We start from the raw sequence: 56,841 nt of genomic DNA on the forward strand, positions 1-56,841 counted from the left end.
CAGACCAGTCGCGAAGCGCTTCGTTACAGGCATCTTTCAGCGTTGCGGAACCGCTGTGAACGGGGATAACTTCAGCGCCCATCAAACGCATACGGAAAACGTTAGGCGACTGACGTTCAACATCTTTCGCACCCATGTAAATACGGCATTTCAACCCCAGCAGTGCGCTGGCGAGAGCAGATGCAACCCCGTGCTGACCCGCGCCAGTTTCGGCGATAATTTCCGTTTTACCCATGCGCTTCGCCAGCAACGCCTGACCCAGCACCTGATTGGTTTTGTGCGCGCCGCCGTGCAGTAAATCTTCACGCTTGAGATACAGCGTTGTGTTGGTGCCTTGAGTAATGTTCTGGCACTTGGTCAGTGCGGTTGGGCGACCTGCATAGTTTTTCAGCAGGTCTGTAAACTGCGCCTGAAATTCAGGATCCTTTTGTGCGCTGACAAAAGCTTCTTCCAGCTGGCGCAGGGCAGGCATCAGAATCTGTGGCACATACATACCGCCAAATTCACCAAAGTACGGATTGAGTAATGTTGTCATGTCCTTTTCCTTAATATGCGCGCAGCGTCTGAAAGACCGAAGCCAGAAGACGTGCATCTTTGATGCCCGGCTGTGACTCTACGCCAGAATTGAAATCGAGACCGGCACAGCCGGTTTTTGCCGCGTCAACGCAGTTATCTGCGCCGAGTCCGCCAGCCAGTAAAACGTTATCCAGCGATTGTCCACCTAAAAGTGTCCAGTCGAAGCGTTGACCGCTGCCGCCCTGGCCGTTATCGAAGACGTATTTATCGACATGCTGATAATCACGGGCTGGCAAAGTTTCGCTGACGCTGAGTGCCTTCCAGATTTGCACCTGTGCGGGCAGTACCTCGCGCAGGGCGTCAACGTAGGACTGGTCTTCGTTACCGTGCAGTTGCACGGCAGTTAGTCCCAGTTCCGCCGCTGTTGCGCTCACGTCGGTTATATCTGAGTTGCGAAACACCCCGACGTATTGCAGCGGCGCGCCGGTCATGACCTCTCGCGCTTGTTCAACGTTGACCGCGCGCGGTGATGTGGGGACAAAAATCACGCCGCCGTAAATGGCACCCGCTTCGTATGCCGCATTTGCATCCTGAGCCCGGGTTAAACCGCAGACTTTATTCTCGCCGAGCAGTACGCGACGCACGGCGGCGTGCAGATCATCATGCGACATCAGCGCGGAGCCAATCAGAAAACCGTTGGCGAAGTGGCTGAGCTCGCGCACCTGACCATAGGTGTTGATCCCGGACTCGCTGATGACGGTAACACCGTGACCCAGTCGCGGCGCCAGTTGACGGGTACGATTCAGATCAATCGACAGGTCGCGTAAATCACGGTTGTTGATACCAACGACTTTGGCGCCCAGTGCGATAGCACGCTCCAGCTCTTCTTCGTTGCTGACTTCGGTCAGTACGCCCATTTTCAGACTGTGGGCGACGGCGGCGAGTTGACGATATTGCTCATCATCGAGCACCGACAGCATCAATAAACAGGCGTCCGCCTGGTAGAAACGTGCCAGGTAAATCTGGTAAGGATCGATAATAAAGTCCTTGCACAGAATCGGCTGCGGTGCGATGCGGCTGACGATGGGCAGGAAATCAAAGCTCCCCTGGAAATACTTCTCATCGGTCAGTACAGAGATCGCGGAAGCATAATGTTTATAGACGCCAGCAATTTGTGCCGGGTCGAAATCATCACGGATCACGCCTTTTGATGGAGATGCCTTTTTGCACTCCAGAATAAAGGCGGTGCGCGCACCTTGCAGCGCATCGTAGAAATCACGTGAGCCAGGCTGAACATCATTTTGAAAGCTGGCCAGCGGTTGTTGCTGTTTACGGGCTTCTACCCAAATCGCCTTGTCTGCGACAATTTTCGCTAAAACGGTTTGCATCATTTACCCTCTTGCTGCCAGTGCAGTAACGCGGTCATAGGCCGCACCGCTACGCAGTACATTAATCACGGTTTGCGCATTGGCTTTTAAATCTTCTTCACCGTGCAGGCGCATTAACATGGCGACATTTGCGGCAACAGCAGCCTCATGAGCGGCTTCACCTTTACCTTGTAACAAGCGACTAAGAATGTCACGGTTTTCTTCCGGCGTGCCGCCAGCCAGCTGTTCCTGATGGTAAGGCGTCAGACCAAAGTCTTCTGCCGTCAGTTGATAACTCTTGATTTCCCCATCGTGCAGCTCTGCCACTATGGTCGGCGCATGCAGCGAAACTTCGTCCATGCCACCACTGTGCACCACGGCTGCTCGTTGATATCCCAGCACGCGCAGCGTCTCGGCAATGGGTAGCACCAGTTCCGGGCTGTAAACGCCGATCAGCGCCAGCGGCGGATGCGCCGGGTTAATCAACGGGCCGAGCACGTTAAACAGCGTGCGGGTTTTCAACTGCTGGCGTACTGGCATGGCATGGCGAAAACCGGTGTGATATTTCGGCGCAAACAGGAAGCACACCCCGAGGTCGTCTAGCGCCTGACGGGACTTATCAGCGTTCATATCCAGATTGATGCCAAATGCCGCTAACAGATCCGAAGAGCCAGACTTGCTGGAGACGCTGCGGTTGCCGTGTTTGGCAACTTTCAGTCCGCAAGCCGCCGCAACAAAGGCGCTGGCGGTAGAAATATTGATACTGTTGCTGCCGTCACCGCCGGTACCGACAATATCGGCAAACAGATAATCAGGGCGCGGGAACGGGGCTGCGTTTTCCAGCAGCGCGGTTGCCGCACCGGCAATTTCATTCGGGTGTTCGCCACGAATTTTCATGCTTACCAGCGCCGCAGCCAGTTGTTCCGGTTTCAGTTCACCGCGTACCACGGCAGAGAACAGCTGGTGGCTTTCCTGCTGGGACAGCGTTTGGGCCTGATACAGTTTCTCCAGAATGGGTTGCAGCGTATTGGTTTGTTCAAGCTTCTGTTGCGCCCAGGCCAGCGTTTGTTCCAGCAATCGCGCGCCCTGGGTGGTCAGAATTGACTCCGGATGGAACTGGAAGCCGCAGACGCGATCGGTATCGTGACGTACCGCCATCACCATGCCGTTAAAGTGGGCGTTAATGGTCAATCCAGCAGGTACGTTGCTGCCAACCAGTGAATGATAGCGTGCCACCGGCAGCGGATTTGCCAGACCGGCGAACATTGCCTGACCGTCGTGTTCAATGCTGGACGCTTTGCCGTGCAGGATCTCTCCGGCCTGACCCACATATCCACCATAGGCTTCAACAATGGCCTGGTGTCCCAGACAAATACCGATGATTGGCAGCTTGCCGCGCAGGCGGGTTAACAGCTCCGGCATGCAACCTGCTTCGCTTGGCGCACCTGGGCCTGGAGAGAGCATCAGCACCGGATTTTTCATCGTTGCTAAGCGGTCAATCAACGTCTGGGCCGGAATATGGTTGCGGTAAATCACCACGTTGTGACCATTAGTACGCAGCTGATCCGCCAGGTTATAGGTAAAAGAGTCGATATTATCGAGCAGCAGAATGTCAGCCATTAGAAGGTCTCCTGTGCGTGGTGCGCGGTGGCGATAGCACGCAGAACCGCGCGCGCTTTATTACGGGTTTCATCGGCTTCAGACTGCGGTACAGAATCCAGAACAATCCCGGCACCGGCTTGTACGGTGGCAATACCGTCTTCCACGAGGGCGGAGCGAATGACAATACAGGTATCCAGATCGCCATGCGCCGTGAAGTAACCTACCGCACCGCCGTAGCTGCCACGGCGACGACCTTCTGCCTCGGCGATAAGCTGCATGGCGCGAACTTTTGGCGCTCCGCTTAACGTGCCCATATTCATACAGGCGCGGTAAGCGTGCAGCACATCCAGATCGCTACGCAATTCGCCGACCACGCGCGAAACCAGGTGCATAACGAAGGAGTAACGATCGACCTTGGTGAGGTCAGCAACATAGCGGCTGCCAGGCGTACAGATGCGCGCCAGGTCGTTACGCGCAAGGTCAACCAGCATCAGGTGCTCAGAAAGCTCTTTATGGTCGGTACGCATCTCCAGCTCGATACGGCTGTCGAGATCGCGATCAAGCGAACCGTCCGCACGACGACCGCGCGGGCGAGTACCAGCAATCGGGTAGATCTCAATCTGGCGGCTGGTGGCATCGTATTTCAGCGAGCTTTCCGGGGAGGCGCCAAACAGCGTGAAATCGTTGTCCTGCATGAAAAACATGTATGGGCTGGGGTTACTTTTCTTCAGCACATAGTAGGCCGCCAGCGGAGATGGGCAGGGCAGCGAGAAACGGCGGGATGGCACCACCTGGAAAATTTCGCCCGCGCGAATCGCCTTTTGCATGCCACGTACTACGGCGCCAAACTCTTCATCACTCTGATTGCACTCGCAGCGCATCTGTGGGACTTCAGTGACCGGCAATGGCGGCGCAGGCTCGGTAAGCTGCTGGCTCAACTGCGCCAGACGAGCGTTAATACGCTGTTTTTCAGCATCATTAGGGGAAAAAATACTGGCTTGAATACGGGTGCTTTTTTTCTGGTGGTCGATAACCATCAGCGTTTCTGCCAGATAGAAGCAGTAGTCAGGGCAACGGTTGCCCGCTTCAAGCTGAGGTAAATCTTCAAAACCGGCAACCAGGTCGTAGGAAAAAAGACCGCCGAAGAACATCGCTTCACGTTCTTGCGCTGGAACATTCACCAGCTCCTGCAGTAAGCGAAAAGCGTCAAATACGGAAAGAGAACATAAGCGGGCGTCTTCATCCAGCAGCGGGCTGACGGCGGGGAATCGCAGATGACGACCATTCGGCTGTTGTTCGTTCTCAACGCCAGCGGGCAGGGCAGCATCCAGCAGGGGCAGCAGCGATGCGCCGTTTGCGGACAACGCCTGAATAGTGACAGTGTCACCTAGAGCTGTAATGCGTAATGCGCTGTCGACCAGCAGCAGGCTCTTCAGATCGTCTTTGCTGTCGATATCTGCAGATTCCAGCAGCAGTGTTGCTGGACGTGCGCCACACACCTGATGAAACAGCGCCGTCGGATTCTCTCGGTAGGCGGCATCGCAGGCAAGCAGTTCGAGTGTCGGTTTTTGAGTTTGCATCGTTATTCTCATTAATTTTGTTCAAAAAAAAGCCCGCTCATTTGGCGGGCCGGGTATCTGGTTGCATATTGCAGACGTAAGACACTGCCCGAAATCAGGAAGTGCGCCACCAACCGTGCAGAACAAATGTTGCTTTCATCTCAGATACCTTCTTCATGTGAACTTGCGTACTAGTTAACTAGTTCAATGGAATAAAGTCAACACCTGATTTCAGTATATTTGTCGAAACCGCTATGATGGGCGTGATACGACATTTATTGAAACGGGAGCCGCCTTGAGCGACACGAATTACGCAGTGATTTATGACCTGCACAGTCATACTACAGCCTCCGATGGGCGGTTAACGCCAGAAGCCTTAGTACACCGTGCGGTAGAGATGCGAGTCGGTACACTGGCGATCACCGATCATGACACCACGGCCGGCATTGCGGCGGCAAGAGAAGAAATTTCACGTTCAGGTTTAGCCTTAAATTTAATCCCTGGCGTCGAGATATCAACGGTCTGGGAAAACCATGAGATCCATATAGTGGGTCTGAACATTGATATCGCCCATCCCATGATGTGTGAGTTTCTGGCGCAACAAACGGAACGTCGTCAGCAGCGTGCGCGCCTGATTGCCGAACGACTCGACAAAGCGCATATCCCCGGCGCGTGGGAAGGGGCGTTACGCCTGGCTGATGGCGGGGCGGTTACGCGGGGCCATTTTGCGCGTTTCCTGATGGAATGCGGAAAAGCCACAACCATGGCGGATGTCTTTAAAAAATATCTTGCCCGTGGGAAAACCGGTTACGTTCCGCCACAGTGGTGTACAATAGAACAAGCTATTGATGTCATTCATCATTCTGGCGGTAAGGCTGTTCTGGCTCATCCTGGGCGGTACGATCTTAGCGCTAAGTGGCTGAAAAGACTGGTTGCGCATTTTGCTGAACATCGCGGCGACGCGATGGAAGTATCACAGTGCCAGCAGTCTCCCAATGAACGCACCCATCTGGCGACGCTTGCGCGTTCGCATCAACTGTGGGCATCGCAAGGGTCTGATTTTCATCTACCCTGCCCATGGATTGAGTTGGGTCGTAAACTTTGGTTGCCCGCAGGCGTAGAAGGCGTCTGGCAACTTTGGGAGCAGCCCGAGATCACAGAGAGGAAAGTATGAGCCAGTTTTTTTATATTCATCCCGAAAACCCGCAGCAGCGACTGATCAATCAGGCCGTTGAAATCGTGCGTAAAGGTGGGGTGATCGTCTATCCAACCGATTCCGGCTATGCGTTGGGCTGCAAAATTGAAGATAAAGGCGCCATGGAGCGCATTTGCCGCATTCGTCACCTGCCGGACGGGCACAACTTTACGCTGATGTGTCGTGACTTGTCTGAACTGTCGACCTATTCGTTTGTCGACAACGTGGCCTTTCGTTTAATTAAAAACAACACGCCGGGTAACTACACCTTCATCCTGAAAGGAACGAAAGAAGTTCCGCGCCGTTTGTTGCAGGAAAAACGTAAGACTATCGGCCTGCGTGTGCCATCGAATCCGATTGCGCTGGCGCTGCTGGAAGCACTGGGCGAGCCGATGCTCTCTACATCGCTGATGCTGCCGGGCAGTGAATTTACTGAGTCAGACCCGGAAGAGATTAAAGACCGTCTGGAAAAACTGGTGGATTTGATTATCCACGGTGGCTATCTCGGTCAGCAGCCGACCACGGTCATCGATTTAACCGACGATTCCCCGGTGGTGTTACGTGAAGGCGTCGGCGACGTTAAACCTTTCTTATAAGGGCGCGAACCGCTATACTACGCGACCTTAAAATGGCGCTGACTGGCGCCGTTGATTCTCCTGTTCGACGCCTGTGAAGGCGACATCTAAAGGAAGCTCTATGAGCGAAAAGTTACAAAAAGTGCTGGCGCGCGCTGGCCACGGTTCTCGCCGTGAAATCGAATCTATTATTGCCGCGGGTCGCGTGAGCGTTGATGGCAAAATTGCCACGCTCGGCGATCGCGTTGAAGTCACTCCGGGTCTGAAAATCCGTATCGACGGTCATCTGATTTCGGTTAAAGAGTCTGCGGAGCAAATCTGCCGCGTTCTGGCCTATTACAAGCCAGAAGGTGAACTGTGTACCCGTAACGACCCGGAAGGTCGTCCGACCGTGTTCGATCGTTTACCAAAACTGCGTGATGCGCGCTGGATTGCCGTAGGGCGTCTGGACGTGAATACCTGCGGTTTACTGCTGTTTACCACCGATGGTGAACTGGCTAACCGTCTGATGCACCCAAGCCGTGAAGTTGAACGTGAATATGCGGTACGTGTTTTTGGTCAGGTTGATGATGCAAAACTGCGCGATCTGAGTCGTGGCGTACAGCTGGAAGATGGTCCGGCGGCATTTAAAACGATCAAGTTCAGCGGTGGTGAAGGGATCAACCAGTGGTATAACGTCACGCTGACCGAAGGGCGTAACCGTGAAGTCCGTCGCCTGTGGGAAGCTGTAGGTGTGCAGGTAAGCCGTCTTATTCGTGTTCGTTACGGTGATATCCCGCTGCCGAAAGGCCTGCCGCGTGGTGGCTGGACCGAGCTTGACCTCGCGCAGACCAACTATCTGCGTGAACTGGTGGAGCTGAAGCCGGAAACGACATCTAAAGTTGCCGTCGAGAAAGATCGTCGTCGCATGAAGGCAAATCAGATCCGTCGTGCGGTGAAGCGCCACTCACAGGTCGGTAGCAGCCGTCGTCCGGGTGGTCGTAGCAACAACGGTTAATCATGACCAGGCCTGATAAGCAAAGCGCTATCAGACGTTAGCGTGGAGCCGGATGCGGCGCAAGCGCCTTATCCGGCCTGGTGTCAGTAATCGATCCCTATCTGGGCCTTCACGCCCGCTTCAAACGCATGCTTGACCGGGCGCAGCTCGCTGACCGTATCCGCTAACTCCAGAATATCGCGATGACATCCACGGCCGGTGATAATCACCGTTTGATGGGCAGGGCGCGCATTTAGGGCAGTGATGACCTCTTCAAGTGGCAGATAGTCGTATGCCACCATATAGGTCAGCTCGTCCAGCACCACCATATCCAGTTCATCGTCGGCCAGCATCCGCTTGCCGTGTTCCCACACGGCCATACAGGCCGCGGTGTCGGACTCACGGTTTTGCGTTTCCCAGGTAAATCCTGTTGCCATAACCTGAAACTCTACGCCGTGGGGTTCAAGTAAGTTACGTTCTCCGTTTGGCCACGTACCTTTAATAAATTGTACGACACCGACTTTTTTACCGTGGCCCACCGCGCGTGTGGCGGTACCGAATGCGGCGGTGGTTTTACCCTTACCATTTCCGGTGAACACGATGATGATCCCGCGCTCGTCCGTAGCGGCGGCAACGCGTGCGTCAACCCGATCTTTTACGCGCTGTTGACGTTGCTGATAGCGTTCTTCACTCATTGGGCAATTCCTGGTTTACGGCCCGGCTGGGCGTCAAAAGTCATACCGGTTTTACGGCGGCTGTCATCGCCCATCAGCCACAGGTAGAGCGGCATAATATCGGCGGGGGTTTTCAATTTTTGTGGATCTTCCGTGGGGAATGCGCTGGCTCGCATGCCAGTACGTGTTCCACCAGGATTGATACAGTTTACGCGCAGATGACGGTTTTGATACTCATCAGCCAGCACCTGCATCATCCCTTCGGTAGCAAATTTTGAGGTAGCATATGCTCCCCAATTGGCGCGTCCCTGGCGGCCGACGCTGGAAGAGGTAAAGACCAGCGATCCGGCATCGGATTTGAGTAACAACGGCAGCAATGCCTGAGTCAGCATAAAAGTAGCATTCACATTTACCTGCATTACATCCTGCCAGACCTGCGGGTTTTGTTCACTCATTGGGCAAATATCGCCGAGTAATCCGGCGTTATGCAGTACGCCATCCAGACGCGGGAAATGTGCGGCAATGCGCTGCGCAAGCTGGTGACATTCTTCAGAGGTACAGGTCAGTAAATCCAGTGTAAACCACTGTGGTTGTGTTCCGTTTTCATTGGCGATAGTGCGGGCAACCTGACGCAGTTTTTCTTCGTTACGCCCAAGCAGGATAACGGTCGCGCCATAGCGTGCATAGGTCTGCGCGGCTTCGCGTCCGATACCATCGCTGGCACCGGTGACAAGAATAATGCGGCCCTGTAAAAGGTCTTGTTTAGGTTGGTAATGCACGGCTACTCCTCGGCGACGCCCTGGCCATCTCGTTCGCAATAAGTTTTGGGCTTTATGCCTTAAACCCTGTTCTTTTTCAATCAGCCAAAGGCAATAACACCGCAAAATGAACGCTTTGTCATGCTTTTTACTGATTCAGCACTGGATGTATGAAGCAAGACGAGGTGACACGCCTGTTGTACACTGAGCGGAAGTCGCGTTGTTTAACCAAGGTGGGTCTTGTGGAATTGTTGTCTGAATATGGGCTGTTTTTGGCAAAAATTGTCACTGTCGTGGTGGCTATTGCAGTGGTGGTGATGCTGATCGTAAACGCGACACAACGCAAACGTCAGCGTGGGGAATTGCGGGTTATTAACCTCAGCGATCAATATAAAGAGATGAAGGAAGATCTGTCGCTGGCCTTATTGGATGGGCATCAGCAAAAATTCTGGCATAAGGCGCAGAAAAAGAAACAGAAGCTGGAGGCGAAGGCCGCCAAGGCAAAAGCGAAACTGGGTGACAGCACGTCATCTGATAAACCTCGTGTATGGGTGCTTGATTTTAAAGGCAGTATGGATGCCCATGAGGTCAGCGCATTACGCGAAGAGGTGACGGCGGTGCTGGCGGTTGTTAAACCTCAGGATCAGGTGGTGGTTCGTCTGGAAAGCCCGGGTGGTGTGGTACATGGCTATGGCCTGGCTGCATCGCAATTGCAACGTCTGCGCGATAAGCAGATACCGCTAACCGTCACGGTGGATAAAGTCGCTGCGAGCGGCGGATATATGATGGCCTGCGTGGCAGATAAAATTGTCTCGGCGCCGTTTGCTATCGTCGGCTCAATTGGCGTGGTGGCGCAGATCCCGAACTTTAATCGCTTCCTGAAAGGGAAAGATATTGATATCGAACTGCACACCGCCGGACAGTACAAGCGTACGCTGACCTTACTCGGTGAAAACACGGAAGAAGGACGGCAGAAATTTCGCGAAGATCTGAACGAAACGCATCATCTGTTTAAAGACTTTGTGCATCGCATGCGTCCGACTCTGGACATTGAACAGGTTGCCACGGGTGAACATTGGTTTGGTCAACAGGCGCTGGCAAATGGGCTGGTGGATGAGATCAATACCAGCGATGAGGTGATCCTCGGGCTGATGGAAGGTCGTGAAGTGTTGAACGTTCGCTATCTGCAGCGTAAAAAGCTGATGGATCGTTTTACCGGTAGTGCGGCGGAGAGCGCCGATCGTTTGCTGATGCGCTGGTGGCAGCGGGGGCAGAAGCCACTGATGTAAAATTGTCATTGCCGGATAGCGCTGCTCACATATCCTATCCGGCCTACAAATATGCATCAATGTAGGCTGGATAAGGCGTTGCTGCCATCCGGCAAATTATTTCTCGTATTAATCGATCAAGTGATACTTTTCAGAAAGTACGTGCGCCAGGTGTTTAAACATATTAAACACAGCCGTACTTTTGGGCGTTGGTAGCCCTTGCTCGTCTAAAAAGTAATCTCCGCTGAAAACCAGCACGCCGTTTCGCTGCGTAACGCCGGTGGCGACAATCCCCGCCAGCGTGTCCTCATGCTCACGAATGATTTTGTTGGCTTCAATCAGCAGTGTTTCGCGATCGATGGGTTGAGTGTCTTTATGCATGATTTACTCCTTAAACAAGGACATTAGTCTACGCTGAGCCCGCCTTATGGGCAAATATTCCCTGACATAAATGAAGGTTTTACGACAGTGTTACAACTGGCGAGATTTGTTTTTGCATGCTAATAAAGTTGCGTAACGCATTTTATCAGGTACAGTGTGACGCTTTCGTCAATCTGGCAACAGATTTGCTTGACATTCGACCAATACTTCGTCGTGCTAGAGCGTTTGTGAGAAAAAAAGCCTGTTAACTCAGTTACATGAGAGTTACATTACAAGCGCGAAACAGTTTAAGGGGTTGATATCCGCCGACGCAGAGACCATATCGATGTCTCGTCGCCAGTGGAAGGTGAATCAACGTGCGACGCATTCTGGAAGAATCAAATTAGGTAAAGGTGAATATGGGTAAAGCTCTTGTCATCGTTGAGTCCCCGGCAAAAGCCAAAACGATCAACAAGTATCTGGGTAATGACTACGTGGTGAAATCCAGCGTCGGTCATATCCGTGATTTGCCGACCAGTGGCTCAGCAACTAAAAAGAGCGCCGACTCAACCTCCACCAAAACGGCTAAAAAGCCCAAAAAGGATGAACGTGGCGCTCTCGTCAACCGTATGGGTGTTGACCCGTGGCACAACTGGGATGCGCGCTATGAAGTGCTGCCTGGTAAAGAGAAAGTTGTTTCTGAACTGAAGCAACTGGCTGAAAAAGCCGACCACATCTATCTCGCAACCGACCTTGACCGCGAAGGGGAAGCCATTGCATGGCACCTGCGGGAAGTCATCGGTGGCGACGACACTCGCTACAGCCGCGTGGTGTTTAACGAAATTACCAAAAATGCTATTCGCCAGGCGTTTGAAAAACCGGGCGAGTTGAACATCGATCGTGTTAATGCGCAACAGGCGCGCCGCTTTATGGACCGTGTTGTGGGCTATATGGTGTCGCCACTGCTGTGGAAAAAAATTGCGCGCGGTCTGTCTGCCGGTCGCGTACAGTCTGTGGCTGTGCGTCTGGTGGTTGAGCGTGAACGCGAAATCAAAGCATTTGTTCCAGAAGAGTTCTGGGAAATTGATGCTAACACGACCACGCCGGGCGGCGACGCGTTGCCGCTTGAGGTGACGCATCAAAATGATAAACCGTTCCGTCCTGTAAATCGGGAACAAACGCTTGCCGCTGTTAGCCTGTTGGAAAAAGCGCGCTATAGCGTCCTGGAACGTGAAGATAAACCGACCAGCAGCAAGCCGAGCGCACCGTTCATTACCTCCACGCTACAGCAGGCTGCGAGCACGCGTCTGGGCTTTGGTGTGAAGAAAACCATGATGATGGCGCAGCGCTTGTATGAAGCGGGTTACATCACTTACATGCGTACTGACTCAACCAACCTGAGCCAGGATGCTGTCACCATGGTTCGCGATTACATCAGTGATAATTTTGGCAAAAAATATTTGCCGGAGAGCGCGAACCAGTACGCCAGCAAAGAGAACTCGCAGGAAGCACACGAAGCTATCCGTCCTTCTGATGTCGCCGTACTGGCGGAGTCGTTGAAAGATATGGAAGCCGATGCGCAAAAACTGTATCAGCTGATCTGGCGCCAGTTTGTAGCTTGTCAGATGACGCCAGCGAAATATGACTCTACCACCCTGACTGTCGGTGCAGGTGATTTCCGTCTGAAAGCGCGTGGTCGTATTCTGCGTTTCGATGGTTGGACCAAAGTGATGCCCGCGCTGCGTAAGGGCGATGAAGATCGCATCCTACCGGCGGTGGACAAAGGCGATACCTTGACGCTTATCGAGCTGACACCTGCGCAGCACTTCACCAAGCCGCCAGCACGCTTCAGTGAAGCTTCGCTGGTTAAAGAGCTTGAAAAGCGTGGCATTGGTCGTCCATCCACCTATGCGTCGATCATCTCTACGATTCAGGATCGCGGTTATGTTCGCGTTGAAAACCGTCGCTTCTACGCTGAAAAAATGGGTGAAATCGTCACCGATCGTCTGGAAGAAAATTTCCGTGAACTGATGAACTACGATTTTACCGCGCAGATGGAAGACAGCCTCGACCAGGTGGCGAATCACGAAGCCGAATGGAAGGGCGTACTCGACAACTTCTTCACTGATTTTACTCAGCAGCTGGATAAAGCCGAGAAAGATCCTGAAGAGGGCGGTATGCGTCCGAACCAGATGGTACTGACCAGCATTGATTGCCCGACCTGCGGGCGCAAGATGGGTATTCGTACCGCCAGCACTGGCGTTTTCCTTGGTTGCTCCGGCTACGCACTTTCCCCGAAAGAGCGTTGCAAAACCACCATCAACCTGGTGCCGGAAAACGAAGTATTGAATGTGCTTGAAGGCGATGACGCGGAAACGAACGCATTGCGCGCCAAACGCCGCTGCCAGAAGTGCGGTACGGCAATGGACAGTTATCTCATCGATCCTAAGCGTAAATTGCATGTGTGTGGTAATAACCCAACCTGCGACGGCTACGAGATCGAAGAGGGTGAATTCCGTATCAAGGGTTATGACGGTCCTATCGTAGAGTGCGAAAAATGTGGTTCTGAAATGCACCTGAAAATGGGACGTTTCGGCAAGTACATGGCGTGTACCAACGACGAGTGTAAAAACACCCGTAAGATCCTGCGTAACGGTGAAGTTGCTCCGCCGAAAGAAGATCCGGTTCCGCTACCGGAACTGCCGTGTGAAAAATCTGACGCGTATTTCGTGTTACGTGATGGTGCTGCAGGTATCTTCCTTGCGGCCAATACGTTTCCGAAATCACGTGAGACTCGTGCGCCGTTGGTGGAAGAGTTGTATCGCTTCCGCGATCGCCTGCCGGAAAAACTGCGTTATCTGGCAGACGCACCGCAAACTGACCCGGATGGTAACAAGTCCATGGTTCGTTTCAGCCGTAAAACCAAGCAGCAATACGTTGCCGCTGAGAAAGACGGTAAGGCGACTGGCTGGTCCGCGTTCTTCGTTGACGGCAAATGGGTAGAAGGGAAGAAATAACAGCATTCTGGCTGAGTTCCTCCTCAAAGGGTCGCGTAAGCGGCCCTTTTTTGTTTATGGCATATTATTTTTTGTCATACCTATACAGCGTACATATAAATGATATAGTGGTTATAGTTAACAAGCTTTTTATTATTAAATCGTATTAGCAGCGCCCACGAGCCTGCGCAGAAACGATGATTTGATGGCGCAAATCGGGATGGCATAACATGAAATTACAGCAGCTTCGCTACATCGTTGAGGTGGTGAACCACAACCTTAATGTCTCCTCAACGGCAGAAGGGCTCTATACCTCCCAGCCAGGTATCAGTAAGCAAGTTCGTATGCTGGAAGATGAACTTGGCATCCAGATTTTTGCCCGTAGCGGTAAGCATCTGACCCAGGTTACGCCAGCGGGGCAGGAAGTCATCCGTATTGCGCGCGAAGTTCTGTCTAAGGTGGACGCCATTAAGTCTGTTGCTGGTGAACATACCTGGCCGGACAAAGGTTCGCTGTATATCGCCACCACGCATACTCAGGCACGTTACGCATTACCGAACGTGATTAAAGGTTTTATTGAGCGTTATCCTCGTGTTTCATTGCATATGCACCAGGGATCGCCAACGCAAATTGCCGAAGCCGTCTCGAAAGGGAATGCGGATTTTGCTATCGCGACGGAAGCCTTGCACCTGTATGACGACCTGGTGATGTTGCCTTGCTACCACTGGAACCGTTCGATTGTCGTCACGCCGGATCATCCGTTGGCGGGAAAATCTTCGGTTTCTATTGAGGAACTGGCACAGTATCCACTGGTGACCTACACCTTTGGATTTACCGGGCGTTCGGAGCTGGACACCGCGTTTAACCGTGCGGGTCTGGAGCCGCGTATTGTTTTTACCGCGACCGATGCCGATGTTATTAAAACCTATGTCCGTCTGGGTCTCGGCGTGGGTGTAATTGCCAGTATGGCGGTAGATCCTGTTTCCGATCCTGACCTGGTACGTGTGGATGCGCACGATATCTTCAGCCATAGCACCACCAAAATTGGTTTTCGTCGCAGCACCTTCTTACGTAGTTACATGTATGATTTCATTCAACGTTTCGCGCCGCATCTGACGCGTGATGTGGTGGACACGGCGGTGGCGCTGCGTTCCAACGATGATATTGAAGCCATGTTTAAAGATATTAAATTGCCTGAGAAATAATAACGGCCATAACCTCGTCGGTATCCATAAGCATAAAGCGATACCGACGGGAGAGTTTGAATTTATTCATTATTTCTCCTCCTATATATTAACCATATATTATTTATGGAAAAAGTTCTCTAAAGTAGTTTCAAATTAGTCAGCTTGCCAAAAATCACTCTCAAATATTCATAATTGATCAAACAATTGATTTATTTATCAGATTGAGTCCGAAAATTAACTGGCTTTTTATCGCCTTTTTTATTAGGATTCCTCCTATCTGATGATTAATTGTACCAATTGTTTGGTGCCTAAATGATAAGTGATTTCGATAGTATGAGGTTAGCGATGCCTTCAGGAAACCAGCCTGCACGCCGGGATCCCGCGATGAAACGTAAAGCCTGGTTCGCCGTGTTTCTTGGCTCTGCCGTATTCTGGATTATTGTCGCGCTCGTGGCCTGGAACGTGTGGGGGTAAGTATGTCCGCACCGAAGCAGCACTCTACTATGACGCCAGCGTCTCATGAACATGAACACGAGAGCAAAACCGTCGCCGAGAAGGGGCCGAAGATACCCGAATCCTGGAAACTTTCTCCTGAACAACGGGCGTTTATTGATCTGTTAACGGGTGATGATGAACAGAAACAATAGTTCGTACGTATTTTATAATAATAACGATTACCTCGTGACCTTAAATATCGAATCGTTTATCCCATGTATTCACCATCAGCCACCTAATCAACGTATTATCGATTGCGCTATTGCCTGCTGAATATCCATCCTATTAATCTACACGGCTAGACCTTCCTCCCTACCATTGACCTCACTTCGCGCTTTTGTATCGCGCGCTACTTTTATCAATTTGAGTTGTTATCAAAGCGTTACATTTTGTTTGTGTTATCTTTAATACTAACCCTGAGGAAATCAGGGGATCCAACCCTGTCATTTAAGGAGGAGCTATGTCGTCGACCCTACGAGAAGCCAGTAAGGACACATTGCAGGTTAAAGATAAAACCTACCGCTACTACAGTTTACCTCTGGCCGCTAAATCACTGGGTGATATCACCCGACTACCCAAATCGCTGAAAGTGTTGCTGGAAAACCTGCTTCGTTGGCAGGATGGTAATTCCGTAACCGAAGATGATATTCATGCGCTCGCGCATTGGCTGAAGACTGCCCATGCCGATCGTGAAATTGCCTATCGACCCGCTCGTGTTCTGATGCAGGATTTTACCGGCGTGCCGGCGGTGGTCGATCTGGCCGCCATGCGCGAAGCGGTGAAACGTCTGGGCGGAGATACAGCAAAAGTGAATCCGCTTTCGCCAGTGGACCTTGTCATTGACCACTCGGTAACGGTGGACCGTTTTGGTGATGATGATGCTTTCGAAGAAAACGTTCGCCTGGAAATGGAACGTAACCATGAGCGTTATGTGTTCCTGAAATGGGGACAGCAGGCATTTAGTCGCTTCAGCGTTGTGCCACCGGGAACGGGGATTTGCCACCAGGTTAACCTTGAATACCTGGGCAAAGCCGTCTGGAGCGAGTTACAGGACGGTGAGTGGGTGGCTTACCCTGACACGTTGGTCGGAACTGATTCCCATACGACAATGATTAATGGTCTCGGTGTGCTGGGATGGGGCGTTGGAGGCATTGAAGCTGAAGCAGCAATGCTGGGTCAACCGGTTTCTATGCTTATCCCGGATGTTGTGGGCTTCAAACTGGTGGGCAAACTGCGGGAAGGTATCACCGCTACCGACCTGGTTTTAACCGTCACCCAGATGCTGCGTAAGCACGGCGTGGTCGGTAAATTCGTTGAATTCTACGGTGATGGGCTGGACACCTTACCGCTGGCCGATCGGGCAACCATTGCGAACATGTCACCGGAATACGGCGCAACCTGCGGTTTCTTCCCGATCGATAGCATCACTCTTGAATATATGCGTCTGAGTGGGCGCAGTGAGGAGCAGGTTGAGCTGGTCAGCGCCTATGCCAAAGCGCAGGGAATGTGGCGTAATCCTGGGGATGAACCCATATTTACCAGTTCACTGGAGCTGGATATGGGCAGTGTAGAAGCTAGTCTTGCCGGACCGAAGCGTCCGCAGGATCGGGTAGCACTGGCTGATGTCCCGAAAGCGTTTTCGGCGAGTAATGAACTCGAAGTGAATAGTTCGCTGAAAGATCGCCAGCCAGTGGACTATACAATGAACGGTCACCAGTACCAGCTGCCGGATGGTGCTGTGGTTATTGCGGCGATAACTTCCTGTACCAACACCTCTAACCCAAGCGTATTGATGGCGGCGGGGCTGCTGGCGAAAAAAGCAGTGACGCTTGGTCTGAAACGTCAGCCATGGGTGAAAGCCTCGCTGGCGCCAGGATCGAAGGTGGTGTCTGATTATCTGGCGCAGGCAGGATTCACGCCGTACCTTGATGAGCTGGGATTTAACCTTGTAGGTTATGGCTGTACCACCTGTATTGGTAACTCGGGCCCTTTACCCGATCCTATCGAGACAGCAATCAAAAAAGGCGACCTCACCGTTGGTGCTGTGCTTTCCGGCAACCGAAACTTTGAGGGGCGTATCCATCCGCTCGTGAAGACCAACTGGTTGGCGTCTCCGCCGCTGGTGGTGGCCTATGCGCTGGCGGGGAATATGAATATCAATCTGACGAAAGATCCGTTAGGGCATGACAGAAAGGGCGATCCCGTATATCTGAAAGATATCTGGCCGACGGCTCAGGAAATTGCACGTGCCGTGGAGCAGGTTTCTACCGCCATGTTCCATAAAGAATACGCTGAAGTCTTTGAAGGCACGCCGGAATGGAAAGCTATCCAGGTAGATCGTGCTGATACCTATGGCTGGCAGTCTGACTCAACCTATATCCGCTTGTCGCCGTTCTTCGATGGTATGCAGGCGACGCCGGATCCGGTCCAGGACATTCATGGTGCGCGTATCCTTGCAATGCTTGGAGATTCCGTCACCACCGACCATATTTCTCCTGCCGGCAGTATCAAGCCGGATAGCCCGGCAGGTCGTTATCTGCAAAGCCACGGCGTGGAGCGTAAAGATTTTAACTCCTACGGTTCACGGCGCGGGAATCATGAAGTAATGATGCGCGGTACCTTTGCCAATATTCGTATTCGCAATGAGATGGTGCCCGGCGTTGAAGGTGGGATGACGCGTCATTTGCCGGGAACTGAGGTAGTGGCTATCTATGATGCGGCTATGCAATATCAACAGGAGAATATCCCCCTGGCGGTTATTGCCGGGAAAGAGTATGGCTCTGGCTCCAGTCGCGACTGGGCGGCAAAAGGCCCGCGCTTACTGGGGGTTCGCGTGGTTATCGCAGAGTCCTTTGAGCGAATTCACCGTTCTAACCTGATTGGTATGGGGATTTTGCCGCTGGAATTCCCACAGGGCGTCACGCGTAAAACGCTGGGACTAACCGGTGAGGAAGCGATCGATATTACGGATCTGCAAAACATCAAACCGGGTGCAACAGTGCCGGTGAGTATGGTTCGCTCGGATGGACGTAAAGAGGTGGTTTTATGCCGCTGCCGTATCGATACCGCGACGGAGCTAACGTACTACCAAAACGATGGCATTCTGCACTACGTGATTCGTAATATGTTGAGCTAGAATGTAAAAAGCCTGCGAGAGCAGGCTTTTTTATCGGCGGTAACAACTATTACTTGCCCAGCAAATGTCCCATCTTGGCGGCTTTGGTGTCCAGGTAATGTTCATTGTTCGGGTTACGACCCACAATCAACGGCACGCGTTCAACAATATTGATTCCCGCTTCGGTCAGAATTTCCACTTTTTTCGGGTTATTGGTCAGCAAACGAACTTCGTCCACACCAAGCAGCTTGAACATATCCGCACACAGCGTGAAATCACGCTCATCTGCCGCAAAGCCCAACTGATGATTAGCTTCAACGGTATCATAACCCTGGTCCTGCAACGCGTAGGCGCGGATTTTATTGAGCAGACCGATATTGCGTCCTTCCTGACGATGATAAAGCAGGATACCGCGCCCTTCTTCAGCAATATGGGTGAGAGCCGCTTCGAGCTGGAAGCCGCAATCGCAACGCAGGCTAAACAATGCATCGCCAGTCAGACATTCGGAGTGGACACGCGCCAGGACAGGCGTTTGGCCTGTGATATCGCCAAAAACCAGTGCGACGTGATCGTGTCCGGTTGCCAGTTCTTCAAATCCCACCATCAGGAAATCACCCCAGGGGGTTGGCAGTTTGGCTTCTGCCACACGTTTAAGCTGCATGTAATTCTCCAGATTATGCTGGCACTGTCGTGCCGTCGCCTGTTGGCTTCTGTTCTATATTGCACTATTTTGCCATAAGGCAACGATGTTCACCTAATCGCGACAACGGATTCGTTTTTGGAATGGCACAAAATTGTCAATTTCCCCGGCATGCGCTTTTTTCAGTTATGATTGTGAGACTTATCGACGAAAGGAGAGGCAATGCTGTCAATTGCAAAGCGCACTGCGGTCGGGGCCGGACTGCTACTTATTATGCCGGTTGCCGTATGGGTATCGGGCTGGAGCTGGCAGCCGGGACATAACGTTTGGTGGCTAAAATCTCTGTACTGGATAACGGAAACGGTGACGCAGCCGTGGGGTATTATCACTCACGTTGTTCTCTGTGCATGGTTTCTGTGGTGTCTGCGTTTTCGTCTGAAAGCTGCGGTAATGCTGTTTGCGATCCTGGCTGCGGCAATTTTAGTCGGTCAGGGCGTAAAGTCCTGGGTTAAAGACAGGGTGCAGGAACCTCGGCCCTTTGTCGTGTGGCTGGAAAAAACGCACCATATCCCTGTTGATGAGTTCTACACTTTAAAACGTAAAGATCGTGGCCACTTAGTTAAAGAGCAATTGGCCGAACAACAGGATATTCCGACGTTTCTACGTAAGCACTGGCAAAAAGAAACAGGGTTTGCCTTTCCGTCAGGGCATACGATGTTTGCCGCCAGTTGGGCTTTACTGGCCGTAGGGCTGTTATGGCCACGCCGACGTACGCTGACGATTGTGTTTTTACTTATCTGGGCTACGGGTGTTATGGGCAGTCGCTTGCTATTAGGCATGCACTGGCCCCGTGATTTGGTCGTTGCAACGCTGATTTCATGGTTGCTGGTAACACTGGCGACATGGCTTGCGCAGCGGGTATGCGGACCATTAACGCCGCCTGTGCAGGAGGAAAAAGAAATCGCTCAGCGTGAACAAGAAAGTTAGCCATGATTGATTTTTCGAATTTTGCCCTTAAATCAGAAAGGGGAAAGCGCTTTTCCGTTTCGCACTCGTTGTGAAAATGGTAATTTAAAGGGCTCAACGCGGTAAGTTGTACACGATTTATTCGCTCAAACCACATAACGGGAAGTAATGTGAAATATTTACTCATTTTCTTACTGGTGTTGGCGATTTTTGTTATTTCGGTGACATTAGGTGCGCAAAACGATCAACAGGTTACGTTTAATTACCTGCTGGCTCAGGGTGAGTATCGTATCTCTACGCTGCTTGCTGTATTGTTTGCCGCAGGTTTTGCGATTGGTTGGTTAATTTGCGGCCTTTTCTGGCTGAAGGTTCGTGTGTCTCTTGCGCGCGCCGAACGTAAAATCAAACGACTGGAAAACCAGCTTACGCCTGCGACCGACGTTGCGGTTTCTGCCGATTCGTCGGTTGTGAAGGAATAATTATTTATGTTGGAGTTGTTGTTTCTGCTTTTGCCTGTAGCCGCTGCCTATGGGTGGTATATGGGTCGCAGAAGTGCGCAACAAACCAAGCAGGATGAAGCTAACCGTCTTTCCCGTGACTATGTCGCCGGGGTTAACTTCCTCCTGAGCAACCAACAAGACAAAGCGGTGGATCTGTTCCTCGATATGCTAAAAGAGGATACGGGCACCGTTGAGGCTCATCTCACCCTCGGAAACCTGTTTCGCTCGCGCGGTGAAGTCGACCGCGCAATCCGCATCCATCAAACGTTAATGGAAAGTGCTTCGCTGACCTACGAGCAGCGTTTGTTGGCCGTGCAACAGCTGGGGCGCGACTACATGGCCGCAGGTCTGTACGACCGCGCGGAAGACATGTTTAATCAGCTTACCGATGAAACAGATTTTCGCGTCGGTGCATTACAGCAACTGCTGCAAATTTATCAGGCGACCAGCGAATGGCAGAAAGCGATTGATGTCGCAGAACGCCTGGTGAAGCTCGGTAAAGATAAACAGCGTATTGAGATAGCTCACTTCTACTGCGAACTGGCCTTACAGCAGATGGGTAGCGACGATATGGATCGCGCCATGACGCTGTTGAAAAAAGGGGCTGCGGCAGACAAAAACAGTGCCCGTGTTTCCATCATGATGGGCCGTGTGTACATGGTGAAAGGCGATTACGCGAAGGCCGTCGAATGTCTACAACGCGTGATTTCTCAGGATAAAGAACTGGTCAGCGAAACGCTGGAAATGCTGCAAAGCTGCTACCAGCATCTGGGGAAAAACGATGAGTGGGCCGAGTTTTTACGTCGGGCTGTTGAGGAGAATACTGGCGCCGCCGCCGAGCTGATGCTGGCCGATATTCTTGAAGCGCGTGAGGGGACTGATACCGCTCAGGTTTATATTACCCGCCAGCTACAACGCCATCCTACGATGCGCGTGTTCCACAAGTTGATGGATTACCATCTTAACGAAGCAGAAGAAGGGCGCGCGAAAGAGAGCCTGATGGTTCTGCGCGATATGGTCGGGGAGCAGGTGCGCAGCAAGCCTCGGTATCGTTGCCAGAAGTGCGGATTTACCGCATATACACTGTACTGGCACTGCCCATCCTGTCGCTCATGGTCAACCATTAAGCCTATTCGCGGACTTGATGGGCTGTAATTTTTAAAAAAAACTTCACTTTAGTTACAACATACTAATGATGTGTAACCAATCCATCCTCAACCTCCGTTGCCAAATTCGCCTGGCAGAAATGTAATCGCGCCTGTTAATTTTCTATTGCCGCAGGTAGAATGCACGCCGTTTACCCATTTTGCGCCGCCGATGGCGCCCATCCTCAGGAAGGTCTGGTCATGACGTTTACTGCTTCATCTTTTTCTCGTGCTGTTACTGATTCTCCTGTCGTTGTCGCTCTCGATTATTCCAATCGTGATAAAGCATTAGCTTTTGTCGACAGAATTGATCCTCGTGATTGCCGTTTGAAAGTGGGCAAAGAGATGTTCACGCTTTTTGGACCTCAGTTGGTTCGCGATTTACAACAGCGTGGCTTTGACGTTTTTCTTGATTTGAAATTTCATGATATTCCCAATACTACCGCGCATGCCGTTGCGGCGGCGGCTGAGCTTGGCGTGTGGATGGTTAACGTTCATGCTTCAGGTGGGGCGCGTATGATGACCGCCGCACGTGAAGCCCTGGTGCCTTTTGGCAAGGATGCGCCGCTGCTGATTGCAGTAACAGTTCTGACCAGTATGGAAGCCAGCGATCTTGCCGACCTTGGCGTGACGTTGTCACCTGCGGAGCATGCGGAAAGGCTGGCGCGCTTAACCCAACATTGTGGTTTGGATGGCGTCGTATGCTCCGCGCAGGAAGCAGTGCGATTCAAGCAGGCATTTGGCCAGGCATTTAAACTGGTAACGCCCGGTATTCGTCCTGAAGGCAGCGAGGCAGGCGACCAGCGTCGTATTATGACGCCGGAACAGGCACAGTCAGCTGGCGTCGATTATATGGTTATTGGTCGTCCGGTCACACAGTCGGCAGATCCGGCTCAGACGCTGAAGATGATCAATGCCTCCCTGAAACGAGGTGCGTAAATGAACGACTCAAATTCTCGTCTGGTCTACTCAACTGACACCGGGCGTATTGATGAACCAAAAGCCGTCCCAGAGCGTCCCAAAGGCGATGGCATTGTCCGCATCCAACGACAGACCAGTGGCCGCAAAGGTAAGGGTGTGTGCCTGATTACTGGAATAGATCAGGACGATGCTGAACTGACCAAATTAGCTGCGGAACTGAAGAAAAAATGTGGTTGCGGCGGGGCAGTGAAGGATGGCGTGATTGAGATACAGGGTGATAAACGCGACCTGATTAAATCGCTGCTGGAAGCCAAAGGAATGAAAGTTAAATTGGCTGGCGGTTAATAAAAAAAGCCACGGAATTTTTCCGTGGCTTTTTAATAATACAGACCTGAAAAAGTAAACGTATTATTATATCGAGCCGTTTAACCGTAAATTATTTACCCACCTGGTGGCCAATAATACCACCTACTGCAGCACCACCCAGCGTTCCCAGCGTGCTGCCGTCAGTCAGGACTGCACCACCGATTGCACCAGCACCAGCACCAATTGCGGTGTTACGGTCACGTTTGGACCAGTTAGAGCAGGCACTCAGCGACATTGCCAGAGTAATCGCCAAAATGGCAGCGGTCATTTTTTTGCTCGTTACTAACATAATACTTTCTCCTGAATTATTGATTCACGGAATCCAGTGTTCTTTAAGAATAGCGCTAAATTTAGGCTAACGAAGATATTTCCGTGAAACCGTTTAGCGAAGGCATGACAAACACTATCCTGAGATTGGAGGTTCGTTCCTGTTATATCGCTAACATTAATTTTACGACTTAATCCTGTTAACGACAGGTAAAAAGTCTTAATTGGACTGTCAGATAACTCTCAGAGAGGAGATGATTTGCCGACTGACAAATCATCTGCTGAAGATTTTATGCGTGCGCATCAATGATATTGACGGTTAAACCCGAGTGCTCGAGCTGCATTTGTACGCTGGCGCTGAGTCTGGAATCCGTGACTACGCGGCTGAATCGCTCTAATGGACCCAGCGTGTAAGGGTGAATGGCTTCGAATTTTGAGCTGTCAGTAAGCACAATAGCTTCTGCACCTTTTTCCAGCACCGCGTTAACCACATCAGAACGCATCATGTCGCGTCCGGTGAAGCCGGTGTCAGCCTGCCAGCCATCAATGCCGATAAAGGCCTTGCTGAAGTGTACCTGCTGGATAAACTGGCGAGTTAAGGGCCCCACCATGCTTTCGCTTTTTTTCTGATAGATGCCGCCAAGGAGAATCACTTCGCAGGGGGTTTCTTTCAGCAGATGGGCTATATAGCTGCTGACGGTAATGATGGTGACATCTTTTTGCTCCGCCAGCGTTCTGGCCAAGAGCGCATTGCTGCTGCCGTTTTCAATGAATACGGACTCGCCTGGGCTTACCAGCGATGCGGCGAATTCGGCCAGCTCACGCTTCAGCGTAAAATTAGTCATCATGCGCGTTTCCACATCATCGCTGTTCAATGAAACAGCAAAACCGTGCGCACGGCGTAAATAACTCTGTTTTTCCAGTGTGTTCAGATCCTGTCGAATCGTCACTTCTGAGACACCGGTGATTTTTGCCAGTTCGGCAACGCTCATCTGACCTTTATCAGTCACCATCTGCAAAATAGATTGTTGTCGGGAATTCATAATATTAATTTTATTGCGATATCGTATCGGAAATTAAACGAAAACTGCCTCATATGCAGTTTGCTGATAGCAGCGACATTAAAGGGTTAATGTCATCAGATCTCCCAGGGAGCCTTGTGCTTTTTGGGCAAAGACTCGGCATCTTCTTTGGCCGTGTCTAGCAGCTCAGCCTTCAGAATTTCGAGATTGTGGATGGCTGAGTGGTAATCACCTGCAACGAGGATATCCAGCACGGTATCAATGCGTTCGGCCAGACGCTGAGCGTCGATATCAGACATGGTTATCATCCTAATGGCAATAGAGTTTGAATTTCATGATGCAGAATTTCATGGCAAAAGAGAAGGGAAAAATAGTATTAACTTCAATGATAGAAGAATATTATATATTCTGTGATTACATGCAGATAGGATCGTTAGGTAATGTCCATTTATGGCTATTTTCAACGTTTGATCCCACTGCATTAGCGTGTTTTTTTATTCAGGTGCCGTCGATACCAACGTTCAAATGCAACTGCTGGCATTGGTTTGGCAAACAAAAAACCCTGACGCTCGTTGACACCATTTTTGGTTAAAAACGCATCCTCTTTCGCGCTTTCAACACCTTCGGCGATGACCTGCAGATTGAGTGCCTGTGCGACCGCAACAATGGCACGTACCAGCGACTGCGAAATAGGTTGTTTGTGTACATCCCTGACAAAGGTTTGATCCAGTTTAATTGCATCAAGCGGGAAGCGGGCCAGTTGAGACAGTGACGAATATCCGGTACCAAAATCATCCAAATGGATTTGCGCTCCCAACTGGCTAAACTGCTGAATGACGGACAGTGCCAACTGTTCATTTTCAATCAAACTGCTTTCCGTTAACTCGACATCAATGGGGCAATATTCAAAGTCGAGTTCATGAAGCACCTGTTTGAGATCGGTAAATAGCGTCTGATCGGCGAGTTGGCGGGCAGAAACGTTTACCGCCACGCGCAGATTGATTCCCTTGGCGCGCCATTTTGCAACCTGACGCACAACGTCCAGAATAACCCAGCGCCCCAGCGGAACAATAAGCCCTGATTCTTCGGCGTAGGAGATAAATTCCAGTGGTGGAATGAGGCCGCGTTCCGGAGACTGCCAGCGTACCAGCGCCTCCAGGCTGCGCACTTCGCCTCGCCAGGTTATCTTTGGCTGATAATGGATAACCAGTTGATCGTTTTCCAGTGCCTTGCGCAGGTTAGTATCCAGCCACAGGTATTCAAAAACCCGCTGATTCATTTCCGGAGAGAAAACACAAAACTGTCCGCGGCCGCCTTCTTTCGCGGTGTACATGGCCGTATCGGCGTTACGAATGACGCTTTCGCAGTCCTGACCATGCTGTGGAGCGAGGGAAATACCAATAGAGCAGCCTGTATAGACTTCAATCAGGCCAATGCGAAAGGGTTGACGCAGGCGTGTCAGAATGCGCGATGCGGTAGCCTCCAGTGTGCTCTGGGATGTTTCGGTGGCAAGGACGATAAATTCATCACCGCCAAACCGAGCCAATAGCTGGTTGTCGTCAAGGCAACTGAGGATTGCAAGCGACACACTCTGTAATAGCTGATCGCCAAACATATGCCCGTAGGCATCGTTCACCTTTTTGAAGTTATCCAGATCGAGATATACAATCCCAACCTGAGTATCACCTGCGTTCTCAATCGCGTCGCTTATCAGCTCATGAATGGCGTTGCGGTTCGGTAATCCGGTGATGGAGTCGGTATTAGCCAACATCCGCAGGCGTTCCTGCGCGCGGCGTTCTTCAGTGATATCGGTGCCGGAACAGATCAGAAATATTTCGTTCTTGCCGCTACCGTTATGTACAAACTTATTGCGAAAAAGAAACAGGCGCTGACCTTTGCAGGTCTTCACCCAACGTTCGACCTCATATGAGTTGCCTTCGCGAAAAAAAACCTCGATGTTACGTCTGGAGGCTGCGGCTTCACGTCGACTCATAAACAGTGTGAATACGCTTTGGCCAATGACTTCACGTTCTCTGAGTCCGGTGTACTCTTCGCACAAACGGTTAAAACGCTGAATGTTGCCCATTCGGTCAAGAATGACAATAACGGAATTGGCTTCTGAAACCACCTGTTCGGCAAAAGAGAGACCTTGAGCCAGGTCGCGTGCGACGGAAGGGGTGTCATCCCAGGCTGATGCGCTACCGGCCCATTCGCGCTTATTGATTTTCCGCCCGACCAAATGTACCGGAATATCGTCATCTTCAATGGGTAACGTCATCAACAGGCTTGACGTAATTACCGTCATCTCGCGAATGCGGTCGGCCTGTTCAGGTGATAATTCGATGGTCTGCTCAGCTTCTGCTGTTTCATCAATAGAGAAATGCAGGATGTTGCAATCCTCTGACAAACGCCAGTAGGGGTTATGAGTGCCCACATAGCTATACAACGTAACCAGCTCCCGGACGTCTTTCATGATGTGTACTATCCCGTTTAAAGCGCATAAAGCCTCAAAAGTAAGGGTAGCCATGATTCATTCAGGGTGATTATGGCTGAACGTATTGTTTTATTTATATATTTATATGTAATCCAGAATCCATAAAAAGCAAAGCCAGCGGAACTGAAAAATAGTAAAAAAAATTTTGACTGGATGAGAGAAGTGTAGTGTGTGGTTGAAATTTGGTCGGTAAAAAAAGAAAACGACCTTTCAAAAAAGAGAAAGGTCGTTGGATTTGTCAGTTTACGCTGCTGGACGTGCGATAACGCTACGGGTTTCCATGCGAACTTCGGCGATAGTTACGTCAATCACATCAGTGACTTTGTAAACCACTTCACCTTTGATTTGTACGGTACCACTTTCCTGGCTGCAGACCAGTTCGTCACGCACGGCGTGCAGGAAGGGGGCAGGAATAAAGGCAACAGCGCCATTATCAACCAAACGTACGCGCATGCCGCCGCGGCTGACGTCGATGATCTCGGCCGCAAAGCGGGTGTCGGTTCCGGCTTTATCACTCAGGAAACGGGCGTATAGCCAGTCACCCACATCACGCTCAGCCATCCGGTTCAGGCGACGACGTTCTGCCATCTGCACGGTGGTATCATCCTGAGGTCGGGCGACGGTTTCGCCTTTGATGACGGCCTTAAGCAGACGGTGGTTGATCATATCGCCATACTTACGGATTGGGGAAGTCCAGGTGGCATATGCCTCCAGACCCAACCCAAAGTGTGGACCTGGCTCAATACTAATTTCAGCGTAAGACTGGAAGCGGCGAATTCGGCTGTCGAGGAAACCGGATGGCTGTGCATCCAGTTCGCGGCGCAGTTTGCAGAAACCTTCCAGTGTCAGTACTTCTTCGGCATCGACGTGCATACCGTGGGTTTTCAGCAGCGCGGCCAGAGCGTCGGCGTTGGCCGGGTCGAATCCCATATGGACGTTATAAATACCGAAGCCCAGCTTGTCGCGAAGCACACGGGCGGCGCAAATATTTGCCGCAATCATGGATTCTTCCACGATACGGTTTGCGATGCGGCGTGGCTCAGCGACGATGTCCAGTACTTCACCTTTTTCACCGAGAACGAAACGGTAATCCGGGCGATCTTTAAAGACCAGCGCGTGGTTATGACGCCACTCTCCTCGGCTCAGGCAAATACGATGCAGCAGACGGATTTGTTCCGCAATCGCGTCGTTTTCTGGTTGCCACTCGCCTGTACCTTCCAGCCAGTCGGAAACATTGTCATAGGCCAGCTTCGCTTTAGATTCGATGGTTGCGGCGAAGAAGGTGATGTTGTCTTCAATCGTTCCATCGGCAGTAATGCTCATACGACAAGCTAAAACCGGGCGCACTTCGTTCGCGCGCAGAGAGCAGAGATCGTCAGACAATTCACGTGGTAACATCGGGATATTGAACCCCGGTAAATAATTGGTGAACGCGCGAATTTTTGCCGTTTTATCCAGCTTGCTGCCTTCTGCAATCCAGGCTGTTGGGTCGGCAATGGCGACGGTTAATTGTAGTGTGCCGTCAGCTTGTTCTTCAGCATACAACGCATCGTCCATATCTTCGGTGCTGGCGCTGTCGATGGTGACGAAATTGAGGGCGGTTAAATCTTCACGAACCAGACCTTCGTCCAGCATTTCGGTTGCTACACCGTCTGGGGCTTCTTTTTCCAGATTATGGCGTGCCAGTGTGACCCACCACGGGACAAAGTGGTCATCAGCAAAAGTGATAAATTGGGTTAACTCGGCGTAGAAGGTGCGATCGCCTTTCAGCGGATGGCGGCGCATTTCTGCAACAGCCCAGTCGCCTTCTTTAAATTCATGTTCAACGCCGCGGGCTGCACGACAAGGAATAGCATCTTTCAGTAACGGATGATCCGGCACAATGGACAGACGGTCATTTTTGCCCTGAACTTTACCCACGAAGCGCGTCAGGAAGGGTTCGATCAGTTCTTCCGGCTCAGCAGACTCACGATCTTTTTCTGTATGGATAACCGCAACAATACGGTCGCCATGCATCACTTTTTTCATCTGCGGCGGTGGAATGAAATAGCTTTTTTGTGCATCGACTTCCAGGAAGCCAAAGCCTTTTTCCGTGGCTTTTACCACCCCTTCAGCACGTGGCGTCTGGGAATGTAGTTGCTGTTTAAGCTGCGCTAGCAGCGGGTTGTCCTGAAGCATAATTGTCTATTTTCGTGGCTAAAAGAGCGGCTGACAGTTTTACGCGATTCTGCCAGTGGCAGCAAGCGCTCTTTCAGTAAGTGGATCGGTTAATCAGTGTCGCCCAGCGCGATTTTCAAGCGATTCAACCATCCGCACAATCCACTCCAGGCTAGCAGGTTAATGGCCTGCTCTGAAGAGATTTCCTGATCGAACAAAGGCGTTAACAGTGCGGTGCTAAAGCGGTCGGGCGCCCGGGTCAGCCATTGTACCGCCTGTAGGGTAACGCGCTCAACCGGATGTCGTTGTTCCCAACGTTGTAATTCACGTTCATCCTGGCGAAGAACGGTAATGGCCTCGGTTAATTCATGAGCTGAATATGCATGTTCATTAAAACAGGCCACGCTGCCATTAATCCGTGAAGTCATCAGCGTCGCCAATGAAAATGCCTGTACCGGTATCCCGCTACGTTGCGTGCTGGAAATGAGCGACCCGAGTAAATCCAAAATGACGGGGGAATGTATCAGTAATGGCAGTAACGCTTGCAGTTCCTCGGGATAACGTCTGTCTATCGACTCATCATGATTAAGATGTTTTTCTATCGGGAATGGCGCAGCGTGCCAGGTTGTGTTTGTTGCATTAAATGGCGCAGCGTGAGCGAATTGTTGTATATCGAGACCCGGAATTCGGCGCACCGGATGTCCACACCAGGCCTGAAACAGGGCCACGATACGGGCCTGAAAACCGACGAATCCGATAATTTGATTCATCAGAATGCTATCGCTGGTGGTTAGCCCGACAGCATCCAGATGCTGGCGATCGCGCGCGCCTATCACGGCAGGGGAGCTGGCAAGTTGACGAGCATATTGGGTGATTTGCGCCAGTCGATGGTTACTTTCCCGCGAGGAGTCCGGCCCAGGAAGCGGTGTTAGACGCGCGGCATAGTGATTACATAATCGCTGGACGCCATATACCTGAGCGACGGTTAACGCCGTACTCATCCGTTCATAGGCGCTGAATGTGTGCATCTGACTCAGGTTTACGTGGGTCGGGAAGAGAATCTGTGCAAGTTTACGGGCAGGGATTAACCAGGATTGAAAAGGTAAAAGGGCGTCATCAGATATCGCCAGATCCAGTAAAAAGCAGTCGTCGACATGAGCGGCTTCCGGCACCAGCGGCAGAACATCTTGTGGATACATGCTGGATTGCGTCTCATGATACCAGTGGCTTTTGCCTTCAATTCGGCGTTGTTCCATGGGCGGTCCTTGGTCTAAAAAGTGGCGACCCGGACACGTCGTCATACCACTCGCCGGATCGTTTGCGCTGCAATATCCTGACGTAAGCAGAAGAGGGGATGAAAGATTGTTACGTGATAATAAATATCAGAAAAGCATATATGGGACAGGGTAGAGGGGAATTAAAAAACGAGCATCATGGGCGACAGCGGGCCGCCCAGAGAACAGTGGAAGATTATTTTAGTTCTAGTTCATTCATTGCAGCGATGCTGAAACCACCGTCAACGTGTACGACTTCACCAGAGATACCGGCAGAAAGATCGGAACACAGGAATGCCGCAGAGTTGCCCACATCTTCAATGGTAACAGTGCGGCGAATCGGCGTAACAGCTTCGCAATGGGCCAGCATTTTACGGAAATCTTTGATACCGGAAGCGGCGAGGGTGCGGATTGGACCTGCGGAAATTGCGTTTACGCGTACGCCTTCAGGCCCCATTGCGTTAGCCATATAACGGACGTTTGCTTCCAATGAGGCTTTCGCCAGGCCCATCACGTTATAGTTAGGGATTGCACGTTCTGCGCCCAGATAGGACAACGTCAGTAGCGCAGAGCCAGGGTTTAGCATGGAACGACATGCTTTTGCCATCGCAACAAAGCTATAAGCGCTAATGTCATGCGCAATTTTAAATCCTTCGCGGGTAACTGCGTTCACATAATCGCCATCCAGTTGGTCAGCAGGTGCGAAGCCGATGGAGTGTACGAAACCGTCGAATTTCGGCCAGGCTTTGCTCAGTTCAGCAAACATGGCGTCAATGCTGGCATCTTCAGCCACATCACACTGCAAAACAATGTTGGAGCCTAATTGCGCTGCAAATTCTTCCACACGACCTTTCAGCTTGTCGTTCTGGTAGGTGAACGCCAGTTCGGCACCTTCGCGATGCATCGCCTGAGCGATTCCCCATGCGATAGACAATTTACTGGCAAGGCCTGTCACCAGAATGCGCTTACCTGATAAAAAACCCATGGCTTTAATCCTTTTGGCTAACACTTATATTATATCAATCAATGAGTTATGATTGACGCATTAAACACACTCGAAATTGGCCTGAAATTATATCCCACGCTTTTTCCCTGGAGAATGGTTATCCGCCTCACGTGACCTGTCACGTCATTACATGTGAGGAGTATATCATCCCCCTCCGCTTGTGCTTCGTTCAGGCATCTAACGTCGGTGAATCAGAGAAAATACGAGGTTTCAAAGGCATTGAAATGGTATTATTTCATTGCTAGCTGATGTTAATAAACATAGCAAGGTAGGAACTTTCTTAAAACAATAAATGTGACAATATTCAGCTTGTTATGATATATTGTTTTTATCGATCAATATCGAATCATTGATCGATATTATTGATTGATTGTGATTAGAAGTGCATTATCAGGATGTTATGATCAATTGGAGTGGTCTTATGCACTATCATTTCATCGCGGAACCGATGAGAGACACAACAGATAAATTACTGGGTGTGGAGATTAACGCCCGGTTTACTTCAGATACGGTTCACCCGTTGCATCCAGATTTCATCATTTCAGCGTGGGATAGCGAACAAAAGCGTAATTTCATGCTCGAGCAAATTCGATTAATTGCCGAAAAGCGTGACTGGTTTGAGCACAACAGCCTTATTTGCACCCTGAACCTCATTGACGAAATGGCACTGCTGGCGATTGGTGATCCAGCCATCAAGTCGGCCTTACATGCTCTACCATTTATTGCACTGGAACTTTCAGAACGTTTTCTGTCGAATACCATGTGCCTGAATAATCTGCTGATTAATTCACTTCGCGACGGCCCAAACGCATTGTGGTTGGGCGATCTTGGCTCCGGCAGCGTAGGGGCCAGTCCACTGGTTTGCGGTCATTTTGACGTTGTGAAACTGGATCGCGGTTTCTTCCTGGAACAGGTAGAAAAACCGATGTTCCCGGTGCTGATCAAAAATATCAGGGAATATTGCGACCGTGTTGTGGTGAAGGGAGTAGAAACAGTACGACTTATCGACGAGGCCAGTACCGCAGGTGTCTGGGCAATGCAAGGTGGTGCCCTTTACCCGTCAGTCGCGTTTACCGAAGTTGATACGCTGCTCTTACCCACATTGTGTCACTGATGGCAGAATGCCCCCCGGTTGAGGAGGGCAACCGTTTGTTAACGATCTTTTCGCCAGGCATCAGCGGTAAGCGCTTCGCCGAAATGACCTGCAATCAGGCGGCGGGTAAGCTCATGAAGAGGGGACGCCAGAACATCCGCTGTACTGCCGCGTTCTACCACTTCGCCCTGATGCATGACTAATACCTGATCGCTGATGTGCTTCATCATGCCAATATGTTGGGTCACATAGATATACGAAATCCCCTGTTTTTCCTGCAATTCCAGCATCAGATTGATGAGCTGCGAACGCATCGACATGTCCAGAGAGGCCAGGGCTTCGTCGGCGATAATGACTTTGGGGCGTAAAATGAGCGCGCGGGCAAGGCCCAGACGCTGTTTTTGCCCTGGGGCCAACATATGTGGGTAATAACTTACGTGATCGGGCAGCAATCCGACCATGCGCATGGTCTCCACGATCTGTTTACGACGCTGCTCAGGCTCGAGGTCGGTATTCAGACGTAGCGGAAAATCGAGGATCTGCGAGATACGTTGCCGAGGATTAAGCGATGTTGACGGATCCTGGAAAATCATACGGATCCGCTGACTACGAAATGAATAATCGCCATATTTTAACGGATGATCGTCAATCAGCAGCTCACCGCTGGTGGGTTCAATCATACCCGCCAACATTTTTGCCAGCGTAGATTTCCCCGAGCCGTTTTCACCAATGACGGCGAGCGTCTGACGTTCGCGCAGGGTGAAACTCAGGGGCTTAACGGCCTCAACGGTCTGGCGGCGAAATAAACCTGTCCGGTAGCGAAAGGTTTTGCTTAGATTACGAACTTCGAGCAGGGTTTCTACCATCTCACTCTCTCTCCATGTTCAGCGGGAAATGACAGGCGTAGAGATGATTCTTTGCTCCGGTCAGTCTTGGGGTTTCAATACATTCGCGTTGTGCATAAGGGCAGCGTGGCCCCAGACGACAGCCGATGGGTAATTGTTCCAGCAATGGAATAGCTCCTGGCATGGTATTCAGGCGGCTTTTGTGCGGCATTGCGCTACCAAAATCAGGAATAGCGCGAATCAACGCTTGAGTATAAGGATGATGTGGAATGGTGACCAAATCTTTACTTGGCGCGGTTTCGACCGTTTGTCCGCAGTACATCACGTTGATTTTGTCAGCCCACTGGCTGAGCATTTGCAGGTCATGGCTTATCAACAAAATGGTGGTATTGCTGTTTTGATTCAGACGGGTTAGCAGACGGAAAATTTGCGCCTGGGTGGTTGGCTCCATCGCGTTCGTTGGTTCATCGGCAATCAGCAAACGCGGCTGATTCGCTAATGCAATAGCGATCATGACCTTCTGGCATTCGCCATCGGTCAGCTCATATGGGAAGCTGCGCATGGCATCTTTATGGTCTTTTATCCCGACGCGGTGCAAGAGTTCAATCGCACGGCGTTTGCGCCAACCGATGCGCTGCCACCAGCGACCTTTGTAGGTCCATGCCGGAATATTTTGCATCAGTTGACGTCCGATACGCTCGGACGGATCGAGACATGACTGCGGCTCCTGAAAGATCATGGAGACGTTATGACCGACCAGTTTGCGTCGTTCACGCGCGGAAAGGCGTAGCAGATCGATATCATCAAAACGCATACGGTCTGCGGTTACGCGCCAGTTATCTTTAGCGACACCGCAAATGGCCTTAGCGATCAGACTCTTGCCGGATCCAGATTCGCCGACGAGCCCGCGGATTTCACCCTCATTCAATGTCATGCTGACACGATCAACAGCCTTTACCCAGTCGTCACCGGTCCTGAATTCAATGGTTAGGTTGCGGATATCCAGTAATGGCATTACTCCACCCCCGCAATAATTGCGCGGCGCACGCCGTCACCCAGTAGGTTAACCAGCAACACGCTTATCATAATTGCCGCGCCTGGCAGCATCACCGTCCAAGGTGCGACATAAATCAGCTCCAGCGCGTCGCCGAGCATGGCTCCCCATTCCGGGGACGGCAGCTGTGCGCCAAGGTCGAGAAAACCCAGCGCGGCGATATCCAGAATCGCCATCGACAGTGCGCGGGTGATTTCAGTAATAAGGCCAGCGGTGATATTGGGCAGAACGGCGAACCACAGAATATTCAGTGTGGTTGCACCGTCCAGGCGAGCGGCAATGACGTACTCTTTCTCCAGCTCGTCATGCACCATGCTGTAAACGGAGCGCACCATGCGCGGCAGCAGCGCCAGCCAGACGGCAAACATGGCGTGTGTCAGATGCGGCCCGGCAAAGGCCACCACAATAATCGCCAGCAGCAGAGAAGGGATCGACAGTAGGGTGTCCAGAATGTGGTTCAGCACCGCAGAGCGCAATCCGTGCGTCGCACCGGCAACTACGCCCAATACCAGGCCACACAGCGTGGCGGCAAGAGTAACGACAAACGCGCCGCCAACGGTCGGGGCCGCGCCGCTGAGCAGACGACTTAAAACGTCACGTCCCAGATCGTCAGTCCCGAGGAAGAATGAGACTTCGCCATAGCGCGACCATGACGGCGGTAAAAGCTGATAGCCGAGAAATTGCTGATCGATGCCGTAAGGGGCAAACCAACCACCAAAAATACACAGAATAGCCAGTCCCGCACAGCCGTACAGGCCGATCATCGCAGTCGCATCACCATAGAAATTGCGCCATGCGGTGCGCAACGTACCCGGCGGGCGTTTTTCGCTATAGACGCTATCGTAAGGCATACCATTCCTTATGTTTCAGAGGGTTAGCCATAGCACCCAAAATATCAGAGATGACGTTAACGATGATAACCAGTGAACCAATCACCATCACGCCCGCTGAAATCGCCGCGTAATCCTGCTGGCGAATCGCGTTAATCAGCCAACGGCCAAGACCTGGCCAGCTAAAGACCATCTCGGTGATCATCGCCAGCGTCAGCATGGTGGAAAACTGTAAGCCCAGACGCGGGATCACCGGCGGAAGAGCGTTGTGCAGGACGTGACGACGCAGAATCGTTAATCGTGACAAACCGCGTGTGGCCGCCGCTTTGACGTAGTTCTGGTCAAAGACCTCAATGGTGCTGATACGCATCAGGCGGATGACTTCGGTGGTGGGCGCAACGGAGAGCGTCAGCACCGGGAGCACCATATGACGGATAGCGCTGACCAGCATTTCATCGCGCCAGGGCGAGTCGGAGATCCACGCATCAATAATGGCAAAACCGGTAACAGGTTTCACCTCGTAGAGAAGATCAAAACGCCCGGAAACGGGTAACCAGCCGAGGGTCAGTGAGAAGAGCAATGTTAGCAGCAGCGCCAGCCAAAAAACGGGGATAGAAAACCCCATCAGAGCCAATGCGCTGATGCAGCGGTCCTGCCATTTGTTCCGCGTGATACCGGCCAGCATACCAACGGGGATCCCAACCATTAGTGCAAAACCAAAGGCAAGAATGCACAGTTCCATTGTGGCCGGGAACACCTCTTTTAGCTGCTCTGAGATCAACTGACCGTTAATACTGGATACGCCGAAATCCCAGTGAATGAGACCATTGAACCAGAATACCCAGGCGTTCCACAGCGATGCACCCTGTAACGGCGCATGAGGCGTAAAGTAGCTCAGACTGAAGCCAATAAAGGTCAGGAAGAACAGGGTTACCAGTAGCAATAAAAATCGACGCAAGGTGAAGATAATCATGGTTTTTTCACCTCATCTTTCTTTTCCCTGGACACGCCGGCAAAAGAGGCATTACCGAATGGACTGAGCACCAATCCTTTGATGTCGTAGCGATAAGCCTGTAGACGCAGTGAAGAGGCCAACGGCAGAATAGGTAACTCTTGTGCAAGAATATTTTGCGCTTCGTCATAGGCATCTATTCGCGATGAAAGCTGCTGCGAAGAGAGGGCCTTGCGCAGAATGCTGTCAAACTGCGGATTACACCAGTGGGCAAAGTTGGTCTGCGAATTGATGGCGGCACAGCTGAGCAACGGCCGGAAAAAACTGTCAGGATCGTTACTGTCCGTCGCCCAGCCGGATAACGTCAGATCATGGTTCATATCCATTAATCTCGCCTCCTGAAAACGACCTTCTACCGGGATGATCTTCACTTTCACACCCACCTGAGCCATATCTGCCTGAATCAACTCGGCGGTTTTCAGCGGACTGGGGTTCCAGGCCTGAGAGCTGGTAGGGACCCAAAGTTGTAATGTCAGATTCTCCAGCCCCAGCGCTTTTAGCTGCTCGCGCGATTTTGCCGGGTTGTATTCTGTAATTTTAGCTTCGTTATCATAAGCCCACGAGGCGCGAGGCAAAATAGATGCCGCGGTTTCTGCCGTCCCGTAGTAGATAGACTGCATTAAGCGCTGGTTGTTAATGGCCAGCGCCAGCGCATGCCGCACGGCAGGGTTATTCAACGGCGGTTTATTGGTGTTGAACGCCAGATAGGCAATGTTCATCCCCGGGCGCAGCGTCAGGCGCAGGCGAGGGTCATCACGCAATATGCTGAGCTGGCTGGCGGCAGGCCAGGCCAGGACGTCGCACTCGCCAGTGAGTAATTTCGATAAGCGTCCGGTTCCACCAGAGCCGAGATCCACTACGACCTGCGGCATCAGGGGGGTACCACGCCAGAATTTTTCATGTCGCTGCAACCGAATATATTGGCCGGCACGATTCTCCGAAAGCTGGTACGGGCCTGTGCCGACGGGTTGTCTGTCGAGCAACTCCTGGCGATCCTGTTTTGCCAGATTAGCGGCATATTCGGCCGACATTACGGAGGCATAGTGTGTGGCAAGGTGCCACATAAAGGAGGCATCCGGTTGCGTTAAGCGGAATTCAACGGTGTTGTTGTCCAGTTTGCGCACGCTTTGGACGTTATCGGCAAACTGCAGGCTGTCGAAGTAGGGGAAACTGCTACCGTTCACATTGTGCCACGGATGGTGGCGATCAAAGATGCGCTCGAAGGTAAACACCACATCGTCCGCATTTAGTTTGCGGGTGGGGGTGAACCAGGCAGTCTTCTGAAACTGAACGTCACGACGCAGATGGAAACGGTAGGTTGCGCCGTTATCCAGCACTTCCCAGCTTTCAGCCAGCTCAGGCACCAGCCGATAGGTGTAGGGATCTACATCAAGCAGTCGGTCATACAATTGGGCCGCTAACGTGTCGACGATGAGACCGCTGCTCGTTTTTTGTGGGTTGAACGTATTGACCTGCCCGCTGACGCAATAGACAAACCCGCTGTCACGGATATCAGCGTGCGGAGCTTGCTCAGGCGCAGCAGCAGCCTGACCACTCAGAAATCCAGCCATCACGATCAGAGATGATAAAACCAGGCGCATAATTTTAATGGATTATATAAAGAGGCTATCTTACTAATACTTAATGACATTTGCCATTACCGTTTGTTTTTGGGAGTAACAGGCTCGATAAGCGCGAGTTCAACACCGCGACATGGTCAAAATTCATACCTGCTATCTACTTTGAATCTACTCTGTTAACTATCTTAGCATTTTCATGGCCCATCTGACTTGCTATAAACGTGGGGGCGTTCCTGTCGTTGTTTACTGATTGATATCAGTGTGTACTCGGAAGATGGAGTATGGCATCGATAACGAAGTGTGGAGCGAGCATTTAGAGTGTCACTATCAATGCTGAACTATAATCATTCAGGAAGTAGTACACGTTATGTGAGTTGTAATAGCTAAAGTATCTATAATTATTTCAATATGTTAATTCCATTTTTTCTTCATGGCATCTTAATCTTCTCACCCATTTATGGTGATGATTTCCATTGGTTATTAAATGCATTTTGGCTTTGATCCTGGTTATGAACGGTTTTCTGTTGCCATATAACCTCTAATGGAATGAATTGTATGAATAAATTACTGAGCCTTGTTGTTTCACTTGCCCTATTGCCTGGAGCCGTTTTTGCTGCGTCGACTCCAGACTGTGTGAAGGTGAATAAAGCGCAAATCGAAGCGCTATTTGATAAGTGGAACGAGTCATTGAAAACAGGTAACGCGCAGACGGTATCTGAAAATTATCTTAGCGATGCGGTATTGCTGCCTACTGTATCCAATAAAGCGCGTTTAACGGACGCTGAGCGTGTTGATTATTTCGAGCATTTTCTTGCGAAAAAGCCGACCGGGAAAATTGACATGCGTACCATTCGCCTGGGGTGTAATAAGGCGATAGACACCGGTACCTACACATTTACCTTCGCGGACAAATCAACGGTTTCAGCCCGCTACACATTCACTTATACATGGGACGGTAAAGAGTGGAAAATTTCCACACACCACTCTTCAGCGATGCCTGAGGGGTAAAAAGCAGTGCAGGGGGCGGAATATTCACCGCTCCCTGAAGACTAGCCAATAATCGCGATGCCAAGACGTTCCATGAGCAACGATGCCTGGTAGTTGTCCAACTTAACGCCTTGTAAATCAACGCCCCGAATATCTAAGTCACCCAACTCCGAATTGGTCAGATCGCAATGTGTGAAGTTTGCTGCTCGCCAGTCGAAAGTCGAAAACTCGCCGCCGGAGAGATCTGAACCACTGAACGTCGCGCCCAGTACCTGGGCACCCATCCAACGGTTTTCCCACAGCTCACACTTTTCCAGCACGACTTTCGAAAAATTGGCGTAGCTTAGATTTGTGTTAGTGATATATGCGCTGCAAAACCAGGTGCGTGTAGTGATCATATTCATAAAGCTTGCGCCGCGGAAATCTGCGCCTTGTGCGCGGCAGTGGCGAATTTCAATGCCCAGCGCACTGGCATTGCGAAAATCCGCCATGGATAAATCACAGCTTTTAAAAATGGCATCTTTCAGCATTGCACGACTAAAATTGCACCCTTTCTGGCTTTCACGATCATAGAACTGACAGCCGATAAATTCAGTACCACTTAGGTCGGCACCTGAAAAATCACAGTTAAAAAATGTACTATTTTCAATTTTCTCACCGGTGAAACGGTTTCTGTCAATTTTTTCGCCAACGAGTGCCAGAGCCATATTTGTACCTGTTTTTTTATACAGTAATGGCGTCATGGTAAACCCTGATGAGGTTATGCGTCAAATCCGCCAATATGACATCTGCAAATGTGCTTTAAATCTGGTGTTTTTTCAGCAAAGCGCGAAGCTGATGGTAAGTCAGACCCAGTAATTCAGCGGCTTTTTTCTGGTTAAATTTTGCCTGCTGTAAGCTGGTTTGTAGAAAGTCTTTCTCTTGCTGCTGCTGGAATTCACGCAGATCCAGCGGTAACCCTACAGACATCGGTTTAGTTTCCGGCGCCTGCGGCTGCGTAGTGTGGCGGCGGAAGGGGTCAATGATTATCTCATCCAGCGGGTAATCACTGGTTCCATGCCGGTAAACGGATCGCTCCACGACGTTTTTCAGTTCACGAATATTGCCCGGCCAACGGTAGTGGAGAAGCGTTTCTCTGGCCTCGGCACTAAAACCCGGAAACAGAGGTAACCCGATCTCGCGGCACATCTGAATGGCAAAATGTTCGGCCATTAACATAATGTCACTTTGACGCTCGCGTAACGGTGGGAGTTGCACCACGTCAAAGGCCAGGCGATCCAGCAGGTCCGCGCGGAAAGTGCCTTCGCTAACCATGCGAGGTAAGTCGGCATTGGTTGCACAAACAAGTCGTACGTTAACCTGTAATGGTTGGCTACCACCTACGCGCTCAAGCTCGCCATATTCGATAACGCGCAGTAATTTTTCCTGTACCAACATCGGGGCGGTTGCCAGTTCATCGAGAAACAGCGTACCGCCGTCGGCGCGTTCGAAACGTCCCGGATGGCGTTTTTGCGCGCCGGTAAAGGCGCCCGCTTCGTGACCAAACAGTTCGGAATCAAGCAAATTTTCGTTTAGCGCCGCGCAGTTAAGCGAAATAAACGGGCCTTGCCAGCGGGTGGAGAGGTAGTGCAGGCGGTTGGCAATAAGTTCTTTCCCGGTCCCGCGCTCACCTATAACCAGTACAGGTTTATCCAGCGGTGCCAGATGAGAAACCTGCTCCAGCACTTCAATAAAGCTGTTCGCTTCACCCAGAAGATTATCTTTGTATCCAGCCATGATGAAATTCACCATTTGTTAGTGTTATTCACCAATTTACGCTAATTAGCCTGGCAGGTAAAATTATATAATTACAATAAAATCAATCACATAAAAAGTTGGCACGCCAAGTGCATTATGGAAACAGCAGGGCATAGCCCGATATCAGAACAGTAAGTGAGGATTACATTATGGGTATTTTTTCTCGTTTTGCCGACATCGTGAACGCCAACATTAATGCGTTGCTGGAAAAGGCTGAAGATCCGCAGAAACTGGTGCGGTTGATGATCCAGGAAATGGAAGACACGCTGGTTGAGGTACGTTCTAACTCAGCGCGTGCGCTGGCAGAAAAGAAACAATTATCTCGCCGTATCGAACAGGCCAGTGCCCAACAGGCAGAGTGGCAAGAAAAAGCAGAACTTGCGCTGCGTAAAGAGAAAGAAGATCTGGCGCGTTCTGCGTTAATTGAAAAGCAGAAACTGACCGATTTAATTGACTCTCTGGAGCATGAGGTGACGCTGGTTGACGATACGCTGGCGCGTATGAAAAAAGAGATCGGTGAGCTGGAAAATAAACTCAGTGAAACCCGTGCTCGTCAGCAGGCGTTGATGCTGCGTCATCAGGCAGCGAGTTCTTCGCGTGATGTTCGTCGTCAACTGGACAGTGGTAAACTCGATGAAGCGATGGCGCGCTTTGAATCTTTCGAGCGTCGTATCGATCAGATGGAAGCCGAGGCTGAAAGCCATAACTTCGGTAAACAGAAGTCTCTGGATCAGCAATTTGCTGACCTGAAAGCAGATGATGAAATCAGCGAGCAGCTGGCGCAACTTAAAGCCAAAATGCAGCAAGACAAGCAATAATAACATCTGGCGGCGCCCGAACGCGCCGCCGCTCATCACCTGTAAGGAGTACTCATGAGCGCGCTATTTCTGGCCATCCCGTTAACCATCTTTGTGTTGTTCGTTTTACCGATTTGGCTCTGGCTGCATTACAGCAACCGTTCCAGCCGTGGCGAACTGTCGCAAAGTGAACAGCAACGTCTGGTCGAACTCAACGATGACGCACAGCGGATGCGCGAGCGCATTCAGGCGCTGGAAGACATCCTTGATGCTGAACACCCAAACTGGAGGGACCGCTAATGGGAGGCGTTAACCTGAACAAAAAACTGTGGCGTATTCCGCAGCAGGGCATGGTGAAGGGGGTTTGCGCTGGGATTGCGCATTATCTCGATGTGCCTGTGAAGCTGGTACGGATCCTGGTGGTGTTGTCAGTCTTTTTTGGCCTGGCCTTTTTCACCTTCGTCGCTTACATCGTGCTGACCTTTGTGTTGGATCCGATGCCGGACAATGTGGTTTCCGGCGAGCAGCAGCCATCAAGCGGTGAGCTGTTGGATGCCGTCGATCGCGAGCTGGCGGCTAGTGAAAAGCGTTTACGTGAAATGGAGCGTTATGTGACGTCCGATACTTTTTCCTTACGTAGTCGCTTCCGTCAATTGTGAGGATAGAAATGAACAATCGCTGGCAACGTGCCGGGCAAAGGGTTAAGCCGGGCTTTAAAATAGCAGGTAAGCTGGTGCTTCTGACCGCACTGCGCTACGGCCCGGCGGGTGTAGCAGGGTGGGCGGTGAAGTCCGTCGCCCGACGCCCGCTAAAAATGCTGCTGGCGTTGGTTCTGGAACCGGTGTTGAGTCGGGCTGCGGCAAAATTGTCGAAACGTTATTCAGGTAATCAACCCTGATATTTGAATCAGCAAAAGCAAGCAACAATTAATCAACATTCCCTCAGTTAATTTGCGGCAGCTCACAAATATAATTTTGGGGCTGTCAAAATTCTTTTGGGTCGTTACCACGGGTATTGAAGGTGAACTAAAAAATCTATTTCGCAGGGCATTAATACCCAGGTTTTATATCAGGAAGTCGGTCAGCAATATTTGTGTTCCTATAGTGATATTCTGTAATCCTTTCTCACCTGCAATCAGATTAAATAATAAATTACAGATTGGCTCACCTAATTGTTGGGAAGGAACGTCAAATGCGGGTAGAAAAATCAACAGGCTAACTGCAGCATGGGTAACCTGAGTGACAATCGTCCGCGCCTGCAGACGGTGATAATGCGGTCGCAATATTTTCTTAAGAACTGGCGTATAGTGTAGAGGTAAATCCAACTATCAGTCAGGAAGATATTATGTTGAAAAAAGGTGTATTAGCGTTGGCTCTGGTCATCGGCATGCCGGTTTATGCTGCGGAACATTGGATCGATGTTCGCATTCCTGAACAGTATCAACAGCAGCATATTCAGGGGGCCGTCAATATTCCGTTAAAAGAGATGAAGGCACGTATTGCAGCTGAAGTTCCTGATAAGAACGACACTGTGAAGCTGTACTGCAACTCCGGGCGTCAATCGGGACAAGCGAAGGATATGTTGACTGAAATGGGCTATACGCAGGTGACGAATGAAGGTGGCATCAACCAGATCTCGCTTCCTAAAGTAGAGAATAAATAAGCCGTACGCAGTTCTTCTGCTCTTGGCGGTAAGAATAATGCCGCCAGGAACCGCCCAGGTAGTTGATAAGTAAGAATTGACCCCTATCTTTACTTCCTGTTTGTTATAATTTCTTCGGTTCCTTCAGCAAAACGGGATGGCGATGAAGCGACTTAAAAATGAACTCAATTCGCTGGTTAATCGCGGGGTAGACCGGCATTTACGCCTGGCTGTCACCGGACTTAGCCGCAGCGGTAAGACGGCGTTTATCACCGCGATGGTAAATCAGTTACTCAATATTCATGCCGGTGCACGTCTGCCGTTGCTCAGCTGCGTGCGCGAAGAGCGTTTGCTCGGCGTGAAACGGGTTCCTCAACGCGATTTTGGCATTCCGCGCTTTACCTATGATGAGGGACTGGCTCAGCTGTACGGCTCTCCGCCGACCTGGCCGACCCCTACGCGCGGCGTGAGTGAAATACGTCTGGCGCTACGCTATAAATCCAATGACTCTTTACTGCGCCACTTTAAAGACACCTCCACGCTGTACCTGGAGATCGTCGATTATCCGGGGGAGTGGCTGCTCGATTTACCGATGCTTGCCCAGGATTATCTGAGCTGGTCGCGGCAAATGACCGGATTATTGCAGGGGCAGCGGGGCGAATGGTCGGCAAAATGGCGGCAGTTATGCCAGGGGCTGGATCCGTTGGCGCCTGCTGATGAAAACCGTCTGGCGGAAATTGCTGCCGCCTGGACGGAGTATCTGCATCAGTGTAAACAGCAGGGCCTACATTTTATTCAACCGGGCCGTTTTGTCCTGCCCGGGGATATGGCGGGCGCGCCTGCGCTGCAATTCTTCCCGTGGCCGGATGTCGATGCCTGGGGGGAATCAAAGCTGGCGCAGGCTGACAAACACACCAACGCGGGCATGTTGCGCGAAAGATTCAATTATTACTGCGAAAAGGTCGTCAAAGGGTTTTATAAGAATCACTTCCTGCGCTTTGACCGCCAGATTGTGCTGGTCGATTGCCTGCAGCCGCTCAACAGCGGGCCACAGGCGTTCAACGACATGCGCCTGGCGCTTACTCAGTTGATGCAAAGCTTCCATTACGGGCAGCGTACGCTGTTTCGTCGGCTATTTTCTCCAGTGATCGACAAGCTGCTGTTTGCCGCCACCAAAGCCGACCACGTCACGGTGGATCAGCACGCCAATATGGTGTCGTTATTGCAGCAGCTGATCCAGGACGCATGGCAAAACGCTGCGTTCGAAGGTATCAGCATGGATTGTCTGGGGCTGGCATCTGTGCAGGCAACCACCAGCGGCTTGATCGATGTGAAAGGTGAAAAGATCCCGGCGTTGCGTGGTAATCGTCTGAGCGATGGCGAACCGCTGACAGTCTATCCGGGGGAAGTGCCCGCGCGTTTACCTGGGCAGGCATTTTGGGACAGCCAGGGCTTTCAGTTTGAGGCGTTTCGCCCGCAGGTTATGGATGTCGATAAACCCTTACCACATATCCGCCTCGATGCCGCGCTGGAGTTTTTAATAGGAGATAAATTGCGATGAGCGAGCCGTTAAAACCGCGTATCGATTTCTCAGGTCCGCTGGACGTGGAACAAAACACGGCGTTTAAAGCACAACAAATGTTCAACGAAACGGAGGCGCAGACTTTTTCTCCGGCGAAAGTGGATGAACCCCTGGAAGACGAAGGTCAGGCGGAGGCCGTCATTGATGCGGCCTTACGCCCCAAACGCAGTCTGTGGCGCAAGATGGTGATGGGCGGGCTGGCGCTGTTTGGCGTGAGCGTTGTTGCTCAGGGTGTGCAGTGGACCATGAACGCCTGGCAGACTCAGGACTGGGTCGCGCTGGGAGGATGTGCCGCAGGCGCATTGATTATCGGCGCAGGTGTCGGATCGGTGGCGACCGAGTGGCGCAGATTGTGGCGATTGCGTCAGCGCGCGCACGAACGTGATGAAGCGCGAGACTTGCTCCACAGCCATGGAACCGGAAAAGGTCGTGCATTTTGTGAAAAACTGGCGCAGCAGGCGGGTATCGATCAGTCGCATCCAGCATTGCAGCGTTGGTATGCCTCAATTCATGAAACGCAGAACGATCGCGAGGTGGTCAGTCTGTATGCCCATCTTGTGCAGCCGGTACTGGATGCGCAAGCCCGGCGTGAGATTAGCCGTTCTGCGGCAGAGTCCACGCTGATGATTGCCGTCAGCCCATTGGCGCTGGTGGATATGGCGTTTATCGCCTGGCGAAATCTACGGCTGATTAATCGCATTGCATCGCTGTATGGCATTGAACTTGGTTATTACAGCCGTCTGCGTCTGTTCCGCCTGGTGCTGCTGAATATCGCTTTTGCCGGGGCCAGTGAGCTGGTGCGGGAAGTAGGGATGGACTGGATGTCGCAGGATTTAGCCGCCCGCTTATCAACGCGTGCCGCACAGGGCATTGGCGCGGGGTTGTTAACGGCGCGTCTGGGCATTAAAGCTATGGAACTTTGCCGACCGCTGCCGTGGATCGATGATGATAAGCCACGACTGGGCGATTTTCGCCGTCAACTGATTGGTCAGGTGAAAGAGACCTTACAAAAAAACAAATCTCCGCGCGAAAGTTAGCTAAAAAACAGGCGCCGATCGTATAACTTTACGCCCCGGCGCCCAATTTTCCAGCGCGCTGTCAATATTTGTTGACAGAGTTCTTCCTGCGAACCAAATACTGTCTTATCATTTACTACATAATCCCTTGTCCTGATGAAGGTTCCTATGCGTTTGGAAGTCTTTTGTGAAGACCGTCTTGGTCTGACCCGCGAATTGCTCGATTTACTGGTGCTGAGAAGCATTGATTTACGCGGCATCGAAATTGACCCCATCGGGCGGATTTACCTTAATTTTGCGGAGCTGGAGTTCACCAACTTCAGCAGCCTGATGGCTGAAATTCGCCGTATTTCAGGGGTTACGGATGTGCGTACCGTGCCATGGATGCCTTCCGAACGTGAACATCTGGCACTAAGTGCGCTGCTTGAAGCGTTGCCAGAGCCGGTCCTTTCTCTTGATATGAAAAGCAAAGTCGAGATGGCGAACCCTGCGAGCTGTCAACTTTTTGCGCACACCCAGGAGCGGATGCGCAACCATACCGCAGCCCAGTTAATCAATGGGTTTAACTTCCAGCGCTGGCTGGAAAGCAATCCGCAGGATTCCCATAGCGAACATGTCGTGATTAACGGGCAGAATTTCCTGATGGAAATTACGCCCGTCCATTTGCAGGGCGAAAATCAGGAGCAGATGTTGACCGGCGCGGTGGTGATGTTGCGCTCCACCATCCGAATGGGACGTCAGCTGCAAAATATGACAACGCAGGATCTCAGTGCGTTTAGCCAGATTATTGCCGTCAGCACCAAAATGAAACACGTCGTAGAGCAAGCGCGCAAGCTGGCGACGCTGAGCGCGCCGCTACTGATTACTGGTAATACCGGCACCGGCAAAGATCTCTTTGCTCATGCCTGCCATCTGGCAAGCCCGCGTGCGTCGAAACCGTATCTGGCGCTGAACTGTGCGTCAATCCCTGAAGATGCGGTTGAAAGCGAGCTGTTTGGCCATGCGCCGGAAGGTAAAAAAGGGTTCTTTGAGCAGGCGAATGGCGGTTCGGTTCTGTTAGATGAAATTGGCGAAATGTCGCCGCGTATGCAGACCAAATTGCTGCGTTTTCTCAATGACGGTACGTTCCGTCGCGTGGGAGAAGATCACGAAGTTCATGTTGATGTCCGTGTGATTTGCGCCACGCAAAAGAACCTTGTGGAGCTGGTGCAGAAAGGACTTTTCCGTGAAGACCTCTATTATCGTCTGAATGTACTGACGTTAAACCTGCCGCCGCTGCGCGATTGCCCACAAGATATTATGCCGCTCACCGAACTGTTCGTGGCGCGTTTTGCCGATGAGCAGGGCGTGCCGCGTCCGAAGCTGTCCGCCGATCTCAGCACGGTGTTAACCCGTTACGGTTGGCCGGGCAACGTGCGTCAGCTTAAAAATGCTATCTACCGGGCGCTGACCCAGCTTGAAGGCTATGAACTGCGGCCACAGGATATTTTGCTGCCGGATTATGATGCGGCAACGGTTGCGGTCGGAGAAGAGGTAATGGAAGGGTCGCTGGATGAAATTACCAGCCGCTTTGAACGCTCCGTGCTGACGCAGCTGTATATGAATTATCCCAGCACGCGCAAGCTGGCCAAGCGCCTCGGCGTTTCGCATACCGCGATTGCCAATAAATTGCGCGAGTACGGCCTGAGCCAACAGAAAAAAAGCGAAGAGTAATGCCGTAAATGAAAATGCCTCCATGTGGAGGCATTTTTGTATGCAAACGCAGCTTACGCTTTCAGTACGTCCAGCGCCGCTGTGTAGTCTGGTTCGTTGGTGATTTCATTGACCAGTTGGCTGAAGACGACGTTGTCATTTTCATCGATAACAACTACGGCACGTGCGGCCAGACCTTTCAGCGGGCCTTCAGCGATTTCAACACCGTAGTTTTTCAGGAATTCTGCGTTGCGCAGGGTGGACAGCGTGATAACGTTGCTCAGACCTTCCGCGCCGCAAAAACGAGAGTGGGCGAATGGCAGGTCGGCCGAAATACACAGTACGACGGTATTGTCGATTTCTGTCGCCAGTTGGTTAAACTTACGTACCGATGCCGCGCAAACGCCAGTATCGATGCTTGGGAAAATATTCAGCACTTTGCGCTTGCCTGCAAACTGGCCCAGCGTAACGTCAGACAGGTCTTTAGCCACAAGGGTAAAAGCCTGAGCTTTGCTTCCAGCCTGAGGAATGGAGCCGGCAACTGCAACCGGGTTGCCCTGGAAATGAACGGTTTGTGACATGGTTATCTTCCTGTTTACATATAGTTAACGTCGAGGCTAGTTTATGCCATCAACAGTTAACACGGCAAACGCTATTTGCGGATATCCGCTTCAGGGACTGCATTAAGGAAAACAAATGAGAACAGTTAAGGTATATGAGGAAGCCTGGCCGCTGCACACTCCCTTTGTCATCGCCCGTGGGAGCAGGACCGAAGCGCATGTGGTTGTCGTCGAATTGACAGAAAATGGCGTCACAGGTATTGGCGAGTGCACACCGTACCCGCGCTACGGTGAAAGCGATGCCTCTGTCCTGGCGCAAATTATGAGCATTGCGCCACAACTGGAAAACGGACTGACGCGTGAAGAGCTGCAAAAGCTGCTGCCAGGAGGGGCTGCGCGAAATGCCGTAGATTGTGCGTTGTGGGATCTGAGTGCGCGTCAACAGCAGACGTCGCTGGCGGAATTGGTGGGAAGTGAACTGGCGGAAGTGGTGACGACGGCGCAAACCGTGGTGATTGGCTCGCCGGAACAAATGGCCGCGAGCGCGGCTGCGCTGTGGGGAAATGGTGCGAGACTGCTGAAAGTTAAACTGGATGCTCGCTTGATTAGTGAGCGGATGGTTGCCATTCGTGCGGCTGTTCCTGACGCCACGATTATTGTCGACGCCAACGAATCCTGGCGGGCAGAAGGCCTTGCGGCACGCTGTCAGCTGTTGGCTGATCTAGGGGTGGAGATGCTGGAGCAGCCGCTGCCGGCTCAGGATGATGCCGCGCTGGAGAATTTTGTGCATCCGCTGCCCATCTGCGCAGATGAAAGTTGCCACACTCGCAGTAGCCTGAAAGCGCTGCACGGACGCTATGAAATGGTCAATATCAAACTGGACAAAACAGGCGGTCTGACGGAAGCACTGGCGCTGGCAACGGAAGCCCGCGAGCAGGGATTTGCGCTGATGCTGGGCTGCATGCTGTGTACCTCCCGGGCGATCGGTGCGGCGTTGCCGCTTACGCCGCAGGTTAACTTTGCCGATCTTGATGGCCCGACCTGGCTGGCCAGCGATGCGGAGCCAGCCCTGCATTTTACGACCGGGCAGCTCCATCTCTAGGGTGCCAGCGCAGCAGATTGGACATGGCCAGCAGGTATTTTTCGCTCGCTTCATCCGATGAAATGGGCGGAAATTCGGCGGTTATGCAGTGTAAATTCAGATCTGCGCACCAGCTCCCAAAAGAGCCGGGCGTTTCATAACCTACGCTGGTGACCAGAGGCAATTCAAACGACTGTGCCAGCCACGAACCCAGCTCGCTGCTTCTGGGATCTTCAATACAGGCCAGTGGATCGTGGAAAGAGACTACCCAGGCGGGATGAATTCGGTGAATAAGCTGACACAACGCCTGGGTTTCTGGTTCCGAACCCGGACTTTCGCCGGTCAACAACACCACATCACGCTCTTCTGCACTACTGTTCCAGCGATACACCGTTTCGCCCGCTCTCCAGTTTGCGGCGGGAAAATTACGGTTCAGATCGACGCCGTTCGCATTTGCGCGCAGCCCAAGCTGGCAACCGTCAGGGTTTACGGCCAGCACCACATGGTGGCGACGCAGGGAAGGGTTAAGCGTACGCAATGCGCAGGAAAGGGTAACGACCGAGGAGTTTTCGTCGCCGTGCGTTCCCGCCAGTATCAGGCCGCTTTCACGATCGGCTGCCAGTGCAGGGAACCAGATTAGCGGTGCGCCTAACAAGGAGCGTCCGTAATGTTCGGTTCCAGGTGGGAATGCGCCGCGCTCGGCACGGGGACGGGTAACGGTCATAGTCATCTCTGAATGCTTGGATTGTTACTCGCAGTGTTGTGCAAAATGTATGGATAATCAAATCGTTTTCACACACTTATCTTTTCAGGTGTAATATCACTTTCTTGTCGGAAGTTAATTGCATTTCCTGCTGGCGATACAAATAATTACACATTCACTTAGTAGCCGGAATTGAGGGTACCTTATGCAGCATTCTGTTTCAGTAACCTGTTGTGCGTTGTTGGTTAGCAGCATTTCTTTATCCTGGGCTGCTGATGTTCCCAGCGGAACGGTACTGGCAGAGAAACAAGAACTGGTGCGTCATATAAAAGACGAACCGGCGTCGCTTGATCCGGCAAAAGCCGTTGGGCTGCCTGAAATACAGGTGATTCGTGATCTATTTGAAGGGCTGGTCAACCAGAATGAGAAGGGTGAGATCGTGCCTGGCGTCGCTACCCAGTGGAAGAGTAACGATAACCGCATCTGGACGTTTACGCTGCGCGACAATGCGCGATGGGCGGATGGTACGCCAGTAACGGCGCAGGATTTTGTCTATAGCTGGCAGCGTCTGGTTGATCCAAAAACGCTGTCGCCGTTTGCCTGGTTTGCTGCGCTGGCGGGTATTAATAATGCTCAGGCTATTATCGATGGCAAAGCCACACCTGATAAACTTGGCGTTAGTGCTGTCGATGCACGGACATTGAAAGTTCAACTGGATAAACCGCTGCCCTGGTTTGCCAATCTGACGGCGAGTTTTGCATTCTATCCGGTACAAAAAGCCAACGTTGAGAGCGGCAAAGAGTGGACCAAACCAGGCAATCTGATTGGTAACGGCGCCTATGTGCTCAAAGATCGCGTCGTAAACGAAAAACTGGAAGTGGTGCCGAACACGCATTATTGGGACAACGCCAAAACAGTGCTGCAAAAAGTCACCTTCCTGCCGATCAACCAGGAATCAGCTGCGACCAAGCGCTATCTTGCTGGTGATATTGATATTACCGAGTCCTTCCCGAAAAATATGTACCAGAAACTGTTGAAGGATATCCCGGGTCAGGTTTACACCCCGCCGCAGCTTGGTACTTATTATTATGCCTTCAATACCCAGAAGGGACCGACTGCCGACTCACGCGTGCGCCTGGCGCTCAGCATGACTATCGATCGTCGTCTGATGGCGGAGAAAGTTTTGGGTACCGGTGAGAAACCAGCATGGCATTTTACGCCGGATGTAACGGCAGGATTTGTGCCGGAACCTTCACCGTTTGAGCAAATGAGTCAGGAAGAGCTGAACGCGCAGGCGAAAACGCTGCTGCGCGCGGCGGGCTATGGCCCGCAAAAACCGCTTAAACTGACGCTGCTGTACAACACCTCAGAAAATCATCAGAAGATTGCTATCGCAGTGGCTTCTATGTGGAAGAAGAACCTCGGTGTTGACGTAAAACTGCAGAACCAGGAATGGAAAACGTATATCGACAGCCGTAATACCGGTAATTTTGATGTGATCCGCGCCTCATGGGTGGGTGACTACAATGAGCCTTCTACGTTCTTGTCGCTATTAACATCGACCCATACGGGCAATATCTCCCGCTTTAATGATCCGGCGTACGACAAAGTGTTGACCCAGGCAACTCTGGAGAATACAGAGAAAGCGCGCAATGCCGATTATAACGCCGCGGAGAAAATTCTGATGGAACAGGCACCTATTGCGCCGATTTATCAGTATACCAACGGGCGTTTAATTAAACCGTGGTTGAAAGGATATCCGATTACTAACCCTGAAGATGTGGCCTATAGCCGCACAATGTATATCGTTAAGCACTAACAGAGATAATGGCTGGTGTGATTTTGCATCAGCCATTTTATGTTTCCGGCGGCTGATGCTCCCGGCAAATCAGCAATGAATCTTCTTCACTCAATCTCTCTTTCGTCAGATTACAAAATCCCTGACCATCAATTTTTTGGTGGAACCGACAGCTATGGCAAAGACCAAAGCCAGGCACATTGTTGGTCCTCTGGATCCCACGTAACAGTTCTAACAGCAGCTCTCTGAGCACGATCGCCCGTTCACCCATTGCCGATTCACCCTCTACTAAAAACGTGGGGGGCAGCAGGGCTTCAAGTAAGGTATTGGCCGACTCACTTAAGTGTAGATGGACGCTACGTTTATCACGGTCATCCGGCTTGCGAACAATCAACCCTTTGTTTTCCAAAAGCTTCAGCGATTGCGACACGGTACCTTTGGTGAGACCAAGGTAGTCTGTCACGCCAAGCGGCGTATTGGAATAACGGTTGCAACGGGCCAGATACATTAACGCGCTAAGTTGTACTGGCTGGAGATCCGCCAGTAAAGGGTGCTGGCGAAACCACATCCTTGTCAGGCTGGACAGCCGGTCAAGTACGTCGAAAAGTGACATGTCGGGCATAACAAATCCTCCTCGGCATATAGTATCGATTAAAAACTATATTGACAAAGGATAAAAGCAGCGTAGCATGAATTATAGTATCGAATCGATACTATAATTTAAAGGAGATGTATCATGACTAAAGCTCGTTTCTATCATGCAGGTTGCCCGGTTTGTGTTTCCGCAGAACAGACACTTCTGCAGCATTTGTCTGCGGATGTTGAAATCGATGTGGTTCATCTGGGAGAGCAACCTGTTCGGGTTGCTGAGGCTGAAGTGGCTGGCGTGAAATCTGTTCCGGCGCTGGTGATTGACGGCAATGTGCTGCATATTAATTTCGGCGCTCCCATTGAAGCGTTGAAATAGCTGGAAAGTTCGGGAAGTTGCGTTGGCGATTTCCCGAATATACAAGACGTTGGGGAAGATAGCGTGATGAAAACGACCGAAGAGTATCACCCGATAGATTGCGATCTTCATGATTATCTGGAAATCGCCTGCATGTACCACTATTGGTTGCACATTGAACTAACAGATGGCACATGTTTTGATGCTAAAGCGCTGACGACGTGTACCACAGTGGAAAAAGAAGAATTTCTGGTAGTGGAGCAATCTGAAAATCAGCAAAAAATCCGTCTGGATTATCTGTCAGCGATCACCGCGCTGACGCCAGGAGCGACGTTTAGCACAGTAAATTTTCAGCGAGCCTACCGCGGTTAGACGGTATAAATTCGAATGTCATGTGCCTGGAACGCTGTGGCGTACTCTTTGCTGATGTTGTCCTCTACAACAATCACATCGATATTGCTGCTTTCGGTCACGACATATCGGGCGACGGCTGGGATTTTTTCAGCCGTTAGCGCGACGATGGTTTCATTACATTGTTTTATCACCGCTTTTTTGAACTCACAATCCGCATAATCAAATCCCGTTAAGCCGGATTCAGGCGACATCGCGCAGCCGCCAATAAATCCCTGATCGAATAAAATGTCCTGCACTTGTGCGATGGCGGAAGCTCCCACGCACCCACCTGAAGATCTCTGCACCACGCCACCCAGCATAATGACTTCAAACAGCGGTTTTTTTAGCAAAACGGCGGCAATCTCCGGCGAATTTGTCACCACGGTTAACGCCAGTTCGGCGGGCAGAGCTTCTGCCATTGCCAGATTGGTGCTACCCGTGTCGATAAAAATACAGCTTCCAGATTTGACCAGCCTGGCACATCTCTGCGCGATGTTGCTCTTTTTGGCTACATTAATACTCTTGCGCACGTCGATGTCTTCGGATTCAGGGAGTGTAATGACCGCGCCACCATAAACTTTTTTACACACGCCATCTTTGCTCAATTCATGCAAATCACGACGAATTGTGTGTTCAGAAACGCCTAATCGGTTAGCGAGTTCAGAACAAATGACCCTGCCGTTTTCTTGCAGGATCTGAAAGATAAGCGCCTGACGCTGTTCCGGGAATGCGGCGTAATCGAGCATAGATACTCCAGGTGAAATAAACATCGAGCAATAGAGTGCATGATCGTGCATTATGATTAACGATGTCAACATCCCTTACAGGGGCCGTACTATTCTGGATACAATGGGAAGAGGTTCACTATGAAGATTGCGCATATGGCGTTATGGACACAGGATCTCGAGCAGCAAGCTCGCTTCTGGGTATCGTTTTTTGACGGCAAGATCAACGAGAAATACCGCAGTAAAACCAATCCTGGGTTTGAATCTTATTTTGTCAAAATTGGCGAGGAAATTGCGATTGAGTTAATGACCAAACCGGGTCTTATCGGGCAGCAACCTGACAATAATCGTTGCGGATGGGTACACCTCGCCATTTCTGTTGGCGGCAATGAAAATGTTGATGCCATTGCAATGCAAGCGCAGGAACAGGGGATATTAGTCTCAGGTCCGCGTACTACTGGCGATGGTTATTACGAAGCGGTGATAAAAGATCCTGACGGCAATTTAATCGAGATTGTGGCGTAAGTCTTCAATCAGCTACCTGCAAATAAAGAGTACCTGCTACTGATTATTGATGAGCACAGCTCATAAGTTTGTCCTTCTTTTCCTCTCTAATCACCGACACGTCGAGTCTCTATAATTTTACTGTTTTCAGCCCCCGGTGGTGCAATGTTGCCACCGTTTTGGAGAGTCGAATATGCAATACCAACTGGATGCCAGACAACAGGCAGTCATCCCCATTGCGGCATTCACTGCCACAGGACAGATGGAAAAGTTGGACGTCGCGCTCAACGCCGGACTGGATGCGGGACTCACGCTCAGTGAAGTAAAAGAGATCCTGCTACAGCTCTACGCATACTGCGGTTTCCCTCGCAGCCTGAACGGTCTGTCCTGCTTTATGTCGGTGGTGAAAAGTCGAAGCGAAAAAGGGCTTTCAGACGACGAAGGTAGAACGGCCACGCCGCCACCTGCAGACTGGAACAGTGTTCAGGCTGGGAGCCTAACTCAGACACAACTGGTTGGACAGCCTGTAAGCGGTCCGCTGTTTGACTTTGCTCCCGCTATTGATGTCTGGCTTAAAACGCATCTGTTTGGCGATATTTTTCAGCGAGATGTACTCGACTGGCAGGACCGTGAATGGGCGACCGTTTCGGCGCTGGCCGTTCTGGGCGGCGTTAACAGCCAGCTGAAAAGCCATTTTGCGATATGCCTTAACATCGGGATCCTCCCTGAGCAACTCAGTGAGTTTATTACGATACTCGAACAGCACTGTGGAGCCGGGATTGGGGAAAATGCCCGTACGGTTCTTGATGAATGTCTGGCATGAACACCGCGGACATTATCCATACTGGAGTGACTATGAACGAACAATTTGATGGTAACAGCGTCTTTCCGCGTGGAGAGAAAAATGAAGCGTATGCGAAGTATTTCACTGGCGACAGCTATCTGACCATGCTCTCCATGGAAGGCGTGGTAATTGGCAATGTCGCATTTGAACCGGGTTGTCGTAACTTCTGGCATGTTCATCATGAGGGCGGACAGATATTGCTGGTGACCGGTAGCAGAGGTTGGTATCAGGAGTGGAATAAACCGGCACGTGAGCTGAAAACCGGTGATGTTGTGCACATTCCGGCGGGAATGAAACACTGGCACGGTGCTGCGCGTGATAGTTGGTTTGCTCATATCGCCGTGGAAATCCCGGCCCCTGGCGCGTCGAACGAATGGCTGGAACCGGTTAGCGATGCTGAGTACAACCTGCTGCCCTGAACTATGCTAGTTCTGGTAACACCTAATCCCTGAGGAGATCTCAATGGTCATGAATGTGAAGGGTTATGCTGCTCTGGCGGTGAAAGAAGATTTAGTCCCCCATAATTTTGTTCGTCGCGATCCGCGTGAAGATGATGTGGTTATCGATATTTTATACAGCGGTGTATGCCACTCGGATATTCACAACGCCTACAACGATTGGGGCGGTGCTAAATATCCGATGATACCAGGGCATGAGATCATTGGCCGCGTGGTGCATGTTGGTAAGTCGGTAACAAAATTCAAAGTGGGCGATCTCGCAGGGGTCGGCTGCATGGTTGATTCGTGCCAACACTGTAGCGCCTGCGAGCAGGGGCTAGAGCAGTATTGCGAAGAAGGTAACACGCTAACGTATAACGATATCGACCGTCATGACGGTCTGCCCACTTTCGGCGGCTATTCTGACAAAATTGTCGTTACCGAAAAGTTTGTGGTGAAGGTCCCTGAAGGGATCGATTTACGCGGTGCGGCGCCGCTGCTTTGCGCCGGGATCACAACATGGTCGCCTCTGCGCCACTGGCAGGTAGGCGAGGGCAGTAAAGTCGCGGTTGTCGGTCTGGGTGGACTCGGGCATATGGCAATAAAACTTGCAAATGCGCTGGGCGCGGAAGTTACGCTGTTTACACGTTCACCGGGCAAAGAAGCTGATGCCAGACGTTTGGGGGCCAGTCACGTTGTGCTTTCCACTGACAGTGAACAGATGAAAGCGACAGCGAATCAGTTTGATCTGATTATCGATACTGTGCCCTACGTTCATGACCTGAACCCTTATATCCCAACCCTGGCGCTAAGCGGTACGCTGGTGTTGGTTGGTTATCTTGGTGCGTTGGATCCGTTGCTGAATACGGTTCCCCTGATCCTTGGGCGTAGGTCTGTGGCGGGTTCAGTTATCGGCGGTATTGCCGAAACGCAGGAGATGATGGATTTTTGCGGTCAGCATGGTATTACCGCCGATGTCGAGGTGATCGATATTCAGGATATTAATCGTGCCTGGCAGCGGATGTTGAAAAGCGATGTGAAATACCGCTTTGTAATTGATATTGCCTCATTGAAATAAGTACAAAAAAGACGCGGATTTCCGCGTCTTTTCTTTTGTTAGTGTGTCGATGGCGATGTTTCAGGATTATCCATATACAGCGTCTGGCTGGGGAACGCAAAGTCGGCGCCGTTTGCCTGGACTATCGTGATAATCTTTAAATAAACGTCTTGCTGTACCGCGAGCCATTCCTTCCAGACGGTGGTTTTCGTGAAGCAATACACCATGATATTCAACGATGAATCGGCAAATTCATTAAAATAGACCAACAGAGTTTGTTTCTGGTCTATTCCTGGATGGTTTTGCAGCATTTCTCTAACCGACTCGACAACGGCACCGACTTTATCGGCATCCTCATATCGTAACCCGATCACCGTTTTAATTCGCCGGTTGGTCATGCGCCCTGGGTTTTCTACGCTGATGGAGGAGAAAATCGAGTTTGGCACATACAGTGGACGATGGTCGA

General features: G+C 51.2%; 60 protein-coding genes and 1 other annotated feature (2 of these 61 cut by a window edge). Of the genes, 32 read left to right on the forward strand and 28 right to left on the reverse strand.

Features of this window, described 5'->3' with window-relative positions:
* The 5 genes from trpB to trpL form a co-directional block, all read right to left on the reverse strand.
* Positions 1-535: the start of a tryptophan synthase subunit beta gene (gene trpB / locus OGY71_RS03405; protein ID WP_003020645.1), read on the reverse strand. The gene continues 659 nt to the left of window position 1, outside the view; the window shows 535 of its 1,194 coding nt (coding positions 1-535); the start codon lies at positions 533-535; the stop codon falls past the left edge of the window.
* 10 nt (positions 536-545) lie between these two features.
* Complete coding sequence (gene trpCF / locus OGY71_RS03410; RefSeq protein WP_286612862.1) at positions 546-1,904, reverse strand: bifunctional indole-3-glycerol-phosphate synthase TrpC/phosphoribosylanthranilate isomerase TrpF; 1,359 nt, start codon at positions 1,902-1,904, stop codon at positions 546-548.
* 3 nt (positions 1,905-1,907) lie between these two features.
* Positions 1,908-3,503, reverse strand: a complete 1,596-nt coding sequence (gene trpD / locus OGY71_RS03415) for a bifunctional anthranilate synthase glutamate amidotransferase component TrpG/anthranilate phosphoribosyltransferase TrpD (protein ID WP_003020639.1) — start codon at positions 3,501-3,503, stop codon at positions 1,908-1,910.
* On the reverse strand, positions 3,503-5,065 hold the full coding sequence (locus OGY71_RS03420; protein WP_063940820.1) for an anthranilate synthase component 1: 1,563 nt from the start codon (positions 5,063-5,065) through the stop codon (positions 3,503-3,505). Before OGY71_RS03420 ends, trpD begins: the two co-directional genes overlap by 1 nt.
* A gap of 23 nt (positions 5,066-5,088) precedes the next feature.
* Positions 5,089-5,183, reverse strand: a sequence feature (Trp leader region).
* Positions 5,160-5,204, reverse strand: a complete 45-nt coding sequence (gene trpL / locus OGY71_RS03425; RefSeq protein WP_012905981.1) for a trp operon leader peptide — start codon at positions 5,202-5,204, stop codon at positions 5,160-5,162. It overlaps the preceding feature by 24 nt.
* Positions 5,205-5,339: 135 nt before the next feature.
* On the opposite strand from trpL, the gene rnm reads away from it, so the two are divergent.
* From rnm to rluB, 3 genes are all read left to right on the forward strand, one after another.
* On the forward strand, positions 5,340-6,218 hold the full coding sequence (gene rnm, locus OGY71_RS03430; protein WP_286612844.1) for an RNase RNM: 879 nt from the start codon (positions 5,340-5,342) through the stop codon (positions 6,216-6,218).
* Positions 6,215-6,835, forward strand: a complete 621-nt coding sequence (locus OGY71_RS03435) for an L-threonylcarbamoyladenylate synthase (RefSeq protein ID WP_003833336.1) — start codon at positions 6,215-6,217, stop codon at positions 6,833-6,835. Before rnm ends, OGY71_RS03435 begins: the two co-directional genes overlap by 4 nt.
* A gap of 100 nt (positions 6,836-6,935) precedes the next feature.
* Positions 6,936-7,811 carry a 23S rRNA pseudouridine(2605) synthase RluB gene (gene rluB, locus OGY71_RS03440; RefSeq protein WP_003020625.1) on the forward strand — a complete coding sequence of 292 codons (876 nt, stop codon included), beginning with the start codon at positions 6,936-6,938 and terminating at the stop codon, positions 7,809-7,811.
* An 83-nt stretch (positions 7,812-7,894) separates the two neighbouring features.
* On the opposite strand, the gene cobO is transcribed toward rluB, so the two are convergent.
* Complete coding sequence (gene cobO / locus OGY71_RS03445) at positions 7,895-8,485, reverse strand: cob(I)yrinic acid a,c-diamide adenosyltransferase (protein ID WP_003833333.1); 591 nt, start codon at positions 8,483-8,485, stop codon at positions 7,895-7,897.
* Positions 8,482-9,243 (reverse strand): YciK family oxidoreductase, encoded by a 762-nt coding sequence (locus tag OGY71_RS03450; protein WP_003833331.1) that lies wholly within the window; start codon positions 9,241-9,243, stop codon positions 8,482-8,484. The genes cobO and OGY71_RS03450 overlap by 4 nt, the downstream gene beginning before the upstream one ends.
* Before the next feature lie 221 nt (positions 9,244-9,464).
* On the opposite strand from OGY71_RS03450, the gene sohB reads away from it, so the two are divergent.
* On the forward strand, positions 9,465-10,511 hold the full coding sequence (gene sohB, locus OGY71_RS03455; RefSeq protein WP_032934465.1) for a protease SohB: 1,047 nt from the start codon (positions 9,465-9,467) through the stop codon (positions 10,509-10,511).
* A 108-nt stretch (positions 10,512-10,619) separates the two neighbouring features.
* On the opposite strand, the gene OGY71_RS03460 is transcribed toward sohB, so the two are convergent.
* Positions 10,620-10,871 carry a YciN family protein gene (locus OGY71_RS03460; RefSeq protein ID WP_003020616.1) on the reverse strand — a complete coding sequence of 84 codons (252 nt, stop codon included), beginning with the start codon at positions 10,869-10,871 and terminating at the stop codon, positions 10,620-10,622.
* A gap of 398 nt (positions 10,872-11,269) precedes the next feature.
* Between OGY71_RS03460 and topA the strand changes: the two genes are divergently transcribed.
* From topA to acnA, 5 genes are all read left to right on the forward strand, one after another.
* Positions 11,270-13,867, forward strand: coding sequence for a type I DNA topoisomerase (gene topA / locus OGY71_RS03465; protein WP_003833325.1), 2,598 nt, complete (start codon positions 11,270-11,272; stop codon positions 13,865-13,867).
* Positions 13,868-14,076: 209 nt separating this feature from the next.
* Positions 14,077-15,051, forward strand: a complete 975-nt coding sequence (cysB, locus tag OGY71_RS03470) for an HTH-type transcriptional regulator CysB (protein WP_003020610.1) — start codon at positions 14,077-14,079, stop codon at positions 15,049-15,051.
* Between the two features lie 315 nt (positions 15,052-15,366).
* A complete protein-coding gene (locus OGY71_RS03475; protein ID WP_213194281.1) occupies positions 15,367-15,507 on the forward strand; it encodes a YmiA family putative membrane protein in 141 nt (46 codons plus the stop codon).
* A 2-nt stretch (positions 15,508-15,509) separates the two neighbouring features.
* Positions 15,510-15,680 carry a YciX family protein gene (locus OGY71_RS03480; RefSeq protein WP_286612847.1) on the forward strand — a complete coding sequence of 57 codons (171 nt, stop codon included), beginning with the start codon at positions 15,510-15,512 and terminating at the stop codon, positions 15,678-15,680.
* Positions 15,681-15,988: 308 nt separating this feature from the next.
* Positions 15,989-18,664: an aconitate hydratase AcnA gene (gene acnA / locus OGY71_RS03485; RefSeq protein ID WP_003833319.1), complete on the forward strand. Its 2,676-nt coding sequence runs from the start codon at positions 15,989-15,991 to the stop codon at positions 18,662-18,664.
* A 49-nt stretch (positions 18,665-18,713) separates the two neighbouring features.
* Here the strand turns inward: acnA and ribA are convergent, their stop codons facing one another.
* Positions 18,714-19,304: a GTP cyclohydrolase II gene (ribA, locus tag OGY71_RS03490; RefSeq protein ID WP_003020601.1), complete on the reverse strand. Its 591-nt coding sequence runs from the start codon at positions 19,302-19,304 to the stop codon at positions 18,714-18,716.
* Positions 19,305-19,505: 201 nt separating this feature from the next.
* Between ribA and pgpB the strand changes: the two genes are divergently transcribed.
* From pgpB to yciH, 5 genes are all read left to right on the forward strand, one after another.
* On the forward strand, positions 19,506-20,270 hold the full coding sequence (pgpB, locus tag OGY71_RS03495; protein WP_003833318.1) for a phosphatidylglycerophosphatase B: 765 nt from the start codon (positions 19,506-19,508) through the stop codon (positions 20,268-20,270).
* Between the two features lie 149 nt (positions 20,271-20,419).
* Complete coding sequence (locus OGY71_RS03500) at positions 20,420-20,728, forward strand: LapA family protein (protein WP_003020595.1); 309 nt, start codon at positions 20,420-20,422, stop codon at positions 20,726-20,728.
* A gap of 6 nt (positions 20,729-20,734) precedes the next feature.
* Entirely contained in the window at positions 20,735-21,904 is a 1,170-nt protein-coding gene (gene lapB / locus OGY71_RS03505) for a lipopolysaccharide assembly protein LapB (RefSeq protein ID WP_003833317.1), read from the forward strand.
* A gap of 191 nt (positions 21,905-22,095) precedes the next feature.
* Positions 22,096-22,833 carry an orotidine-5'-phosphate decarboxylase gene (pyrF, locus tag OGY71_RS03510; RefSeq protein ID WP_103285296.1) on the forward strand — a complete coding sequence of 246 codons (738 nt, stop codon included), beginning with the start codon at positions 22,096-22,098 and terminating at the stop codon, positions 22,831-22,833.
* Positions 22,834-23,160, forward strand: coding sequence for a stress response translation initiation inhibitor YciH (gene yciH, locus OGY71_RS03515; protein WP_003833315.1), 327 nt, complete (start codon positions 22,834-22,836; stop codon positions 23,158-23,160).
* Between the two features lie 91 nt (positions 23,161-23,251).
* Here the strand turns inward: yciH and osmB are convergent, their stop codons facing one another.
* From osmB to fabI, 7 genes are all read right to left on the reverse strand, one after another.
* On the reverse strand, positions 23,252-23,470 hold the full coding sequence (osmB, locus tag OGY71_RS03520) for an osmotically-inducible lipoprotein OsmB (protein ID WP_003020583.1): 219 nt from the start codon (positions 23,468-23,470) through the stop codon (positions 23,252-23,254).
* 268 nt (positions 23,471-23,738) lie between these two features.
* Positions 23,739-24,491, reverse strand: coding sequence for a DNA-binding transcriptional regulator YciT (gene yciT, locus OGY71_RS03525; RefSeq protein ID WP_286612849.1), 753 nt, complete (start codon positions 24,489-24,491; stop codon positions 23,739-23,741).
* Between the two features lie 95 nt (positions 24,492-24,586).
* On the reverse strand, positions 24,587-24,769 hold the full coding sequence (locus tag OGY71_RS03530) for a YciZ family protein (protein ID WP_003833313.1): 183 nt from the start codon (positions 24,767-24,769) through the stop codon (positions 24,587-24,589).
* A 182-nt stretch (positions 24,770-24,951) separates the two neighbouring features.
* Positions 24,952-26,943: a cyclic di-GMP phosphodiesterase gene (gene pdeR, locus OGY71_RS03535; protein WP_063940813.1), complete on the reverse strand. Its 1,992-nt coding sequence runs from the start codon at positions 26,941-26,943 to the stop codon at positions 24,952-24,954.
* A gap of 264 nt (positions 26,944-27,207) precedes the next feature.
* Positions 27,208-29,142, reverse strand: coding sequence for an exoribonuclease II (locus tag OGY71_RS03540; protein ID WP_057067367.1), 1,935 nt, complete (start codon positions 29,140-29,142; stop codon positions 27,208-27,210).
* Between the two features lie 89 nt (positions 29,143-29,231).
* Positions 29,232-30,377, reverse strand: a complete 1,146-nt coding sequence (locus tag OGY71_RS03545; RefSeq protein WP_286612851.1) for a carboxymuconolactone decarboxylase family protein — start codon at positions 30,375-30,377, stop codon at positions 29,232-29,234.
* Positions 30,378-30,591: 214 nt separating this feature from the next.
* On the reverse strand, positions 30,592-31,380 hold the full coding sequence (gene fabI, locus OGY71_RS03550) for an enoyl-ACP reductase FabI (RefSeq protein WP_020996373.1): 789 nt from the start codon (positions 31,378-31,380) through the stop codon (positions 30,592-30,594).
* 442 nt (positions 31,381-31,822) lie between these two features.
* Between fabI and OGY71_RS03555 the strand changes: the two genes are divergently transcribed.
* Positions 31,823-32,515 (forward strand): EAL domain-containing protein, encoded by a 693-nt coding sequence (locus OGY71_RS03555; protein ID WP_003833297.1) that lies wholly within the window; start codon positions 31,823-31,825, stop codon positions 32,513-32,515.
* A gap of 38 nt (positions 32,516-32,553) precedes the next feature.
* Here OGY71_RS03555 and sapF read toward each other — a convergent pair whose 3' ends face one another.
* The 5 genes from sapF to sapA are packed head-to-tail and all read right to left on the reverse strand — an operon-like array spanning position 32,554 to position 37,836.
* Positions 32,554-33,360 carry a peptide ABC transporter ATP-binding protein SapF gene (gene sapF, locus OGY71_RS03560; protein ID WP_003020558.1) on the reverse strand — a complete coding sequence of 269 codons (807 nt, stop codon included), beginning with the start codon at positions 33,358-33,360 and terminating at the stop codon, positions 32,554-32,556.
* A gap of 1 nt (position 33,361) precedes the next feature.
* Positions 33,362-34,354 carry a peptide ABC transporter ATP-binding protein SapD gene (gene sapD / locus OGY71_RS03565; protein WP_003020556.1) on the reverse strand — a complete coding sequence of 331 codons (993 nt, stop codon included), beginning with the start codon at positions 34,352-34,354 and terminating at the stop codon, positions 33,362-33,364.
* The gene (gene sapC, locus OGY71_RS03570; protein WP_003833291.1) at positions 34,354-35,244 is read right to left on the reverse strand and encodes a peptide ABC transporter permease SapC; all 891 of its coding nucleotides are present in this window, start codon (positions 35,242-35,244) and stop codon (positions 34,354-34,356) included. Before sapC ends, sapD begins: the two co-directional genes overlap by 1 nt.
* Entirely contained in the window at positions 35,231-36,196 is a 966-nt protein-coding gene (gene sapB, locus OGY71_RS03575; RefSeq protein ID WP_003020545.1) for a peptide ABC transporter permease SapB, read from the reverse strand. The genes sapC and sapB overlap by 14 nt, the downstream gene beginning before the upstream one ends.
* Positions 36,193-37,836 (reverse strand): ABC transporter substrate-binding protein SapA, encoded by a 1,644-nt coding sequence (gene sapA / locus OGY71_RS03580; RefSeq protein ID WP_003833288.1) that lies wholly within the window; start codon positions 37,834-37,836, stop codon positions 36,193-36,195. Before sapA ends, sapB begins: the two co-directional genes overlap by 4 nt.
* A gap of 534 nt (positions 37,837-38,370) precedes the next feature.
* Between sapA and OGY71_RS03585 the strand changes: the two genes are divergently transcribed.
* Positions 38,371-38,823: an SgcJ/EcaC family oxidoreductase gene (locus OGY71_RS03585; protein ID WP_063940811.1), complete on the forward strand. Its 453-nt coding sequence runs from the start codon at positions 38,371-38,373 to the stop codon at positions 38,821-38,823.
* Between the two features lie 41 nt (positions 38,824-38,864).
* On the opposite strand, the gene OGY71_RS03590 is transcribed toward OGY71_RS03585, so the two are convergent.
* Positions 38,865-39,509, reverse strand: coding sequence for a quinolone resistance pentapeptide repeat protein QnrB9 (locus OGY71_RS03590; protein ID WP_004201260.1), 645 nt, complete (start codon positions 39,507-39,509; stop codon positions 38,865-38,867).
* A 94-nt stretch (positions 39,510-39,603) separates the two neighbouring features.
* Positions 39,604-40,593 (reverse strand): phage shock protein operon transcriptional activator, encoded by a 990-nt coding sequence (pspF, locus tag OGY71_RS03595; RefSeq protein ID WP_161495982.1) that lies wholly within the window; start codon positions 40,591-40,593, stop codon positions 39,604-39,606.
* Positions 40,594-40,748: 155 nt separating this feature from the next.
* Here pspF and pspA point away from each other — a divergent pair, with 155 nt between their 5' ends.
* From pspA to tyrR, 8 genes are all read left to right on the forward strand, one after another.
* Positions 40,749-41,417: a phage shock protein PspA gene (pspA, locus tag OGY71_RS03600; RefSeq protein ID WP_063940810.1), complete on the forward strand. Its 669-nt coding sequence runs from the start codon at positions 40,749-40,751 to the stop codon at positions 41,415-41,417.
* Between the two features lie 54 nt (positions 41,418-41,471).
* Positions 41,472-41,696, forward strand: coding sequence for an envelope stress response membrane protein PspB (gene pspB, locus OGY71_RS03605; RefSeq protein WP_003020509.1), 225 nt, complete (start codon positions 41,472-41,474; stop codon positions 41,694-41,696).
* Positions 41,696-42,055, forward strand: a complete 360-nt coding sequence (pspC, locus tag OGY71_RS03610; protein WP_003020497.1) for an envelope stress response membrane protein PspC — start codon at positions 41,696-41,698, stop codon at positions 42,053-42,055. Before pspB ends, pspC begins: the two co-directional genes overlap by 1 nt.
* Before the next feature lie 8 nt (positions 42,056-42,063).
* Entirely contained in the window at positions 42,064-42,294 is a 231-nt protein-coding gene (pspD, locus tag OGY71_RS03615; RefSeq protein ID WP_003833267.1) for a phage shock protein PspD, read from the forward strand.
* Positions 42,295-42,740: 446 nt separating this feature from the next.
* Positions 42,741-43,058 carry a thiosulfate sulfurtransferase PspE gene (gene pspE / locus OGY71_RS03620; RefSeq protein ID WP_004201265.1) on the forward strand — a complete coding sequence of 106 codons (318 nt, stop codon included), beginning with the start codon at positions 42,741-42,743 and terminating at the stop codon, positions 43,056-43,058.
* Between the two features lie 142 nt (positions 43,059-43,200).
* The gene (locus OGY71_RS03625) at positions 43,201-44,598 is read left to right on the forward strand and encodes a YcjX family GTP-binding protein (RefSeq protein ID WP_003833262.1); all 1,398 of its coding nucleotides are present in this window, start codon (positions 43,201-43,203) and stop codon (positions 44,596-44,598) included.
* Positions 44,595-45,656 (forward strand): YcjF family protein, encoded by a 1,062-nt coding sequence (locus tag OGY71_RS03630; RefSeq protein ID WP_032943592.1) that lies wholly within the window; start codon positions 44,595-44,597, stop codon positions 45,654-45,656. The genes OGY71_RS03625 and OGY71_RS03630 overlap by 4 nt, the downstream gene beginning before the upstream one ends.
* Before the next feature lie 147 nt (positions 45,657-45,803).
* A complete protein-coding gene (tyrR, locus tag OGY71_RS03635) occupies positions 45,804-47,348 on the forward strand; it encodes a transcriptional regulator TyrR (protein ID WP_003833259.1) in 1,545 nt (514 codons plus the stop codon).
* A 53-nt stretch (positions 47,349-47,401) separates the two neighbouring features.
* Here tyrR and tpx read toward each other — a convergent pair whose 3' ends face one another.
* Positions 47,402-47,908, reverse strand: a complete 507-nt coding sequence (gene tpx / locus OGY71_RS03640) for a thiol peroxidase (protein WP_003020437.1) — start codon at positions 47,906-47,908, stop codon at positions 47,402-47,404.
* A 115-nt stretch (positions 47,909-48,023) separates the two neighbouring features.
* Between tpx and ycjG the strand changes: the two genes are divergently transcribed.
* Entirely contained in the window at positions 48,024-48,989 is a 966-nt protein-coding gene (ycjG, locus tag OGY71_RS03645; RefSeq protein WP_286612854.1) for an L-Ala-D/L-Glu epimerase, read from the forward strand.
* Here ycjG and mpaA read toward each other — a convergent pair.
* A complete protein-coding gene (mpaA, locus tag OGY71_RS03650) occupies positions 48,964-49,692 on the reverse strand; it encodes a murein tripeptide amidase MpaA (protein WP_003833255.1) in 729 nt (242 codons plus the stop codon). The two genes, ycjG and mpaA, sit on opposite strands and share 26 nt — an antisense overlap.
* A gap of 184 nt (positions 49,693-49,876) precedes the next feature.
* Here mpaA and mppA point away from each other — a divergent pair, with 184 nt between their 5' ends.
* Positions 49,877-51,490 carry a murein tripeptide ABC transporter substrate-binding protein MppA gene (gene mppA / locus OGY71_RS03655; protein ID WP_003833254.1) on the forward strand — a complete coding sequence of 538 codons (1,614 nt, stop codon included), beginning with the start codon at positions 49,877-49,879 and terminating at the stop codon, positions 51,488-51,490.
* A gap of 37 nt (positions 51,491-51,527) precedes the next feature.
* Here mppA and OGY71_RS03660 read toward each other — a convergent pair whose 3' ends face one another.
* Positions 51,528-52,091, reverse strand: coding sequence for a MarR family winged helix-turn-helix transcriptional regulator (locus OGY71_RS03660; protein WP_003833252.1), 564 nt, complete (start codon positions 52,089-52,091; stop codon positions 51,528-51,530).
* Positions 52,092-52,205: 114 nt separating this feature from the next.
* Here OGY71_RS03660 and OGY71_RS03665 point away from each other — a divergent pair, with 114 nt between their 5' ends.
* Together OGY71_RS03665 and OGY71_RS03670 are read left to right on the forward strand one after the other, a co-directional pair.
* Positions 52,206-52,436 (forward strand): glutaredoxin family protein, encoded by a 231-nt coding sequence (locus tag OGY71_RS03665; RefSeq protein ID WP_286612856.1) that lies wholly within the window; start codon positions 52,206-52,208, stop codon positions 52,434-52,436.
* Between the two features lie 66 nt (positions 52,437-52,502).
* Positions 52,503-52,787 carry a Rho-binding antiterminator gene (locus tag OGY71_RS03670; protein ID WP_003833248.1) on the forward strand — a complete coding sequence of 95 codons (285 nt, stop codon included), beginning with the start codon at positions 52,503-52,505 and terminating at the stop codon, positions 52,785-52,787.
* Here the strand turns inward: OGY71_RS03670 and OGY71_RS03675 are convergent.
* Positions 52,784-53,554, reverse strand: coding sequence for a DeoR/GlpR family DNA-binding transcription regulator (locus OGY71_RS03675; RefSeq protein ID WP_008784903.1), 771 nt, complete (start codon positions 53,552-53,554; stop codon positions 52,784-52,786). The genes OGY71_RS03670 and OGY71_RS03675 overlap by 4 nt on opposite strands.
* A gap of 120 nt (positions 53,555-53,674) precedes the next feature.
* On the opposite strand from OGY71_RS03675, the gene OGY71_RS03680 reads away from it, so the two are divergent.
* From OGY71_RS03680 to OGY71_RS03695, 4 genes are all read left to right on the forward strand, one after another.
* The gene (locus tag OGY71_RS03680; RefSeq protein WP_008784902.1) at positions 53,675-54,058 is read left to right on the forward strand and encodes a VOC family protein; all 384 of its coding nucleotides are present in this window, start codon (positions 53,675-53,677) and stop codon (positions 54,056-54,058) included.
* A 172-nt stretch (positions 54,059-54,230) separates the two neighbouring features.
* A complete protein-coding gene (locus OGY71_RS03685; RefSeq protein WP_003833239.1) occupies positions 54,231-54,860 on the forward strand; it encodes a carboxymuconolactone decarboxylase family protein in 630 nt (209 codons plus the stop codon).
* A 32-nt stretch (positions 54,861-54,892) separates the two neighbouring features.
* Entirely contained in the window at positions 54,893-55,300 is a 408-nt protein-coding gene (locus tag OGY71_RS03690; RefSeq protein ID WP_286612858.1) for a cupin domain-containing protein, read from the forward strand.
* Positions 55,301-55,343: 43 nt separating this feature from the next.
* A complete protein-coding gene (locus OGY71_RS03695; RefSeq protein ID WP_164562746.1) occupies positions 55,344-56,396 on the forward strand; it encodes an NAD(P)-dependent alcohol dehydrogenase in 1,053 nt (350 codons plus the stop codon).
* 38 nt (positions 56,397-56,434) lie between these two features.
* Here the strand turns inward: OGY71_RS03695 and OGY71_RS03700 are convergent, their stop codons facing one another.
* Positions 56,435-56,841 carry the 3' portion of a mechanosensitive ion channel family protein gene (locus tag OGY71_RS03700; RefSeq protein WP_003833232.1) on the reverse strand. The gene runs 625 nt beyond the window's last position, so only the last 407 of its 1,032 coding nucleotides appear in the window; its start codon lies off the right edge, out of view — the gene reads right to left on this strand; the stop codon is at positions 56,435-56,437.

Source organism: Citrobacter sp. Cpo109 (genome assembly GCF_030332565.1).
In the GTDB taxonomy this organism is placed as follows: Bacteria; Pseudomonadota; Gammaproteobacteria; order Enterobacterales; family Enterobacteriaceae; genus Citrobacter; species Citrobacter portucalensis.

Coding starts and splice junctions, on each gene's coding strand:
- trpCF (WP_286612862.1), bottom strand. CDS start 1,904: ATGCAAACCGTTTTAGCGAAAATTGTCGCAGACAAGGCGATTTGGGTA.
- trpD (WP_003020639.1), bottom strand. CDS start 3,503: ATGGCTGACATTCTGCTGCTCGATAATATCGACTCTTTTACCTATAAC.
- OGY71_RS03420 (WP_063940820.1), bottom strand. CDS start 5,065: ATGCAAACTCAAAAACCGACACTCGAACTGCTTGCCTGCGATGCCGCC.
- OGY71_RS03435 (WP_003833336.1), top strand. CDS start 6,215: ATGAGCCAGTTTTTTTATATTCATCCCGAAAACCCGCAGCAGCGACTG.
- rluB (WP_003020625.1), top strand. CDS start 6,936: ATGAGCGAAAAGTTACAAAAAGTGCTGGCGCGCGCTGGCCACGGTTCT.
- cobO (WP_003833333.1), bottom strand. CDS start 8,485: ATGAGTGAAGAACGCTATCAGCAACGTCAACAGCGCGTAAAAGATCGG.
- OGY71_RS03460 (WP_003020616.1), bottom strand. CDS start 10,871: ATGCATAAAGACACTCAACCCATCGATCGCGAAACACTGCTGATTGAA.
- topA (WP_003833325.1), top strand. CDS start 11,270: ATGGGTAAAGCTCTTGTCATCGTTGAGTCCCCGGCAAAAGCCAAAACG.
- cysB (WP_003020610.1), top strand. CDS start 14,077: ATGAAATTACAGCAGCTTCGCTACATCGTTGAGGTGGTGAACCACAAC.
- OGY71_RS03475 (WP_213194281.1), top strand. CDS start 15,367: ATGAGGTTAGCGATGCCTTCAGGAAACCAGCCTGCACGCCGGGATCCC.
- OGY71_RS03480 (WP_286612847.1), top strand. CDS start 15,510: ATGTCCGCACCGAAGCAGCACTCTACTATGACGCCAGCGTCTCATGAA.
- acnA (WP_003833319.1), top strand. CDS start 15,989: ATGTCGTCGACCCTACGAGAAGCCAGTAAGGACACATTGCAGGTTAAA.
- ribA (WP_003020601.1), bottom strand. CDS start 19,304: ATGCAGCTTAAACGTGTGGCAGAAGCCAAACTGCCAACCCCCTGGGGT.
- pgpB (WP_003833318.1), top strand. CDS start 19,506: ATGCTGTCAATTGCAAAGCGCACTGCGGTCGGGGCCGGACTGCTACTT.
- lapB (WP_003833317.1), top strand. CDS start 20,735: ATGTTGGAGTTGTTGTTTCTGCTTTTGCCTGTAGCCGCTGCCTATGGG.
- pyrF (WP_103285296.1), top strand. CDS start 22,096: ATGACGTTTACTGCTTCATCTTTTTCTCGTGCTGTTACTGATTCTCCT.
- yciH (WP_003833315.1), top strand. CDS start 22,834: ATGAACGACTCAAATTCTCGTCTGGTCTACTCAACTGACACCGGGCGT.
- osmB (WP_003020583.1), bottom strand. CDS start 23,470: ATGTTAGTAACGAGCAAAAAAATGACCGCTGCCATTTTGGCGATTACT.
- yciT (WP_286612849.1), bottom strand. CDS start 24,491: ATGAATTCCCGACAACAATCTATTTTGCAGATGGTGACTGATAAAGGT.
- OGY71_RS03530 (WP_003833313.1), bottom strand. CDS start 24,769: ATGTCTGATATCGACGCTCAGCGTCTGGCCGAACGCATTGATACCGTG.
- pdeR (WP_063940813.1), bottom strand. CDS start 26,943: ATGAAAGACGTCCGGGAGCTGGTTACGTTGTATAGCTATGTGGGCACT.
- OGY71_RS03540 (WP_057067367.1), bottom strand. CDS start 29,142: ATGCTTCAGGACAACCCGCTGCTAGCGCAGCTTAAACAGCAACTACAT.
- OGY71_RS03545 (WP_286612851.1), bottom strand. CDS start 30,377: ATGGAACAACGCCGAATTGAAGGCAAAAGCCACTGGTATCATGAGACG.
- fabI (WP_020996373.1), bottom strand. CDS start 31,380: ATGGGTTTTTTATCAGGTAAGCGCATTCTGGTGACAGGCCTTGCCAGT.
- OGY71_RS03555 (WP_003833297.1), top strand. CDS start 31,823: ATGCACTATCATTTCATCGCGGAACCGATGAGAGACACAACAGATAAA.
- sapF (WP_003020558.1), bottom strand. CDS start 33,360: ATGGTAGAAACCCTGCTCGAAGTTCGTAATCTAAGCAAAACCTTTCGC.
- sapD (WP_003020556.1), bottom strand. CDS start 34,354: ATGCCATTACTGGATATCCGCAACCTAACCATTGAATTCAGGACCGGT.
- sapC (WP_003833291.1), bottom strand. CDS start 35,244: ATGCCTTACGATAGCGTCTATAGCGAAAAACGCCCGCCGGGTACGTTG.
- sapB (WP_003020545.1), bottom strand. CDS start 36,196: ATGATTATCTTCACCTTGCGTCGATTTTTATTGCTACTGGTAACCCTG.
- sapA (WP_003833288.1), bottom strand. CDS start 37,836: ATGCGCCTGGTTTTATCATCTCTGATCGTGATGGCTGGATTTCTGAGT.
- OGY71_RS03585 (WP_063940811.1), top strand. CDS start 38,371: ATGAATAAATTACTGAGCCTTGTTGTTTCACTTGCCCTATTGCCTGGA.
- OGY71_RS03590 (WP_004201260.1), bottom strand. CDS start 39,509: ATGGCTCTGGCACTCGTTGGCGAAAAAATTGACAGAAACCGTTTCACC.
- pspF (WP_161495982.1), bottom strand. CDS start 40,593: ATGGTGAATTTCATCATGGCTGGATACAAAGATAATCTTCTGGGTGAA.
- pspA (WP_063940810.1), top strand. CDS start 40,749: ATGGGTATTTTTTCTCGTTTTGCCGACATCGTGAACGCCAACATTAAT.
- pspB (WP_003020509.1), top strand. CDS start 41,472: ATGAGCGCGCTATTTCTGGCCATCCCGTTAACCATCTTTGTGTTGTTC.
- pspC (WP_003020497.1), top strand. CDS start 41,696: ATGGGAGGCGTTAACCTGAACAAAAAACTGTGGCGTATTCCGCAGCAG.
- pspD (WP_003833267.1), top strand. CDS start 42,064: ATGAACAATCGCTGGCAACGTGCCGGGCAAAGGGTTAAGCCGGGCTTT.
- pspE (WP_004201265.1), top strand. CDS start 42,741: ATGTTGAAAAAAGGTGTATTAGCGTTGGCTCTGGTCATCGGCATGCCG.
- OGY71_RS03625 (WP_003833262.1), top strand. CDS start 43,201: ATGAAGCGACTTAAAAATGAACTCAATTCGCTGGTTAATCGCGGGGTA.
- OGY71_RS03630 (WP_032943592.1), top strand. CDS start 44,595: ATGAGCGAGCCGTTAAAACCGCGTATCGATTTCTCAGGTCCGCTGGAC.
- tyrR (WP_003833259.1), top strand. CDS start 45,804: ATGCGTTTGGAAGTCTTTTGTGAAGACCGTCTTGGTCTGACCCGCGAA.
- tpx (WP_003020437.1), bottom strand. CDS start 47,908: ATGTCACAAACCGTTCATTTCCAGGGCAACCCGGTTGCAGTTGCCGGC.
- ycjG (WP_286612854.1), top strand. CDS start 48,024: ATGAGAACAGTTAAGGTATATGAGGAAGCCTGGCCGCTGCACACTCCC.
- mpaA (WP_003833255.1), bottom strand. CDS start 49,692: ATGACCGTTACCCGTCCCCGTGCCGAGCGCGGCGCATTCCCACCTGGA.
- mppA (WP_003833254.1), top strand. CDS start 49,877: ATGCAGCATTCTGTTTCAGTAACCTGTTGTGCGTTGTTGGTTAGCAGC.
- OGY71_RS03660 (WP_003833252.1), bottom strand. CDS start 52,091: ATGCCCGACATGTCACTTTTCGACGTACTTGACCGGCTGTCCAGCCTG.
- OGY71_RS03665 (WP_286612856.1), top strand. CDS start 52,206: ATGACTAAAGCTCGTTTCTATCATGCAGGTTGCCCGGTTTGTGTTTCC.
- OGY71_RS03670 (WP_003833248.1), top strand. CDS start 52,503: ATGAAAACGACCGAAGAGTATCACCCGATAGATTGCGATCTTCATGAT.
- OGY71_RS03675 (WP_008784903.1), bottom strand. CDS start 53,554: ATGCTCGATTACGCCGCATTCCCGGAACAGCGTCAGGCGCTTATCTTT.
- OGY71_RS03680 (WP_008784902.1), top strand. CDS start 53,675: ATGAAGATTGCGCATATGGCGTTATGGACACAGGATCTCGAGCAGCAA.
- OGY71_RS03685 (WP_003833239.1), top strand. CDS start 54,231: ATGCAATACCAACTGGATGCCAGACAACAGGCAGTCATCCCCATTGCG.
- OGY71_RS03690 (WP_286612858.1), top strand. CDS start 54,893: ATGAACGAACAATTTGATGGTAACAGCGTCTTTCCGCGTGGAGAGAAA.
- OGY71_RS03695 (WP_164562746.1), top strand. CDS start 55,344: ATGGTCATGAATGTGAAGGGTTATGCTGCTCTGGCGGTGAAAGAAGAT.